Origin of the sequence: Micromonospora sp. GCM10011541 (assembly GCF_042650725.1) — a bacterium.
In the GTDB taxonomy this organism is placed as follows: domain Bacteria; phylum Actinomycetota; class Actinomycetes; order Mycobacteriales; family Micromonosporaceae; genus Micromonospora; species Micromonospora sicca.
This window is the reverse complement of record NZ_JBHSBP010000010.1, coordinates 404,357-460,085: the sequence shown is the minus strand read 5'-3', so window position 1 is coordinate 460,085 and position 55,729 is coordinate 404,357. Positions and strand designations below refer to the sequence as shown.

The window sequence follows — 55,729 nt, the reverse complement described above, 5'->3', positions numbered from 1 at the left end:
TGGCCTGCGTGCTGCTGGTGGTGCTGGCGCTGCTGGTCCGGGTCTCCGTCCACCTGGGCAGGCGCAGCCGGGAGCAGCACCAGGCCGCCGCGCTGAACCAGGCGATGGCCGGCAGGCCGGCCGAGGAGAGCCCGGGACTCTTCGCCGGCCTGGTCCGCCGCCGCTCCGCCGACGAGGAGAGGAGCCGCGCCGGCCGGGGCCGCGAGGGCGGCTGGGCGGAGACCACCGCGACCTCGTGGACCGCGCCGGCCGGCACCGCCCGCCGCCGCGACCCCGACCGGTTCGCCGTGCCGGTGGTGCCCGCGCCCGGCTCGCTGCGCGAGCCCGTCCGGGCGGCGTCCCGGCGCCGGCGCGACGAGGAGTCGGCGCCGGTCACCGTACGGCGGGACGAGGCGCCGGTGGCCCGCCGCCGCGACGACGACCGACCGGCCCGGCGACGCGCCGCCGAGCCGGAGCCCGCCGGCCGGGGCCGGCCGGACGAGCGGTCCGCCCGCCGGTACCGGGACGAGCAGGAGCGTGCCGCCCGCCGGTACCGGGACGAGGAGGAGGGTGCCGCCCGCCGGTACCGGGACGACGTGGACGCCCGCTACTCGGCGCCGCCGCAGCGGCCGGTCGCGCCGGAGGAGCCGTGGGACAGCCCGCGGCGGTGGGAGAGCAGCGAACGGCCGGTCTCCGCGGAGCCCATCTCCGCCGGGCCGATCTCGGCCGGGCCGATCTCCGCGGCTCCGCGCAGCGGCGGCGGCCGGCACAGCGCCGAGGAGGAGGTGCCGGAGGAGCCGGACTACTGGCGGCCGCCGGCCCGGTACGTCCCGGACGACCTGCCCGTCGACGACACCCCCACCCTGGTCGACCTCGCCTCCCGGCGGGCGCTGAAGGCCGCCGGCGAGGGCCGGTCGTCCCGGCGGCGTCGGGCCAGCGCCGACGCGGTCGACGGGGCGTACTGGGCCGGGCTGCGGGGTGAGGCGAAGTGATGCGGACGACCGTGCCACCGGTCGCCTGCGTCGGCGAACCCCGGCTCACCGCCGGTTTCGCCGAGTTCGGCCGGCTCGACCTGCTGGCCCACGAGGAGGTGCACGGCCCGATCGGGCCGATGGAACCGGCCAGCCTGCTCCGGCTGGCCGAGGCCATCGACCTGAAGGGCAAGGGTGGCGCGGCCTTCCCGTTCGCCCGCAAGCTGCGCGCCGTGCTGGAGTCCTGCGAGCGGCAGAGCCTCTCCGCCGTGGTGGTGGTCAACGCCAGCGAGGGGGAGCCGGCGAGCTGGAAGGACAAGGTGCTGCTCACCCGGGCGCCGCACCTGATCCTCGACGGCGCCGCCCTGGCCGCGTACGCGCTGGACGCCGAGGAGATCGTGATCGGGGTGGCCGACGACGACGTGGGCCGGCCGTCGCTGACCGAGGCGCTGCAGGAGCGCCGGATGCCGGTGCCGACCACCATCGTCACCGTGCCGCACCGGTTCATCTCCGGCGAGGGCGGCGCGCTGGTCAACGGCATCAACGGTCTGCCGCACATCCCGCCCGGCACCAAGAAGCGGTCCAGCGACTCCGGGGTCGGCGGGCTGCCCACCCTGCTCTCCAACGCCGAGACCTTCTCCCAGCTGGCGGTCGCCGCCCGGCTCGGCCCGTACGAGTACGCCGCGCTCGGCACCGACGACGAGCCCGGGACCGTGCTGCTCACCGTCACCGGGGCGGCCGGCCGCCCGGCGGTGGTGGAGTGTGCCGCCGGCACGCCGCTGCGGGAGATCCTCGAGCTGTGCGAGGTGCCCGAGGGGCCGGGCGTCCTGACGGGCGGCTACCACGGCAAGTGGATCACCCCGGAGGCCGCGGACCGGGCCGAGGTCTCCCGCAAGGGGCTTACCAGGGTCGGCGGCACCCTGGGCGCCGGCATCATCGTCCCGCTCGGCCGGGACACCTGCCCGCTGGGCGAGGCCGCCCAGGTGGTCCGCTACCTGGCCGGCGAGTCCGCCGGACAGTGCGGGCCGTGCAAGATGGGCCTGCCCGACCTGGCCCGCGCCGTCGACCTCGCGGTCTCCGGCAGCGCCCCGATCGAGATCGTCCGGGCGGCGGCCGGCGACGTGAAGGGGCGCGGCGCGTGCAGCCACCCCGACGGCACCGCGCGGTTCGCCCTCTCCGCGGTCGAGGTCTTCGCCGAGGACCTCCGGCTGCACACCACCGGGGAGGGCTGCGGCAAGCGGGTCAAGGGCGTGCTGGGCCTGCCCGGGGCGCCCGACGCGAACCCGCAGAAGCTCACCCTGGACTGGTCCCGGTGCGACGGGCACGGGCTCTGCGCGCACGTGGTGCCGGACTTCATCCGGCTCGACGCCAACGGTTATCCGGCCTTCCCGTCCACCCCGGTGCCGACCTGGCTGCGGGAGGGCGCGCTCAAGGCGGTCAAGGTCTGTCCCGAACTCGCGCTCCGGCTCGCCAAGGCCGAGTAGCCGACCGAGAGGAGGCGCGGATGTCGCGTCGTACCACGGTGGCCCGCCGGGCCACCGCCGCCGCTGTCGCGCTCGCCACGCTGCTCGGCGTCGCGTCCTGCGCGGTCGGCCCGGAGTCCGCGTCGCCGGTGAGCGCCGTCGCGGCCGCGTCTCCCGCCGCCCCGACGACCGGGCCGGCCGCACCCGGCGGCACGCCCGCCGCCCGGCCGGTCGTCCCGGCCCGGGTGCCGGAGACGCTGAAGTTCACCGCGACGACCCTGGACGGCACCCGGTTCTCCGCCGCCGACCTGGCCGGGAAGCCGGTGGTGCTCTGGTTCTGGGCGCCCTGGTGCGCCACCTGCGCCAGTCAGGCGTGGACGGTCGCCGAGATCGCCCCGAAGTACCGGGACACCGTGCCGATCGTCGGCGTCGCGGGGCTGGGCGAACAGCAGGCGATGAAGGAGTTCGTCACCGAGTTCGAGCTGGCCGGCACCCCGCAGCTCGACGACCGGGCCGGGGCGCTGTGGCGCCGGTTCGAGGTGGTCGAGCAGAGCACTTTCCTGATCATCGACCGGGACGGCCGGGTCGTCCACCAGGGCTTCCTCGACGGGGAGTCGCTCAGCCGCCGGGTCGCCGCGCTGGCCCGCTGATGACCACCCCGCTGCTGCTCGCGCTGACCGCCGGGATGCTCGGCGCGGTCAACCCGTGCGGCTTCGCGATGCTGCCCGCGTACCTGTCGCTGCTGGTCGCCGGCCCGCTGGACGGGCGCGGCACGGTCGGCCGCGCGCTCACCGCGACCGCCGGGCTGACCCTCGGGTACGTCGTGGTCTTCGGCGCGTTCGGCCTGGCCCTGGCACCGCTGGCGGACTGGCTGCGCCCCCGGCTGCCGTGGACGACCGTGACGCTCGGCCTGCTGCTGGCCGCGGTCGGCTGCTGGCTGCTCGCCGGTCGGCGGCTGCCCACCCCGCGCCCGTTCGCCCGGGCGCCCCGGCTGACCCGTTCGCTGCCGTCCATGGCGCTGTTCGGCATGGCGTCCGCGCTGGCCTCGCTGACCTGCACGATCGCCCCGTTCCTGGCCATCGTGGTGACCAGCCTCCAGGCCGGCTCGACGCTGCGCGGGCTGGCGCTCTTCGGGGCGTACGCGGTCGGGATGGGGTTGGTGGTCGCGGTGGCCGCGCTCGGCGTGGCGCTGCTGCGCGGCCAGGTGGTGGCCCGGCTGCGCGGCGCCGGCGCGTTCGTGCCCCGGCTGAGCGGCCTGGTGCTGCTCGTCGCCGGGGGCTACGTCGCCTGGTACGGCTGGTACGAGGTCCGGCTCGCGCTGGGTCGGCACGACGCCTTCGGCGACCCGGTCGTGGTGGCCGCGGCCCGGGTCCAGCAGGCCCTGGTCGCCGGGCTGGCCGCGGCCGGCCCGGCGGTCCTCGCGGTGGCCCTGGTCGCGCTGCTGCTGGTGGCCCGGCGGCGGGTGAACGGGCGGCGGGTGGCGCGGCGGTCCACGCCGGATCGGCCAGGGCGTCAGGCTCCACGACGCAGGCGGACAGCGCTGTCCCCGTGAGCGATATGACTGTCAGGCACATTTGTGCCTGACAGTCATATCGGTTGGCGGAGATGTTGTCGTCGGCGCCCCCGGGACCTCGTCGAATCGACCCCGGAACGGTCGCCGTCAGCCTCGGCCCGGGTCGCCTGCGGTCAGCGGATCGGCGTGAGCCGGTCGGCGCCCAGCTTGTCGCGGAGCACCTCCGGCACCAGCACCGAGCCGTCGGGCTGCTGGAAGTGCTCCAGGATGGCCGGGAAGAGCCGGCTGGTGGCCAGCGCCGAGCCGTTCAGCGTGTGCACGAACCGGGTCTGCTTGCTGCCCGGCTCCCGGTAGCGGATGGCCGCCCGGCGGGCCTGGTAGTCGCCGCCCCAGGAGACCGACGACACCTCCTTGTACCTGCCGGTGCTCGGCATCCAGACCTCGACGTCGAGGGTCTTCTTCATCGCGGCGCTGGCGTCGCCGGCCGCGAGCAGGCTGGTCTGGTGGTGCAGCCCCAACTGCTCGACCAGGCCCTCCACGTGGGCGACCATCGCCTCCAGGGCGGCGCCCGCCTGCTCGGGCAGGGTGAACTGGAAGATCTCCACCTTGTTGAACTGGTGGCCGCGTACGGTGCCCCGCTCGTCGGAGTGCGAGCCGGCGGCCTCGCGCCGGTAGCACGGGGTGTACGCGAACGCCTTCAGCGGCAGCTTCGCGGTCTCCAGGATCTCGTCCTGGAAGGCCCCGAGGATCGCCGTCTCCGCGGTGGGCAGCAGGAACTGCCCGCGCGGAGCCGACTGCTTGTCCAGGTGGTAGACGTCGTCGTGGAACTTCGGGAACTGGCCGGCGGCGAAGCCGGCGCTGTCCAGCAGCAGGTGCGGCGGGAGCAGGAACTCGTACCCGGCCTGGATGTTCTGCTCGATCAGCCAGTTGACCAGCGCCCACTCCAGCCGGGCGCCCATGCCGGTGTACATCCAGAAGCCCGAACCGCCGAGCTTGACGCCCCGCTCGTGGTCGACCAGGCCGAGCGCGCGGGACAGCTCCACGTGGTCCCGGACCTTCTCGATGGCCGGCGGCTCGCCGAAGGTCCTGACGACCCGGTTCGCCTCCTTGCCACCGGCGACCACGTCGTCGGCGGGCAGGTTGGGCAGCTCGCTCATCGCGGTCCGCAACCGGGACTGCACCTCGTCCAGCTGGGACTCCAGCTCGGCGAGCTGCTTGCGCTCGGCCTCCGGCGCAGGCTCCGGCGTGGTGCCGGCCCGCTTCGCCTGCGCGTACGCCCGGGCCTCCGCCTTGCGGCGCTGCCGCTCGGCGTCGATCTCGCTGATCAGGGCGCGGCGCTCCTGGTCGAGTCGCTGGATCTCGTCCAGCGCCCGGTTGACCTCGGCGGGATCCAGACGCTTCGCCAGCCCGGTCGCCACCGCCTCGCGATCCTTCCGGATCAACTCCATGTCGAGCATGCTGCTCGTACGCCTCCGTCCAGGCAGTCAGGTGGGACCCCCAGATGCTACCGTCGCGGCCCCGTCCGGCCGTCCCGCACCCGGGACCGGCCGTCAGAGCCGGACGGGCATCAGGATGGAGAAGGCGTGCTCGTCGTCCGGGCGGCGCACGGCCAGCGGGGCGATCGGCCCGTCCAGCTCCAGCAGGAGCTGCCCCCGGTCGCCGGCGTCGAGGGCGTCGAGCAGGTACTCCCGGTTGACCCCGACCCGGACGGCGTCCGCCTCCGCCGCCTCGTCCGGACCGACCACCCGCAACCCGCCCCGCTCGTCCAGCCCCAGCACGGTCACCTCGGCGCGTACCCCGTCGTGCTCCTTCACCAGCACCGGCGCGCCCTCGGCGGCCACCGCCGCGCGCAGCGCCACCACGTCCACCACCACCCGATGCGCCGGCGCGCCGGTCAGGTGGCCGTGCAGCAGCCGGCGGTGGTCCGGGAAGTCGTACGGCAGGGGCGCCGTCCGCACCGCGCGGCCGGCGACGGAGACCTCGACGGTCTCCCGGTCGACGGTGACGTGCGCCTCCGGGGTGATCCCGGCGCCGGTGTCCAGCAGGGCGCGCGCCTCGTCGACGAAGCCGACCGGGACGAGCACCCGCACCGGTGGCCCGTCCATCTTCCACCCGGTCCGGGCCACGGCCAGCCGGTGCCGGTCGGTGGCGACCAGCCGTACGCCGTCCGGCTCCACCTCCAGCAGCACCCCGGCCAGCACCGGCAGCTCCGGGTCGGCGCCGACGGCGAAGCGGACCGCGTCGACGGCGGCGGCGAGGTCGGCACGGTGCAACACGAGACGGGTGGTCATCGGGGTCTCCTCGGGGTCGATCAGGGCACGGACCCGGGAGAGCTCACGGCGGGCGTCGGCGAGACCGTCCTCCAGCCGGCGCAGGTGCGCGTCCAGCAGCCGGCCGACCACCGCGGGCTCGGACCGGTGCCGCAGCGCGGCGCCGATCTCGGCCAGCGGCATGCCGACCCGGCGCAGCCCGGCCACCAGCCGGGCCGGGGCGACCTGGTCGTCGGTGTACCAGCGGTAGCCGGTCACCGGGTCGACCAGCGCGGGCACCAGCACGCCGGAGCGGTCGTAGAACCGCAGCGCGCTCACCGTCAGCCCGCTGGCCCGGGCCAGTTCGCCGATGCTGCGCAGTTCGCTCTCCACGACGACCGATCCTGTGCCCTCAACCCGGTCGAGGGTCAAGCCGTCGGGCCCGCGTCGACCACGCGGAACGTCATCCCCGCCTTCACCAGGCGCTCCAGCAGGGCGTCGCCCATCGCGGTCACCGGGGTCACCTGCCCCGAGGTCGGCGGCAGGTCGTCGCAGGCCAGGCAGAGGGCCGACTCGGCGAGCATCTTCGCGGTCTCGTCGTAGCCGGGGTCCCCGCCGGCCACCTCGGTGAGCACCTTCCGGCCGCCGCCGGAGCCCAGGAAACGCACCCGGAACCAGGACTTCGCCCGCTGCTCGGGAGTCGGCCCCTGACCGGAGGAGAGCCGGCCGAGCAGCCAGCGCCGGGTCGGCGGCAGCTTCACCAGCCCGACCAGACCGGCCATCCCGACCCCGGCGACCAGGATCGTCGGGAGCCGCTTCACCGCGGCGAAGTGCCGGTAGCGGAAGTCCGGGCCGTACTCCGGGCGGGCCGCGGCCGACCGGCGGACCACCTGCGGGTCGATGGTCGGCAGCGGCACCACCCACCTGCCCAGCTCCCTGGACCGGCCCACCTTCCCGGGCACCGCCCGCACCCGGCGCCCCTCCGGGCGCGGCTCGACCGCCTTGCGCGCCTTGGCGGCCCGGCTCATCTCCCCGGTCCGGGAGAACGCGGTCAGCGCCGAGTGGTACGTCCCGGCGGAGAACCGGCCGCCGGCCCGGACGAAGCCGTCCACCGTGATCGGCCCGTCCGACGGGAGCTGCTTGACGGTGTACCAGGCGCCGAGGTCGTGCGGGATCGAGTCGAAGCCGCAGGCGTGCACCAGCCGCGCCCCGGTGCGCACCGCCTCGGCGTGGTGCCGCACGTACATCAGGTCGACGAACTCCGGCTCGCCGGTGATGTCCAGGTAGTCGGTGCCGGCGTCGGCACAGGCGGCGACCAGCGGCTCCCCGTGGTGGACGTACGGGCCGACGGTGCTGGCCACCACCCGGGCGCTCGCGGCGACCGCGCGCACCGACTCCGGGTCGGTCATGTCGGCGGTCAGCAGCGGCAGCTCGGCCAGGGCGGGGTCGATCGCAGCGAGCCGGTCCCGCACCGCGGCCAGCTTGGCCGGGTTGCGGCCGGCCAGCGCCCAGCGCAGTCCGGTGGGGGCGTGCCGGGCCAGGTACTCGGCGGTGAGCGCACCGGTGAAGCCGGTCGCGCCGAACAGGACGAGGTCGTGCGGGCGGTCGTCGCGCATCCGCCGAGTGTGCCATCCCGGGCGCGCGGATCACGGGGAGAAGACCGCCCGGACGCAACCGTCCGCCCGCTCCCGGAACAGCGCGTAACCGTCGGCGCCGCGCTCCAGCGGCAGCCGGTGGGTGGCCAGGTGTTCGGTGCGCAGCTCGTCGCGGGCCATCCGGTCCAGCAGCATCGGAATCCAGCGCTGCCCGTGCTGCCGGGCGCTACGGACGGTCAGCCCCTTGTTCATCACCGCGCCGAGCGGAAACGCGTCGACGAAGCCGGTCCAGGTGCCGAGGACGACCACCGTGCCGCCCTTGCGGCAGGCGTGCACCGCCTCGCGCAGCGCCAACGGCCGGTCCGCTCCGCCGCCGAGCCGGCCGCCGAGCAGCCCCGGTGGCTCCGGTTCCATGCCGACGGCCTCCACACACACGTCCGGGCCCCGGCCGCCGCTGCGCTCCCGCAGCTCGGCCGGGACGTCCACGTACTGGTAGTTGAGCGGCTCCGCGCCGACGTGCCGGTCCACCATGCGCAGCCGGTCGTCGTACCGGTCGATGACGATCACCCGGGCCGCGCCGCGCAGCACGGCGGACCGGGCGGTGAGCTGCCCGACCGCCCCCGCCCCCCAGACCGCGACCACGTCACCCGGCCCGACCTCGCCCAGCTCGGCGCCCATCCAGCCGGTCGGCGCGGCGTCCGAGGCGAACACCGCCCGGTCGTCGCTGACCGGGTCCGGCACGGTGAACGCGCCCACGTCGGCGTACGGCACCCGGACGTACTCGGCGTGGCTGCCGGCGAAGCCGCCGAGCGGGGCGGGCCGGCCGTAGCAGCCGCCGGTCGGCTGGCCCCAGGCGGACTCGGTCGCCGCCGCGCCGGTGCTGCTGCCGTTGTCGCAGCAGGCGAAGAGGCCCTGCCGGCAGAACCAGCAGGCGCCGCAGGCGACGGCCGCGCAGACCACCACCCGGTCGTCGACCCGGTGCCGGCGGACCTCCGGGCCGACCTCCACCACCTCGCCGAGGAACTCGTGGCCGAGCACGTCCCCGGCCGCGAGGAACGGAATCCGCCCGCCCAGCAGCGGCAGGTCCGCGCCGCAGGTGGCGCTGCGCCGGACCCGGACGATCATGTCGTGCGCGTTGCGCAGCTCCGGGTCGGGCACCTGCCGTACCGCCAGCGCGTCGACGCCCTCCCAGCACAGTGCCCTCACCCGGCGGCCCCCGGGCGGTCCAGCCGCGAGCGGTCGGCGCGGAGCACCTCGCCGGTCTCGGCGAGCTGCTTGGCCTCCCGCAGGGCCTGCCGGATCAGCAGCCCGGGGTCGTCGCCGACCAGGTGGGCGGCCAGGCCGGGCAGCCGCGGCGAGCCGCCGAGCGGTCGGGCGGCCAGCTCGGTGCCGCGCCCACCGGGTGCCGGGCGGGTGTGCACCTCCACCGCGCCGTCGAGCCGGCGCAGCGGCTCCGGCCACCGTCCGCCGGGCAGCACCGCCTCCGGCGGGCCGGTCAAGGTCACCACCTGCCACCGCGCGGGCCGCGGGTCGGCACCGGTCACCCGCGGCCAGCTCCGGTGCCGGGGTACGACCAGCGCCCGGACCGCCGTCGCGCCGGCCCCGGCCACCGCGAGGGCGATCGTGCCCCGGGCCAGCCGTCCCATCCGTACCACCTGCCCCTCGCCTCGTCGCGGGTCGGCGGGCGGCCGGTCACGCGCGGCCGACCGCTCGCGGGTGTCCAGCATCCGGGCGGTCCGGGTGAAGCCGGCTCGCCCCGAAGGGGTGAACCGGCGCGGGCCGGGTAACCGCTCGCCGCACGACCGGGAGCGGACGCGACGGGGAGGGGCCGCATGCCGGAGGACCGCGACCGCGTCGGGACCGCCGACGCGCCGCCGCTGCTCGCGTCGCGGCTGTCGCCCGCCGTCCTGCCCGAGCCGGTGGTGGTCCGGCCCCGGCTGCTGGACCGGCTGGACCAGGGCGTCACCGGTCCGGTCACCCTGGTGCGCGCGCCGGCCGGCTGGGGCAAGACCACGCTGCTCGCCTCGTGGGCGCGGGCGTCCCGGGCCGAGCCGCCACCCGCCTGGGTCGCCGTCGAGGCCGGCGACACCGGGGAGCGGCTCTGGTCGTACCTGGCGGCGGCCCTGCGCGGGGTCGTCGAGGGTACGGCGGACGACGCGCCCCGCCCCCCGGTGCCGGACACCCCGTCCCGCCCCGACCAGCTCGAACTGCTCGCGGCGGCGCTCGCCGCCCGGGAGCGCCCGGTGCTGCTGGTCCTGGACGACCTGCACCGGGTCACCGATCCGGCCGCGCTGACCGGGCTGGAGTTCCTGCTGCGGCACGCCGAGCAGCGGCTGCGGCTGGTGGTCGGCGCCCGGACCGACCTGCCGCTGGCCCTGCACCGCTGGCGGCTGGCCGGGGAGCTGACCGAGATCGGCCCGGACGAGCTGGCCTTCACCGACGAGGAGGTGGCCGACCTGCTGGTCGCGCACGGGGTGCGGCTGCCGGCCGCCGCGCTGCCCCGCCTGGCCGAGCGCACCGGGGGCTGGCCGGCCGGGCTGCGCTTCGCCGCGCTGGCGCTGCGCACCCAGCCGGACCCGGACCGGTGGGTGGAGCGGTTCGGCGGCGACCAGCCGGACGTCGCCGGATACCTGCGCGAGGAGGTGCTCGCTCCGCTCGCTCCGGACGTCCGGGACGTGCTGCGGCGCAGCGCGGTCGCCGCCGCCGTCTGCGCCGACCTGGCCGACGCGGTGACCGGCCGGGCGGACTCGGGGCAGCTGCTGGCCGCCCTGGCCCGCGACGGCGGGTTCCTGCGGCAGGACGGCAGCAGCCCGCCCTGGTACCGCTGCCATCCGTTGCTGGCCGACGTGCTCCGCGACGAGCTGGGCCGGCTCCCCGCCGACGAGCTGCGTGACCTGCACGGCCGGGTGGCCGACTGGTACGCGGGGAACGGCCGGCCGGCGGAGGCGCTGCGGCACGCACTGTCCGGGGGCGCCTGGGACCGGGCCACCGAGCTGCTCATCGGGCACTGGCCGGAGCTGGCGCCGTACGACCGGGACCTGCCGGCGGCGCCGGCGCCCGCCGATCCGCCCACCGAGGCGGTGCGCCGGGATCCGGAACTCGCGTTGGCCTGCGCGGCGGAACGGGCTTACGCCGGGGACGCGACCGCCGCCGCCGGGCACCTGCGGCGGGCCGTGGAGCACGCCGGCGCGCTGCCCGCGCCGCGCCGGGACCGGTTCCGGCGGCTGGCCACCGCGCTGGAGCTCACCCTGGCCCGACTGGCCGGCGACCACGAGGAGGTACGCCGGGCCGCCGCCCGGCTGCTCGCCACCCGCACCGCCCCCGGACCTGGGGACGACCCGCGGGCGGGGGCCGGCGAGGACGCCGACGTGCGGGCCGTCGCCGGCACGGCGCTCGGCCTGGTCGAGCTGGCCGAGGGGGAGCCGCGGGGGGCCGGGGATCGGCTCGCCGACGCGCTGGCCGCGGCGCGGCAGGCCGGCCGGACCCGCACCGAGCTGGTCTGCCTCAGCCGGTCGGCCCTGCTCGACGCGGTCCGGGGCGACCTGCGTTCGGCCGACCGGAGCGCGCGGGAGGCGCTGGCGCTGCCGCCCTGCCAGGGCTGGTCCTGCCGGCTGGACTGCGGGCACGCGTACCTGGCGCTGGCGTTCGTGGCCCTGCACCGGGACGAACCGGCGGAGGCGGCGGCGAACCTGGCCCTCGCCGCGCCGGCCGCCGGGGAACCCGGCGTGGCCGCGCTGGCCGCGCTCTGCCGGGCGGAGCTGCTCGCCGAGAGCGGCGAGCCGGCCGCCGGCCTCCGGACGCTGGTGGAGGCCCGGGAAGGGCTGGCCGAGGCCGATGCGGGGCGGGTCGGGGTCGAGGCGGGGCGGGTCGACCCGCGGGAAGGGTTGGCCGATGCCCAGGCGGGGCGGGTCGAAGGTCGGGCGGGGCGGACGGCCGGGCCGGCCGCCCGGCCCGCCGCCGCGGAGCTGAGCGCCTGGCTGACCGCCGCGGAGGCCCAGTTGCGCGCCGCCGTCGGCGACCTCGACACCGCCCGTGGCCTGCTGGTCGGGGCGCTGCGCCGGGCGGACGCCGAGGCCGCCCGGGAGCTGCCCGACGGGCTTCCGGCGGGGCCGACGGATGCCGGGCCGGGCGGAGCGCCGGGTGGTGACGCCGCGTCCGGTGCGTCAGGGCGGTGGGACGACCGGACGCCGGGCCGGGGGGACGGCGCCCGAGGGGGGCGCGGGGAGGCGGCGGCGCTGGGGGTGGCGCTGGCCCGGGTGGAGTTGCGGGCCGGCGACCGCCGGGCCGCCGCGCGGGCGGTGCCGGACTGGTCGGCGCCGGACGCGGAGTCCTGGCCGCTGCCGGTACGCCTCGCCGCCGGCGTGCTCGACGCGGTCCTGGCCAGGGAGGGTGGCGACGACCGGCGGGCCGGTCGAATCGTGGAGCGGGTGCTCGACCTGGCCGAGCCGGCGGGATACCGCCGGGTCTTCACCCGCGCGGAGCCCGGATTCCGTGACCTGCTCGCCGCCCACCTGGACTCCGGCACCGCGCACTGGCCGACGGTGAGCGACCTGGTCCGCGGCGCGGACGAGCGGCGCGCGGACGATTTGGCGGCCCGGCCGGGCGCGCCGGAGCGGGCGTTGGACGAGCCGCTCACCGAGCGGGAGCTGACCATCCTGCGGTACCTGCAGAGCATCCTGTCCAACGTGGAGATCGCCAGCGAGCTGTCCCTGTCGGTCAACACGGTGAAGACGCACGTGCGCAACATCTACCGCAAGCTCGACGCGACCCGCCGGCGCGAGGCGGTCCGGCGGGCCCGTGAGCTCCGGTTGATCTGACGGCGCGCCGACCCGAACCTGATCAGGCGTTCGCGGCGGCGTCCACCGCGGCCAGCAGGTCCGCCAGGTCGTAGCCGCCGTCGTGGCGGACCTCGTTGACGAACAGGGTCGGGGTGCCGGTGACGCCACTGCGGATGCCCCCGACGAAGTCCCGCCGGACCCGGTCGGCGTGCGCGTGCCCCGTCATCTCGGCGTCGATTTCGTCGGGCGGCAGCCCGAGCTGTTCGACACCGAGCGACAGATGCACCGGGTCGAGTTGATCCTGGTGCTCGTACAGCCAGTCGTGCATCGCCCAGTACCGTCCCCGCCGGCCGGCGGCTTCCGCCGCCTCCGCCGCGCTCTCCGCGTACGGGTGCACGTTGGCGATGGGGAAGTGCCGGTACACCAGCCGGACCTGGTCTGCGCGCTGGCGCAGCAGCTCGGTCAGGTTCGCGTGGGCGGCGCCGCAGAACCGGCACTGGAAGTCGCCGTACTCGACGAGGGTCACCGGCGCCTCCGCAGGCCCGCGGGCGTGGTCGACCTCGGTCACCGGGATCCGCAGCCTCGCGGTGGTGACCTGCAGTGGCGTGGTCATCCGGCCGTCACCCGCCGATTCGCCGCCAACCGTTCGCGGGCGTCGAGGATGCCGTCCGCGCCGGGGTCGACGTCGGCCGCGGAGGGGTGGTTCCCGGCGACCGTGCCCCGGGTCGCCGGCAGGGTGCGGCCGGGCGCGGGACGCCCGGATCTGATCAGCCCGTTCGGATCAGTCATGCGTTCCACCCTCGCTCCGCATCGGGTGAGCCCGGATCACCCGGCCCGGGTGGTTCCCCCGGCCGCCCGGCCGGGTCCGCTCAGCGGCCCACCGCGACGTGGTTGTGCACCTCGCGGATGCCGGGCGCCGACCAGACGACCCGTTCGATCTCCTCGCGCTCGGGCACCGAGTGCACCAGGCCCTCCAGCACGACGGTGTCGCCGTGCACCCGGACGCTGATCCCCTCGGCCTCGGTCGCGCCGTTGCGGGCCAACGCGTCCACGATCCGCTCGGCCAGGTCGCGGCCGTCGGCCCGGACCGCCGGCCGGACGGTGATGCCGTTGCTCACCCCGCGTACGCCGGTCAGCCGGCCGACCGCGCGCTCGGCGGCCCGGCGCTGGTACTCCCATTCGACCTCGCCGTGCAGGGTGACCCAGCCGTCCGCCACGGTCACGTGGAGGGCCTCGATCGGCACGAACGCGTCCCACTCCACGGCCCGGGTGGCCGCCAAGGCGATCTCCGGGTCGCTCTTCTCGGCCGAGGTGGCGATCCGGACGGCGAGGTCGTTGGCGACCGCGCGGACCCGGGACACCCGGTGCGCGGCCCGCTCGGCGGCCCACTTCTTGGCGTAGCTGTCCACCCAGCCGGTCAGCGTCACCACCCCTTCGGTGACGGTCACCCCGATCTCGTTGGGGCGTACCCGGGGTTCCCAGGTCAGCTCGTCGAGGACATCGGTCTGGATGTCCTGGTCGGTCCGGGTGACGGTTGCGGTGGCCATCGGTCACTCCTTCACAGATGCGGATTTCGCGGCACGCATGCCGCCAACCCCGATCCTGACCGTCCCCCGGGTGACCCGCCCTCACCCACCCCGGATGACCCACCCCACCCCACCCCACCCCACCCCGCCCCGCCCCGCCCCCGGCTCCCGGCGATCTTGCAGTTCGGGCCCGGCGAACGGGGCGAATAGGTCATCCCGTGGGCCCCAAGTGCAAGATCGCGGGGGAGGGGGTGGGGCGGGGCGGGGCGGGGGCGGTTCCAGCTGGACTGGCGACCGTCCGCACCGGACGCGACGCGGCGGCGCCCCCGGAGTCGGGGACACCGCCGCGTCGTCGGTACGTCGGGTCAGCCGTCGAGGCCGACGGGCGAGTTGGGTCGGTCCACGTCGACGAACTCGATCTCCTCGGCGTCCCGGCTGCCGGCGGCCCGGGCGGCGGTGCCGGCGGCCCAGCCGAGTGCCGCGCCGACCAGCGCGGCGCTGATCAGCAGGGCCCAGGGCAACGCCGGGCGGCGGCCGGCGAGCGCGTCGAAGGCGAGGGTGGCCCGGCGGCGGGCCTCCTCGGCGGCGGCGCCGACCAGGTCCGTGGCGTCGTCGGCCAGGCCCGAGCCGCCGCGACGGGCGGACCGGGCGGTGTCCCGGACGCTGTCACCGGCGGAGCTGACGGTCGAGACCAGCTGCTGCCACGCCTGGTCGGCGATCCGCTCGGGCCTGCTGCGGCGGTCCAACAGGGTGCTTCCGAACATGGTGCTTACCTCCTCGGGGTGCCGAAGCCCGGCGGCCACTTCGGACTCCGGCGGCTGTCCAGCGCGTGACTGTTCTTTTACCCGCCAGTGCCCGTCCGGGCGTCGGCGCAAACCATCCGCCGGTCCACTCAGCGGACCGACACGGACACCGGCCCCCGGGCGAAGTCGTCATCGTCGTCGTCATCGTCGTCGCCCGCTCCACCGAAGCCACAGGCCAGCACGAGAGCGAGCAGGGCGCCGACACCGGCCAGCCCGAGCAGTCTCCTGATCATCGATCATCCTCTCCGTTCGGGGCACTCCCGGCCGATGCTAGGCGGCGGGGTCAACCGAACGCGCCGACGTCCGGGGGTGCGCGCCCGGCGGGCGCGGGGCCGCTACCCTGGTGCGGCGGATCGGCCGGCACCGGTCGATCGTTGGAGAACGAGAAACCCGCTCGTCGGGAAAATAGAAGCCAGAAGGTCTGGATCGGGCTGCCCGGGTGTGCCCGGTCCGCGAATTGCTCATCCCGAGGGGTGGCGACCGAGGCCGTCGGAGGAATACTCTCGGTCGCGGCCCGCGTACTGATGAGGCGCCCGTCATGGGCGAGTGGAGGTGCTCGCGTGAGCCTGTCGATCGTGAAGTCGGTGCTGCCGGGTGGTGTCATCCAGATCGCCCCGCGAGGCGAGATCGACGTCGACACCGCATACGAGGTCCGCGAGGCGATCGCGGAGGTGCTCGCCAAGGGCCGTCCGTCCCGAATCGAGCTGAACATGCGGTTGGTCACCTTCATCGACTCGGTGGGCATCAGCGCGATGGTCGCCGGCTTCCAGACCGCCGAGGTCAGCGGTGTGAAGCTGGTCGTTACCGAGCCGAGCCGGTTCGTCCACCGGCAGCTCTGGGTCACCGGCCTGCTCGGCCTCTTCGGCGCCCCCGAGCCCTACTTCGCCGGCACCGCGACCCCCGAGGTGCTCCCCGGCGCCTGAGCTTGGGGCGCGGGGCCGTCGCGGCTCAGTCCTCGGCCGCGCCGAGGCCGGACAGGTCGACGTCGGACACCTCCGTCACGGCCCGCACGGCGGTGACCGAGGCGTACCCGTCGGCGAGCAGGGCCAGGTCGGTGCCGGGCTGGACGGCCTGCCCGGGCTCCTCCAGCGAGGTGCGGACGAAGCCGTGTCCCGACTCGGCGACCGTCATCTGCACCTGGCCGAACGTGGCCAGGGTCCCCTTCCGCACCCCGCGCAGCCGGCCGTGCGGCAGGTCGGGGGCGTTGACGTTGAGCACGCTCTCCACCGGCCCGGCCAGCAGCCGGGGCAGCAGGTCGAGGGCGACCCGGGCGGCGGTCGACCAGTGCCGCTCCGCGTCGCGTACCCGGGCGGCGGCGGCCACCCCGGCGCCGCCGCTGGCCGCGGTGGCCTCCCCGGCGGAGAGCACGTCGAGGGAGACCGCCATCGCCCGGCAGCCGTTCGCGGCGGCGGTGAACGCGGCGCCCACGGTGCCCGAGTGCAGCACCGCGCGGCCGGCGTTCGCGCCCCGGTTGATCCCGGAGAGCACCACCGTCGGCGGCGGCCCGAACGCGCCGTGCACGGCGATCAGGGCGATGAAACCGGGCGAGCCGGCCACCCCGTACGCCGGCACGTCGGGCAGCTCGGGCAGCGGGTGCTGGCGGACCACCACGTGCCCCTCCCGCTCCACCGCGGTCATCGCGGCGCTGGTGCCGCTCGCCTCCTCCAGCGGCGCGGCGACCACCACGTCCAGCCCGCGGTCCGCCGCCGCCCGGGCCAGCCAGCCGATGCCGGGCGCCGCGATGCCGTCGTCGTTGGTGACGAGGACCCGTAGCGTCATCGTTCGGCCGCCCGCTCGGCCAGCTCGTCGGGGGTGGTCCGCTCCTGCGGCCGGGTGCCGGCCGGCACCAGCCGGACCCGCTCCACCAGCCCGGTGATCGAGTCCAGCCGTCCGGTGCCGAGCCCGTGCCGGGTCACGTTGAGCGCACCGGCGGCGGCGCCGGTACGGATCGCGGTGTGCACGTCCCCGCCGCCGGCCGTCACGGCGGCCACCCCGGCGGTCATCGAGTCGCCCGCGCCGCGCGGGTCGGCCGCCTCCAGGCGGGGCATCTCCACCTCGAACACCTCCCCGTCGACCAGGGCCAGCGCCGGCTTCTCGGCGCGGCTCACCACGACGTTCTCGGCGCCGGTCGCGTGCAGGTCGTACATCGCCCGGGTGAGCTGCTCCTCGTCGTCGCCGGCGGCCCGCCCGTCGGCGATCAGCTCCTCGTGGCTGACCTTGAGGAAGAACACCCCGCTCGTCAGCACCGCGGTGAGATGCTCGCCGGCCAGGTCCACCACCACCCGGCTGCCGTTGGCGCCCAGGTCGGCGGCGAACCGCCGGTACAGGTCGGCCGGGACCAGCGTCGGGTCGTTCGGCCCGCTGAGCACGCTGACCGGGGCCCGCAGTCCCTCGCCGAGGGCGAGGTTGTACAGCTCGTCCAGCTCGTGCCGGCTGAGCGGGTGTCCCGGCACGTCGACGATCTCGTGCCGGGTGCCCTCCCGCCGGTCGTGCACGTACCCGCCGCTGCCGCCCGAGTCGCGGACCACCACCTTGAGGTCGACGCCCTCGCTGACCAGCAGCGGCTCCAGGACCTGACCGATCTCGCCGCCGAGGCTGGCGCAGAGCACCACCTCCACCCCGAGCGACATGATCATCCGGGCCTGCCAGACCCCCTGCCCGCCGGGGTGCAGGTGCAGCTCCGGGTGGTCGGCCGGCTGGTCGACGGTCACCGTGAGCCGGGGCGTCGGCGCGAAGACCATCACGTGCCCGCTCATCCGCCGTATCCGTCCACGCGCCCCGCCTCCTCGTCCCGCCCGGGCGGTCCGGATTCCCCGCCAGCCCCGCGTCATGCCGGGGCGTTGCCAGCCCGCCCGGCGTACGGGACGATCGTGCGAACCGCCGACGGCGAGGGGGACGGTGTGCTCAGCCGCGAGACGTTCAGCTACACCGTGCAGGCGCGCTGTACGCGGGCCGAGGCGCTCGCCCTCCTCGGCGACCTGACCCGCCAGGGCGAGCTGCACCCGCTGATCGTCGGCGTGCGCCGGCTGCCGCCCCGCCCGGGCGCGCTGGCCAGTTACGCGATCACCGACCGGCTGGCGGTCGGGCCGCTGCGCTTCCCGGTCACCTACCGGGCCGACGTGCTGATCGCCACCGAGGACGAGGTGGTGACGGTGGCCCGCCAGCGCCCGGCCACGACCGTGCGCAACCACACCCGGCTGCGGGACGAGCCGGGCGGCGTGACGCGGATCGACGTCGAGATCACCCTGACCGCGCCGGCGCCCCTGTTCGGGTACGCCTTCCGGCAGGCCCGGGCGGCCCACCTCGGGCTGGCCAGCCGGCTCGGCGCGGCGCTGGACCGCGGCCCGGACGCGTCCGCCACGAGCTGAGCCGCCCGCTCAGGACGGGCGTCCGGCGGCGACGGGCCGGCGGCGGCCGGCCGGGGCTCCGCGGCGGCCCCACGGTTTGTAGGTGGAGAGCACGGTGGCGACGAGCAGCACGCTGGTCGAGACCGCCGGCGGGATCACCAGGTCCAGCCGGTCCCGGCTGGTCACCGCCGGGCCCAGCTCGGCGAGCCCGCGCACGGTCGGCGTCAGCAGCAGCAGGACCAGGCCGAGCATGACCGTGGTGAGCACGAACTTGACCAGCACCCAGCGCCAGCGCAGCAGCCCCCACGGGGTGAGCAGCGAACTCGCCACCCCGACCAGCCACACCACGACGCTCAGCGGCGCGAAGAGGTACGTGACGACGAGCCCCGCGGTGGGGTAGACCACCGCGGAGTCGGCGCCACGCAGGCCGGCGACGCCGAGGGTGAGCAACACCAGGTCCGCGCCGAGCCAGCCCAGCGCGGTGACCAGGTGCAGGGTCAGCAGGGCCTTGCGGGCGGCGGGGGAGAGTCGGCTCATGCCGTCGATGCTGGTCCGCCGGCCGGGCCGCGTCGTGGGGCCGACGGCGACATCCGGCGTACGTCGGGGGGCGTAGCCGGGGGCGACCCGTCCGGCGACGGGTCACCCCCAGGGCTCAGTAGACGGACAGGTGCACGTGGTTGGTGTGGTCGCTGGACGGGTCGCCGTTGCCGCCGCTGTACGACTTCCAGCCGCTGCTCGGCAGCCAGATCTGCTTGAACCAGATCACGTAGAGCACGGCCAGCGCGTCGGAGTTGCGGATGAAGTACGCCGCCAGGTTGTTGCCGTACGTCCGGTCGCCACCGCTGGCGACCCCGCCGAAGCCGTCGGACTGCGCGGCGAAGTCGCACGCCCGGCCCTTGGGGTGCTCACCCGAGCCGCTGGGTCGGTAGCAGGAGACGTACCGGGTGAACCCGGCCGACTTGGCCTCCTTGAGCGCGTGCAGGGTGCGCGGGGTGATGCAGCCGTCGGCCGGGGTGGGGTCGTTGACGCTGCACGACTCGGGCGGCCAGGAGCCGTCGGAGTTGCGCGGCGCCGGGTCGGCGTTCGCGGTGGAGGTGCCCCGGATGCCGCCGCTGCCGCCGCTCGCGGCGCGGTCGTTCGCCACCTCCAGCGCGCGTTCGGCCTGCTGCTTGCGCTTGGCCATCACCGCGACCTGCCTGCGCTGTTCCTGGATCTCGGCGTTCAGCGCCGTCCGGGTCGCCGTCGCGCGGTCCCGGGTCTCGATCAGGTCGTGCAGCGCCCGGTCCTCGTTGGCGGCGACCTGGCCCAGCGCGGCGGCGCGGTCCATGAAGCCTTCCGGGCTGTCGCTGGCGAGCAGCGCCGCCGCGGTGCCGAGCCGGCCGGTCCGGTACGCGACCCCGGCGATCTCGCCGACCTTGGTGTCGCGGACGCTCAGCTCGGCATTGATCGTGGTGAACTGGTCGGTGAGCTGCTTCTGCCGCCCGACGGAGCGGGCCAGCGCGGCCTTCGCCTCCAGCCAGCCCTTGCTGGCCGCGTCGAGCTGAGCGCGCAGCGCCGGGGTGCCGCCCTCGTCGTCGCCGGGGGCGGCGGCGACGAGCCCGGCCGGGGGTGCCGCCACGGCGGGGCCGATCGGCGCGGTGGCGAGGCCGAGCGCGAGCGTCGCCACGAGCAGGGCCGCCAACCGGGCGGCCGTCCGTCGTACAGGTGCCACTGCTGCCATTCAGGTTTCCTTCCGTCAGCCGCCGACCGGGTTAGCTGACGGGTTCGGGACGGAAGATCCCTACCGCTGGCGCGGATGCACCCCACGAACATGGTTCCCCGGTTCGCCGCGGGCGGCGATTAGGCGGCGGCCACCGCAGGCGCCGGTGGGCGCCGCCCGGCGGAGGCCGGGGCCGAGCCTACCGGTGGTGCCCCGGCCCGGCCCGGTGAGCTAAGGGCACGACCGGGGGCAAAACCGGCATGAGTGCACAATACCCACACTGATTTAAGTTTGCCCTAATTACCACTCGACCGCACCACAGGCCCCAGGTGACGCCCCGGGCTCGATCTGCAACGTCGCGTGATCGATCCGGAAGTCCTCGTGCAGGGCGGTCCGGGCGGCGGACAGCACCTCGCCCACCTCGGCGCCCGGGCACATGGTCAGGTGCGCGGAGGCCACCTCCATGCCCGAGGTCAACGTCCAGACGTGCAGGTCGTGCACCTCGGCGACGCCGGGCACCGAGGCCAGCCGGTCGTGCACCGCGGTCACCTGGAGGTGCTCCGGGGCGGCCTGCACCAGGATGCGCAGCGCCGCCCGCCCCAGCCGCCAGGTGCGGGGCAGGATGAACAGCCCGATCGCGACGGCGACGAGGGGGTCCGCCCACCACCAGTCGGTGAGCGCGATGACCAGCGCGGCGCCGATCACCCCGAGCGAGCCGAGCAGGTCGCCCAGCACCTCCAGGTACGCCCCGCGCAGGTTGATGCTCTCCTCCGCCCCGCCGCGCAGCAGAGCGAAGGCGGCGACGTTGGCCAGCAGGCCGAGCACCGCCACCGCGAGCATGGGGCCGGCCAGCACCTCCGGCGGCTCGCCGAACCGGCGTACCGCCTCGACCAGCACGTAGACCGCGACGGCGCCGAGCAGCACCGCGTTGGCCAGGGCGGCCAGCACCTCGAGCCGGTAGAGCCCGAAGGTGCGCTGCGGGTCGGTGTCGGCGTGCCGGGTGGCGGTGATCGCGGCGAGGGCCATGCCGATGCCCAGCACGTCGGTGAACATGTGCCCGGCGTCGGAGAGCAGGGCCAGCGAGCCGGTGGCGAACGCGGTGACCGCCTCGACCAGCATCAGGGCGGTGAGCAGCCCGAAGGCGGCCCAGAGTCGACCCCGGTGGCGGTAGGCGGCGTTGGTCACCGCCCCGCTGTGGTCATGACCTGCGCCCACGCCCACACCCTTTCGCCCTCGCCCCGGCCGGGCCCAATCTATGTTCACATCGCTATGTATGCAACTGAACGACCGGCGTCCGCCCGCTCGCGGTCGAAGCCCTGCTCAGCCCAGCGCGTCGAGGGTGGTGAGCCGCTGCGTGGCCCGGGAGAGCGCCACGTAGAGGGTCCGTACGCCGGAGCCCGGATCCGCCCGGATCTCGCTCGGCGCGACCAGCACCACCCCGTCGTACTCCATGCCCTTCGCCTGGAGGCTCGTCACCACCTGGAGCCGGGCACCGCCCAGCTCGCCGAGCCAGCCGGCCACCTCATCCCGGCGCGGCACCGGGGTGATCACCCCGACCGTCCCCTCGACCTCGGCCAGCAGGGTCCGGGCCGCCGCCACGGTGGCCGCCGACAGCCCGGCGGCCGGCACGGTCCGCTCCACCGGCTCGATGCCGGTGGAGCGCACCGCGGTGGGCAGCGGCAGGTCCGGGTAGAGCCGGCGGATCTCCGCCGCCGCCACCGCGAAGATCTCCGCCGAGTTGCGGTAGTTGGTGGTCAGCGTGAACTGGTGCCGGCGGCGTCGTCCCAGCGCCTGGTCCCGCGCCCGGGTCAGCTCCTCCGGGTCACCGGTCCAGGCGGTCTGCGCCGGGTCGCCCACCACCGTCCAGGAGGCCAGCCGGCCGCGGCGGCCGATCATGCGCCACTGCATCGGCGAGACGTCCTGCGCCTCGTCGACCACCACGTGCGCGTACTCCCGGTAGTCCTCCGGCCGCTCCCGGGCCGCGGCGCGGGCGGCCCGCTGCCGGTCCGCGAACGTGCTCAGCTCCCGGACCCCGCCGGCGAGCTGGAACGGGTCGCGCTTCGCCTTCGCCGGCCGCACCGGCTTGCCGAGTAGCGCGTCCAGCTCGTCCAGCAGCGCGATGTCCGCGATGGTCAGCCCCGCAGTGTCCAGGCTCCGGTACGCCTCGGTCAGCAGCCGGATCTCCGCCCCGGACAGGATGCCGCCGGCGTACCGGCGCAGCCGCTCCGGCCGGGCCAACCAGCCCAGCACGTGCCGCGGATGCAGCCGGGGCCACCAGGCCTTCAGGAACTCCCGGAACTCCGGCCGGTCGATGATCTCGTCCTCGAACGCGCGCTGCTCCGGCAGCCGGCCGACCCGCAACTGGCGAGCCTGGGCGTAGAGCGCCGCGAGGACCCCGTCGAAGCCGGCCCGGCGCACCTCGTTGCGGCGCGCGCCCCGGGGCAGCGCCCGGTCCCGGATGCCGTCCAGCTCCCGGCGCTCCAGCCGGAGCAGCTCGCCCCGGTAGAGCAGCCGCAGCTCGCCCGGCGAGTCCGGCACCGTGTCCCGGACCGCGCGCTCCAACACCCGGCGCATCCGCAGCGACCCCTTCACCGCCGCCACGTCGGGGGAGTCCGTCCGGGACGCCGACATGCCCGGGAAGAGCGAGCCGAGCGAGTGCAGGGTGGCCGTCTCCTCGCCCAGCGAGGGCAGCACCGAGGCGATGTACTCCACGAAGACGCTCGACGGGCCGACGACCAGGATGCCGCCGCCGGCGTACCGGCTGCGGTCCGAGTAGAGCAGGTACGCCGCCCGGTGCAGCGCCACCGCCGTCTTGCCGGTGCCCGGGCCGCCGGAGACGATCGTGACGCCCGAGCCGGGGGAGCGGATCGCCTCGTCCTGCTCCCGTTGGATGGTCGCCACGATGTCCCGCATGCCGCGACCGGTGGCCCGGGACAGGGTGGCGAGCAGCGCCCCGTCGCCGACCACCGCCATGTCCGCCGGCGCCGCGGCCGGATCGAGCAGGTCGTCCTCGATCCGGGTCACCTTCTCCGCCGACGACTGGATGGTGCGCCGCCGCACCACGCCCATCGGCTCAGCCGGCGTCGCCTGGTAGAAGGCCGCGGCCGCCGGCGCCCGCCAGTCCACCACCAGGGTCTCGGCGTTCTCGCCGCGCACCCCGAGCCGCCCGACGTGCAGCACCTGCCGGGTACGCAGGTCGAGCCGGCCGAAGACCAGCCCCTCGTGCTCGGCGTCCAGCGCGTGCCGGCGCTGCGCGGCGTGGAAGACCATCGCGTCCCGCTCGACCAGCGCCCCGAAGTTGCCCACCCGGGCCAACCGGTAGCCCTCCCGCTCGGCGTCGGCGGCCGACCGGCGCAGCTCCGCCAGCCGGGCGTACACCCGGTCGAGATGCCGCTGTTCGGCGGCCATCTCCCGGTCCAGGGTGGTCTGGTCGGTCAACGCGGCAACTCCTGTGGTCCGGGCGGCGGGCACGGTGGCTGAATGAGGGTACGGGCCGGCCTTCCGGCCCGTGCCAGGGCCATGCCGGTCCGCACTCCCGCCCCGTCCGGGTTGCCCGTTATCCGGCCGTTCCCACCCCGGCCGCCGGGCGATCGCCGGCGCGGCTGCCGTCCGGCGCCGGCCGCTCCAGCACCTGCCGGAGCACCGCGGCCAGCGCCGCGTTCACCTCGTCCGGCCGCTCCATCATCAGCATGTGCCCGGCGCCCGGGCAGACCGTCAGCTCGGTGGTCGGCAGCGCGGCGGCGATCGACTCGGCGCACGGCGGCGGGGTGAGCCGGTCCCGGTCGCCGACCAGCGCGGCGGCCGGCAGGTGGCCCAGCGCGGCCAGCGTGTCGAGCCGGTGCTGGGCGCCGATCGAGGCGCGGAACCCGCCGATCGAGCGCAGCGAGGCGTGCGCCACCGCCGAGGTGACCAGCCGGATGTCCGCCGGGTCGCAGCGGTCGCCGAAGAGCATCCAGCGGATGCTGGGGCGCAGCGCGCGCAGCAGCGCCCGGGGCGGCCGCCAGGACCCGCACCGGGCCAGCACCCCGGCGCCGGTGGTCTCGGCGAGCCGGATCAACCGGGCGATCCGGGGCGACAGGCCGTAGACGGTGTGCGTGTGCCCCTCGGCGGTGGTCGAGACGAAGACCAGCCCGGCGGTCCGGGCGGCGAACCGCCCGGGGTGGCGGTGGGCGTACTCCATCACGGTCATCCCGCCCATCGAGTGCCCGACCAGCAGCACCTTCCCGGTCGGGGCGACCTCGTCCACCACCGCGGCGAGGTCGTCGCCGAGCTGGGCCAGGGTGGCGGTACGCAGCGCCATGCAGCTGGACCGGCCGTGCCCCCGGGCGTCGTAGGTGACCACCCGGACCCGGTCGCCGAACCGCTCCCGGATCTCGGCGAGCTGGCGGTGCCAGCTGCGGCCGTCGAGCGTCCAGCCGTGCAGCAGGATCGCCGTCACCTCGGCGTCGTCCGGCCCGGTCACCGTCACGTGCAGGCGTACGTCGTCGGGAAGCTGTACCTCCAGGTGCTCCGGCATCGCTACCTCCCCCGGGCCGGCCGGCGTTCCTCGCACCGGCGTAACCCGGCGGCAACACCGGCTACCCGCCATGACAACACGCCAACCGTGGTGGTGAGAAGATTCGCAACCGGCACCCGCGCGGTCGGATCGGTGACCAGGCTGGAGGGCATGTCGCCGCCGCGCCCGACCCCGGCCGCCGGAGCGGGCCGCAGCCCGCGTACGGCCCTGGCCGAGCTGCTCGCCGGGAACCGCCGCTTCGTCAGCGGCCAGCCCGTGCACGGGCACGACGTCACCGCCGCGGCGGCGGTCGCCTCGGGCGACCAGCAGCCGTACGCCGTGGTGCTCGGCTGCATCGACTCGCGGGTCCCGCTGGAGGCGATCTTCGACCAGACGTTCGGGTCGATCTGCGTGATCCGCACCGGCGCGCACGTGCTCGACCAGGCGGTCCTCGGTTCGATCGAGTACGTGGTGGGCCAGCTCGGGGTGCCGCTGGTGATGGTGCTCGGGCACGAGCGCTGCGGGGCGGTCGGCTCAGCGGTGGAGACGCTGCGTACGGGACAGCGGCCCGGCGGCTCGCTGGCGTACGTGGTGGACCAGATCGCCCCGGCGGTGGTCGAGGTGGGCCCGGACGACCCCGGCGCGCACCCGCTGGCGGTCCGCCGGCACGTGCTCCGCACGGTGGCCGCGCTGCGCGCCGACGACCTGCTCACCGGCCCCGTCGCCGCCGGTCGGGTCGCCGTGGTCGGCGCGCTCTACGACCTGGCCACCGGCAACGTCACGCTGCTGGAGGAATGACCGGGGCCGAGAAAGGACGAACCGCCCGCCGGGTGACCCGGCGGGCGGTTCGTGGTGACGCGAGAGGGCTCAGCCCTCGAAGACGCCGGCCTCGACGAGACGCTTCTCGGTGGCGTCCCAGCCGTGGCCCGGGTGGGCGGCCGCGAGGCCGTTGATCTCCGCCCGGATCTTGGCGGCGTGGCCGGCCGCGGCCAGCACCCGGATCTCCTCGACGAAGGCCTCGGAGTCGGTGCGCAGGTGCGCGGTCTTGCCGTTGGTCAGGTTCCGCACGTAGGCGTGCTTGCCGCCGTTGAGCGGGATGACGTACTTGAACTCGCCCAGCACGCTGAGGGCGCCACCCTGGCCAGCCTGGCCGGCCCGGACTGACGCGCGCGCGGTCTTAGAGGTGTTGCTCGCCACGGAGGTACTCCTTGCAGACGTACGGGAGGACTTGATCGTCCGGGGGCTGTTGCGGGTGACGCCCGGATGAGCCTCGGCCCGCGAAGATGTACGGCGGCACAGAACCGCCCAAGAAACTGTACACGACCGCGACACCTGGCTGGTCGTCGCGCCGTCATGGTGGTCAACGGGGTCACCCGGCCGGCTATTCCGGCCGGATCCGGCCGGCGAATTTTCCGATTCCCTGGCGCACCATCCGTCACGCAGTCATCATGTGTTGCAGAGGCCACTCGGGCGGACGAGGTCGTAGGGGAAGACGCACCTCGCTCTCCGGGAGGTCACCGTGCCAACGCGTGGCGTCGTATACGTCCACTCGACCCCGCTCGCCGTGTGCTCACACGTCGAGTGGGCGATCGCGCGCGTCCTCGCCGCGCCGGTCAACCTGCAGTGGACGGCCCAGCCCGTCGACCCCGGCGCCCGCCGCGCCGAGTGCGGGTGGACCGGTAGCCCGGGGACGGGCGCCGAGCTGGCTGCTGCCCTCCGGCAGTGGCCCATGATCCGTTTCGAGGTGACCGAGGAACCCAGCCCCGGCGCCGACGGCGAGCGGTTCATGTACGTCCCGGGGCGGGGCCTGTTCCGGGCCACCGTCGGCGCGGCCGGCGACATCCAACTCGGCGAGGACCGGCTGCGCAGCCTCATGGCGTCCGCCCGCGCCCCGGAGGCCCTCGCGCACGCCCTGGACAAGGCCCTCGGCACCGCCTGGGACGCCGAGCTGGAGCCCTACCGGTACGCCGGCGACGGCGCCCCGGTGACGCTGCTCACCCGGGTCGGTTGACCGAAGGTCAAGTTGCCCGATACGCGGTGAACTGGTGGGATGGGTCGCGTGTCGACCACCCCTCGACGTACCTTCGTCGTGCTCGCCGCACTGACCGCGCTGCTCGTCTCCGGCTGCGCGAAAGAGCCGGCAGGACCGCATCTCGCCGGGCCGCCGAGCCCCTCCTCGGCCGCCCCGACCCCGACCCCGACCCCGACCGCCGCCGATCCGGCCGCCCGGGCCGCGGCCCTGGTCCGCACGCTCGCCGACGAGGACCTGGTCGGCCAGGTGCTGATGCCGTACGCCTACGGCAGCTCCGCGACCAAGGTCTCGCCCGGGTCGGCCGCCGGCAACCGGGCCCTCGCCGGGGTCGACACCCCGGCGGAGATGGTGGCGAAGTACCGGCTCGGCGGCCTGATCCTGGTCGGCTTCAGCGCCGACGACCCCACCTCCGGCAACCAGGCCACCACCAACGTCGACAACCCCAAGCAGGTCCGGGAGCTGACCACCGGGCTCCGGGAGGCCGCCGGGAAGCTCCCCGCCGGCCCGGCTCCCTTCCTCATCGGCACCGACCAGGAGTACGGCGTGGTCACCCGGGTCACCGACGGCGTGACCCTGCTGCCCAGCCCGATGGCGGCCGGGGCCGCCGGGAAACCGGCGCTGACCGAGGCCGCCTGGCGGGCCGCCGGCGCGGAACTCGCCGCGATGGGGATCAACCTCGACTTCGCCCCCGTCGCCGACGTGCTGGCCACCCGGAGCACCGTGATCGGCTCCCGCTCCTTCGGCGCCGACCCGGCCAACGCCTCCGCGCAGGTCGCCGGCGCGGTGCGGGGCCTGCAGGCCGAGGGGGTGGCGGCCAGCGTCAAGCACTTCCCCGGGCACGGCCTGAGCGCCACCGACTCGCACAAGGACGTGCCGGTGATCGGCCAGTCCCGCGACGTGCTGGACCGGACGGCGTTCCCGCCGTTCCGCGCCGGCATCGGCGCCGGCGCCATGGCGGTCATGTCGGCCCACCTCGACGTGCGGGCCGTCGACCCGGGCGTCCCGGCCACCTTCTCCCACAAGCTCCTCACCGACGTGCTGCGCGGCCAGCTCGGCTTCCAGGGCGTGGTGATCACCGACGGGATGAACATGCCGCCGGCCAAGCGCTGGTCGCCCGGCGAGGCGGCGGTGCGGGCCCTCACCGCGGGCAACGACCTCATCCTGATGACCCCGAACGTGAGCCAGGCGTACGACGGGCTGCTCGCCGCGCTCCGCGACGGCTCGCTGCCCCGGGCCCGGCTGGTGGAGGCCGCCACCCGCGTGCTCACCATGAAGTTCAAGCTGGCCGACCGGCCGACCCCGGAGCTGTCCGGACTCAACAGCGCCGACCACCGGAAGGCGGCGGCCGACCTGGCCGCGGCGGCGGTCACCCAGCTGCGCGGGAAGTGCGGCGCCCCGGTGGCCGGACCGGTCACCGTCACCTCCTCCGGCGGGCGGGACCGGACCCGGGCGACGCTGACCGAGGCGCTCACCGCGGCCGGCGTGAAGGTGGTGCCCAGTGGGGGCACCGTCGTCCACCTCGTCGGGTACGGCGACGGCGGCGACGACCTGCGCGCCGACGCCGCGGTGACGGTGGCCATGGACACCCCGTACGTGCTGGCCGCCGCGAAGTCACCGACGCTGCTGGCCACTTACTCGTCGAGCCGGGCGTCGATGACCGCGCTGGCCGGGGTGCTCGCCGGCAAGGCCCGGCCGGGCGGCCGGTCGCCGGTCCCGGTGTCCGGGCTGCCCGCCACAACCTGCGGCACCTGACCGGCGGCCGCCGCCGCGACGGGCCCGACCGCGACCAGCCCGACTGGTAGCGTTCGGTCCGTCCGCCGCCGCAGGAAACGGAGGGTCGAGCGCCGTGACGCGACCGGAGCCGGCACTCTCCGTGGTGGTGCCCATGTTCAACGAGGAGAGCGTCCTGCCGCTGCTGGCCGAGCGGCTACGCGGTGTGCTCGACGGCCTCGGCGAGGCGTACGAGGTGGTGGCGGTCGACGACGGCAGCACCGACGGCACCGCCGCCGGGCTGACCGCCCTGCGGGTGGGCTGGCCGGAGCTGCGGGTGCTGCGGCTGCGCCGCAACAGCGGCCACCAGGCCGCCCTGGTCGCCGGGCTGCTCCGCGCCCGCGGCGGGTACGTGGTCAGCATCGACGCCGACCTGCAGGACCCGCCCGAGGTGATCGTCGAGATGCTCCGCCGGGCGCGCGCCGACGAGCTGGACATCGTCTACGGCGTCCGGGCCGACCGGAGCCGGGACAGCGCGTTCAAACGGTGGACCGCGGCCGGCTACTACCGGCTCATCCGGCGGCTGGTCGGCAAGCAGGTGCCCGCCCAGGCCGGCGACTTCCGGCTGCTCAGCCGGGCCGCCGTGGAGGCGCTGCGGGAGCTGCCCGAGCGCAGCCCGGTGCTCCGCCTGGTGGTGCCCTGGCTCGGCTTCCCCAGCGGGGAGGTCGGCTACGAGCGGCAGGAACGCGCCGCCGGGCGGACCAAGTACCCGCTGTCCCGGATGGCCGGTCTGGCCGCGGAGAGCGTCACCAGCTTCTCCGCCGCGCCGCTGCGGGTGGCCACCTGGCTGGGGCTGGCCGGGGTGGCCGTCTGCGGGGTGCTGGTGGTGCTGGCGGTGCTCGCCTGGTTCGCCGGCGCCACGGTGACCGGTTGGCCGTCGCTCTACGTGGCGATCCTGTTCCTCGGCGCGGTGCAGCTGCTCTGCCTCGGCCTGCTCGGAGAGTACGTCGCCCGGATCTACACCGCGGTGCAGGGCCGGCCCGCGTACTTCGTGGCCGGCGACAGCGCCGCCGAGCCGGTTTCCGCCGGCCGGGACGTCGTCGAGCTGGCCGACACGCTGCGGTGACCACCCTCGCCACCGGGGACGCCACCCCGTCGACCGTGGGCCCGCGTCGCCATCCGGCCGCCGTCCGGTTCGCCCCCGCCGTCGCCGGCTACGCGTTCGTCGCGGTCGTCCTGCTCAGCGCCGGCACGCCCGCACTCGACATCGCCCGCTGGACGGCGTACGCCCTGCTGGCGGTGCTGCTGCCCGGCACCCTGGTGTTCCGGGCGCTGCGCCGCCGGCCGCACACCCTGGTCGAGGACCTGGCGATGGGCGCGGCCGTCGGGCTGGTGCTGGAGCTCGCCGCCTGGGCGGCGTTCACCGCCGTCGGGGCGCCCGGCTGGTTGCGCCTCTGGCCGCTGGCGGTGCTGGCGCCGTTCGCCGCCGTGCCGCGGCTGCGCCGGCACTGGCGGGTCCACTACGACACCGTCGCCCCGGCCGGCTGGGCCTGGGCGCTGACCGCGGTGGTCGCCGGCTTCACCCTCTACCTGTACGAGTCGTTCCTGGCCGTCAACCCGGTGCTCCCCACCGACGAGGGGCAGGCGCAGTACATCGACCTGGCGTTCCAGCTCTCCCTCGCCGGGGCGGCCACCCACCAGGTGCCGCTGGAGGTGCCGCAGGTGGCCGGGGAGCCGCTGCACTACCACTGGTTCGGCTTCGCCCACCTGGCGGCGACCAGCCTGGTCAGCGGGGTCGACCTGCCGACGATCTTCTTCCGGCTCGCCGTGCCGGCGCTCTGCGCGCTCGCCGCCGTGCTGGTCGCCGTGGTGGGCTGGCGGATCACCGGCCGGCCGTACGCCGGGGTGGTCGCCGCGGGGCTGATGTTCACCGTCGGGGAGTTCGGCTTCGAGAACGGGTGGCGGCAGCTCTTCGGCACCCAGGTCACCTTCATCGTCTGGGGCAGCCCGTCGATGACGTACAGCTGGGTGCTGCTGTTGCCGCTGATCGCGGCGCTCGGGGAGATCGTCGGTCGGGCCTGCGGCGTGGCCGTGCCCCCGTTCGGGCGCGGCGCCTGGGTGCTCGCGGCGCTCTTTCTGGCCGCCTCCACCGGCGCGAAGGCCAGCACGGTGCCGGTGGTGCTGGCCGCGCTCGGGTTCACCGCCGTGCTGCTGCTGGCGGTCCGGCGCCGGCTGCCGCGCGCGGTGCTCGTCGCCGCCGGGCTGGCCCTCGCGGCGCAGGTCTTCGCCACGGCGGTGCTCTTCGCCTTCGAGAGCCACGGGGTGACCGTCGACCCGTTCTCCGGGCTGCGGACCTACCTGCCCGAGGACCGTTCCGCCGGGGTCACCGCGATGCTCTGGGTGGCGGTGCTGCTGGCCCTCCTGCTCAGCCTCCAGCTCCGGCTGGCCGGCGTCCTGGCGCTGCTGCGGGCGCGCCGCGGCCGGCTGGAGCCGGTGCAGCTCCTCCTGCTCGGCGGCGCGCTCGCCGGGCCGGCGATCTACCTGCTGGTCGGCCACCCGGGCAGCAGCAACCAGTACTTCACCCGGACCGGCTTCGCCTTCGGCGTTCTCCTCTCCGCCTGGGGCTGGGTCGAGGTGGCCGATCGGGCCGCGCTGTCGGCCCGCGGACAGCTGCTGCTCGGGGTGGGGACCGCCGGGTTCGCGGTGCTGCTGACCGCGGTCCAGCTCGGGTCCGTGACCAGCACGCCGGCGATCCCCGCGTACGCCCCGGTGCTGCCGCTGCTCTGCTGGGCCGCCGCCCTGACGGTGGTGGCGCTGCTGGTCGCCCTGTGCTGGCCGGCGTTGGTCGGGCGCTGGCCCGGGCTGGCCGGCCGGGGCGGGCTGCTGCTGCTCACCGCCGTGCTGGTCGCCGGCGCGCCCGGCCTGGTCATGGACGCGGCCGCCGCCGGGAAGCAGCCGAACGGCGGGGCGTACCCGGTGGTGCCGATGCCCGCCTCCCGCGTCGAGGCGGCCCGCTGGGTCCACGCGCACAGCGACCCGGACGACGTGATGGCCACCAACGTGCACTGCCGGGCCGTGGTGGACGGCTGGTGCGACGCCCGCACGTTCTGGCTCAGCGGCTACGCCGAGCGCGCGGTGCTGGTGGAGGGGTGGGCGTTCGCGCCCCGGATGGTCGGGCTGCCCGAGGGCCCGTACGCCCCGTTCTGGGACGCCGACCGGCTGCGCGCCAACGACGCCGCGTTCACCGCCCCGACGGCCGCCGGGCTGGCCGCCCTCCGCGACCGGTACGGGGTGCGCTGGCTGGTGGTAGACCGCGCCGTCGCAGCGGAGTCGCCGACCCTGCGCACCCTGGCCGACCTGCGCTTCGAGAACTCCCGGACGGCCGTCTACCGGCTCCGTTGATCCGGCCGGGCGGTCCGGCTCAGCCCTCGGCCGGGCGGTGGGCGCGGAGCATCAGCGAGACACCGGGGAGCGACTTCACCGGCAGGTACCGCTCGGCGGTGATGATCGTGCGCAGCCCGAGGTTGACCACCGGGTGCAGGTCGTCCAGGTCGCTGCCGGTCGACTTCCGCCGCCGCCAGGCCGCGACCGGGCGGAGCACCACGTTCCAGCTCCACAGCTCGTCGACGACCAGCCCGGCCTTCTCCACCACCGCCCGCAGCGAGGCACGGTCGTAGCGGCGCACGTGGCCGACCGCCACGTCGTGCGCGGACCAGAGCCGCATGTCGCACGGCACCGCGATCAGCGCCGTCCCGCCCGGGCGCAGGGTGCGCCGGATCTCGGCGGCGGCGAGGTGGTCCTCGTCGAAGTGCTCCAGGATGTCGAAGGCGACCACCAGGCCCAGGCTGGCCGAGGGGACCGGCAGGTGGCGGGCGTCGGCCCGGATCACGTCCAGGCCGCGTTCCCGGGCCACCCCGGCGCCCTCGGCGCTGTACTCCAGGGCCAGCGGGCGCCAGCCGTGCGCCCGCAGCACCCGGGTGTTGCCGCCGCCGGCCGCCCCGATGTCCAGCGCCCGCTCCGGTCGCGTCCCGGCCGCCGCCAGCCGGCGCAGCGCCCGACCCAGCAGGGCGCGCCGCTCCCGGTACCACCAGTGGGTGTCCTCGAGCGTGGCGAGCTTGCGGATCTCGGTCGCTTCCACGCCGCAGACGGTAACAGGGCCCCTCCGTGCCGGAGGGGCCCTGTCCGAACCCGTCGTTACAGCGGGATGTTGCCGTGCGCGCCCCGGGCGGCCGGCGCCGCGGCGAGCGCCTCGGCGATCCGGCGCCGGCTCTCCTCCGGCTTGATCACGTCGTCCACCACGCCGATCTCCAGCGCCCGGTTGACGCCACCGGCGAACCGGACCTGCTCCTCGATCAGCTGGGCGCGCAGCGCCTCCCGCTCCTCGGCGGGCGCGGCGGCCAGCTGCTTGCGGTGCAGGATGTTCACCGCCGCGCTGGCGCCCATCACCGCGACCTCCGCGTTCGGCCAGGCGAAAACCGCGGTGGCGCCGAGCGACCGGGAGTTCATCGCGATGTACGCGCCGCCGTACGCCTTGCGGGTCACCAGCGTCACCCGCGGCACCACCGCCTCGGCGAACGCGTGCAGCAGCTTCGCGCCGCGCCGGACCACGCCGTCCCACTCCTGGCCCAGGCCGGGCAGGTAACCGGGGACGTCGACCAGGACGATCAGCGGCACCCCGAGCGAGTCGCACATCCGCACGAACCGGGCCGCCTTCTCCGCGCTGGACGCGTCGAGGCAGCCACCCAGCCGCAGCGGGTTGTTGGCGATCACGCCGACCGTCCGGCCGGCGAACCGGCCGAGCGTGGTGACGACGTTCGGCGCCCACTTGGCGTGCAGTTCCACGCCCGGGGCGTCGAGCAGCGCCTTGACCACCGGCTTCACGTCGTACGCCCGGTTGGTCTCGGCCGGCATCTTCGCGGCCAGGTCGTGCCCGTCGGTCGCGCCGGCCGGCACGTCGTCGGGGCAGAGCCGCCCCTGGTGGCCCAGCAGCGCGGCGAGCTTGCGCGACTCGACCATCGCCGCCTCGTCGTCGGCGCAGGTCACGTGCACCACGCCGGAGCGCCGGCCGTGCGGCTCGGGGCCGCCCAGGCGCTCCATGTCGACCTGCTCGCCGGTGACGCTGCGGACCACCTCGGGGCCGGTGACGAAGATCCGGCCGGCACCACTCATCACCACGATGTCGGTCAGCGCCGGACCGTACGCGGCGCCACCGGCGGCCGGGCCGAGCACCACGGAGATCTGCGGCACCCGGCCGGAGGCCCGGACCATGGCGGCGAAGACCTGCCCGACGGCGTCGAGCGCGACGACGCCCTCGGCCAGCCGGGCGCCGCCGGAGTGCCAGAGGCCGAGCACCGGCACCCGCTCCCGGACGGCGGTGTCGATCGCGTCCACGACGTGCCGGCACCCGTCGGTGCCCATCGCGCCGCCCATCTTCGTGGCGTCGGTGGCGAACGCGATCGCCGGCGTACCGTCGATCTCACCCCGCGCCCAGAGCGCGCCGGAGGTGTCCCGCGGCGAGGCCAGGCGCAGCGTGCCGGCGTCGAACAGCGCCCGCAGCCGCACCTCGGGATCTCGGTGGTCCACGGTCGCGCTCTCCGCGCTGACGGCGGTCGTGGTCACTTGTGCCTCCAAGGCTGTGGTCTCAGGCCCGCGTGAAGACGAGAGCCACGTTGTGACCGCCGAAGCCGAACGCGTTGTTCAGCGCGGCGGGGATCTCCAGGTGGCGCGCCTTGTGGGCGGCCACGTCCATGGTCAGGCCCTCGTCCGGGTCGTCCAGGTTGATCGTCGGAGGCACGACACTGTCGCGGATGGCCAGGATGGCGGCGATCGACTCCAGCGCGCCGGCCGCGCCGAGCAGGTGCCCGGTCATCGACTTGGTGGCGGAGAGCACCGGGTGGTCGCCGAGCGCCTTGTGCAGCGCGCCGATCTCCAGCATGTCGCCCACCGGGGTCGAGGTGGCGTGCGCGTTGACGTGCCTGATGTCCGTCTTCGCGACGTCCGCGTCGGCGATCGCCTTCGCGATGGCCCGGATCGCGCCCTCGCCCTCGGCGTGCGGCTGCACGATGTCGTACGCGTCCGAGGTGATGCCGGCACCGGCGAGGCGCGCGTACACCCGGGCGCCGCGGGCGGCGGCGTGGTCGGCGCGCTCCAGGACCACCACGCCCGCGCCCTCGCCGAGCACGAAGCCGTCCCGGCCCTTGTCCCACGGGCGGGAGGCCCGCTCCGGCTCGTCGTTGCGGGTCGACATGGCCCGCATCGAGGCGAAGCCGGCGATCGGCAGCGGGTGGATGACCGCCTCGGTGCCGCCGGCCACCACCACGTCGGCCCGGCCGGCGCGGATGATGTCCAGGCCGAGCGCGATCGCCTCGGCGCCGGTCGCGCAGGCGCTGGCCACCGAGTGCACGCCGGCCTTGGCGCCCAGCTCCAGCCCGACCCAGGCGGCCGGACCGTTCGGCATCAGCATCGGCACCGTGTGCGGGGAGACCCGCCGCGGCCCGGACGCCTCCAGGATGTCGTCCTGGGCGAGCAGGGTGGTGGCGCCGCCGATGCCGGAGCCGACGCTGACCGCCAGCCGCTCCGGGTCCAGCCCGGAGTCGGCCAGGCCGGCGTCGGCCCAGGCCTGCTGCGCCGCGATGATCGCGATCGCCTCGGACCGGTCCAGCCGGCGCAGCTTGACCCGCTCCAGCACCTCGGAGGGTTCCACCGCGAGCTGGGCGGCGATCCGGACGGAAAGTTGCCCGGCCCACTCCTGGGTGAGCGCACTCACCCCGGAGCGGCCGGCGAGCATGGCGTCCCAGGTCGACGCGACGTCCCCGCCGAGCGGGGTCGTCGCGCCGAGCCCGGTGACGACGACGTCGGGGCGACTCATGATCAGGACTGCGCCGCGATGTAGCTGACGGCGTCCCCGACGGTCTTCAGGTTCTGCACCTCGTTGTCCGGGATCTTGACGCCGAACTTCTCCTCGGCCGCCACCACGACCTCCACCATGGAGAGGGAGTCGACATCGAGGTCGTCGGTGAAGGACTTCCCCTCGGCCACGTCGTCCGGGTTCACCCCGGCAACCTCTTCGAGGATCTCGGCGAGGCCGGCGGTGATCTCGTCACGGGTCATTGCGGTTGGTTCCTTTCATCGGGGGTTCACTCGACGGCCGGCGGTGCCGGTCGTCACACCTCGGCGCGTGCGCGCCCGAGGGGGTCTTCAGGGGCAGCGGACGACCTGACCGGCGTAGGTCAGGCCGCCGCCGAAGCCGAACAGCAGCACCGGGGCGCCCGCGGGCACCTCCCGCCGCTCGACCAGCTTGGACAGGGCCAGCGGCACGCTCGCTGCCGAGGTGTTGCCGGACTCGACGATGTCCTTGGCGATGATCGCGTCCGGGATGTTCAGCCGCTTGGCGATGCCGTCGATGATCCGGCCGTTGGCCTGGTGCGGCACGAACGCGGCCAGCTCCGACGGCGCCACCCCGGCCTTCTCGCAGGCCTGCAGCGCCAGCGGCGCCAGCGCGGTGGTGGCCCAGCGGAAGACCGCCTGCCCCTCCTGCGCGATGTACGGGCGCCAGCCCTCGATCCGGACCGCGTCGCTCTTCTCCGGCACCGAGCCCCAGACCACCGGGCCCACCCCGGCCGGCTCACCCTCCGCGGCGGCGGTCACCACGGCCGCGCCGGCGCCGTCGCCGAAGATGATGCAGGTGGAGCGGTCGGTCCAGTCGGTGAAGTCGGAGAGCTTCTCCGCGCCGATGACGATGGCGTTGCGCGCCGCCCCGGCCCGGATCGCGTGGTCGACGGTACCGAGGGCGTACGCGAAGCCGGAGCAGGCGGTGTTGATGTCGTACGCGGCCGGGGCGGTGATGCCCAGCTTGGCGGCGACCCGGCAGGCCACGTTCGGGCTGCGGTCGACCGAGGTGCAGGTGGCCACCACGACGAGGTCGATGTCGGCGGCGGTGAGGCCGGAGTTGGCCAGCGCCTTGCCGGCGGCGGCGGTGGCCATGTCGGCCACCGTCTCGTCGCCGGCGATCCGCCGGGTGACGATCCCGACCCGGTCCCGGATCCACTCGTCGTTGGTGTCCACGAGCTGGGCGAGGTCGTCGTTGGTCACCACCCGCGACGGTTGGTAGTGGCCCATCGAGACGATCCGACTGCCTGCCATTAGTGCTGTCCTCCGATGCGGGCGAGCGGCTGGCCCGGGGCGACCGGGTCGTCGTGGTGGGCGAGCCACTCGGTGAGCAGCCCGCTGTCGTGCGCGGTCACCTCGACCGGCCCCTGCCGGGTGGCCACGTGACCGATGACCTGGCCGGTGCGCAGGTCCGCGCCCTCGGCCAACTCGGCGAGCGGCTCGAAGGTGCCGGCGGCGGGGGAGACCACCACCCGGAACTGGATCACCGGCTCGTGGCCGCCCAGGCCGCTGTGCCGGGCGATCAGGTCCCGCGCGGCGGGCAGGTCGTCGGGGGTGTTCAGGGTGACGATCTCGGGCACGCCGGTGGCCTTCAGTTCCCGCTTGACCAGGCCGGCCAGGGTGCCGGCGGGGGGCAGCTCGATCACCCCGGTGACACCGAGGTCGGCCAGGTTGCGCATGCACAGGTCCCAGCGCACCGGCGCGGTCACCTGCCGGACCAGCCGCTGCACCATCTCCCGGCCGTGGTTGACCGCCGAGCCGTCGAGGTTGGACAGCAGGATCCGGGCGGGGTCGGCCGGGGTGATCCCGGCGGCGACACCGGCCAGCGCGGCCTCGGCCGGGGCCATGTACGGCGTGTGGAAGGCGCCGGCCACCTGGAGCCGGATCACCCGGGTCTTCGCCGGTGGCTCGGCGGCCAGCTTGTCCAGCCCGGCCACCGCGCCCGCGGCGACGATCTGGCCGGCGCCGTTGCGGTTGGCCGGGTGCAGCCCGTGCGTCTCGATCGCGGCGAGCACCTCGTCCGGGTCGCCGCCGAGCACGGCGGCCATCCCGGTGGGCTCCAGCGCGCAGGCGGCGGCCATCTCCCGGCCGCGGACGCCGGCGAGGGTGATCGCCGCCTCGGCGGGCAGCACCCCGGCGAGGGCGGCGGCGCCCAGCTCACCGACGCTGTGCCCGGCGGTTACCGCGACGTCGTACATCGGCAGGTGCTCGGCGGCGAGCAGCGCGGCCGCGACCAGCAGCGGCTGGGTGCGGGCGGTGTCCCTGATCTCCTCGGCGTCGGCCTTCGTGCCGAGGTGGACCAGGTCGACGCCGGCCAGCGCGGACCACCAGCGCAGCCGCGCCTCGGAGCCGGTCAGGTCGAGCCAGGGAGTCAGGAAGCCGGGTTTCTGGGAACCCTGGCCGGGTGAGAGTACGGCGAGCACGCTTATGACTCTGACGGATACTCGTGGGTCGCGCTGTAGCGAGGGACACCAAACCGCACTAGAACCTTTGGCGGTTTCCTACAAAAATCGGCGGTGATCATCACCGGCCTGTGATGTTTTCCTCACGGCTGGGGTCATTGTCTGGGTCGGGACGGGTGCGACCCCCGGGACGACCGGGTCCAGCCGACCCACCGTCAGCGCCACCTGGAGGGCGAACGCGTCGCGGGGCGCCAGCGGCGAGAAGCCCGTCACCTCCGCGATCCGCTTCAGCCGGTAGCGCACCGTGTTCGGGTGCACGAAGAGCGCCCGGGCGGCACTCTCCAGCGTGCCCCCGGCCGCGAAGAACGCGTCCAGCGTCTCGAGCAGCTCGCCACCGGCCCGGACCAGCGTGGCGTACACGTCGTGCCGGAGCCGGCGGCGGGCCTCCGCGTCGCCGGCCAGGGCCCGCTCGGGCAGCAGGTCGGCGGCCGGCACCGGGCGCGGCGCGGTCGGCCAGGCCGGGGCCGCCCGGAACCCGGCCAGCGCGGCCCGCGCGGAGTCCGTCGCCTCGTCCAGGCTGGGTACGGCCGGACCGACCACCACCGGCCCGTCGCCGAACGCCGTGAGCAGCTTCTCCGTCGCGCCCAGCGGGTCGGCCGCCCCGCCGAGCACGATGACCAGCCGGTCGCCGTGCACGCCGCCGATCACCTCCACCCCGATCCGTCGGGCCTGCCGGTAGACGGTGTGCAGCACGGCGGCCACCTCGCCGCCGGGAGAGCGGCCCACCGCCACCGCCACCGGTGGCGCGTCCGTCCAGCCCAGCGCGGCCGCCCGGCTGGCCAGCACGTCCGGCGAGTCGCCGCGCAGCAGGGCGTCCACCAGCAGGGCCTGCAACCGGGCGTCCCAGGAGCCGCGCGACTCGGCGGCGCGGGCGTACACCCGGGCGGCGGCGAAGGCGATTTCCCGGGAGAAGCGCAGCACCGCCTCGCGCAGCTGCTGCTCCTCGCCCTTCGCGGCCAGGTGCGACACCTGCTCCTCGACCACGTCGATGGTGACCTTGATCAGCGCCACGGTCTGCTGGAGGCTGATCGAGCGGGCCAGCGCCTGCGGGGCGGTGGCGAAGACCTCGTCGGAGACCTCCTGGGTGCTGTCCGCGGTGCCGCCGCCGGACTGCAGCCACTGCACCAGCGACCGGGCGCCCGCCTGGGCGACCAGCATGACCCAGGAGCGCTGGTCCGCCGGAAGCTCCCGGAACCAGGGCAGGCTCTCGTCCATCCGGGCCACGCTGGCGGTGGCCAGGGCCCCCGCCGCCCGTTCGATCCGGCGCAGCGTGGCCGACAGGTCGCTACCGCCCGGCTCGCTCACCGCTCCAGCCTGACACGCCCTGAGCAGGGACTCCACACCGAGGGGCCCGTCCGTCAGGCCGTCCGGCGGCCCGGGCCGACCTGATGATCTCCGCCGTCCGCCGATCCGGTACGCGGCGCACACGTCGTCCGCCCCGGCCAGTACGGTGTCAGGGCACGTCGGGGCGACCTGCCCGACGGGCGATGGCGAACGTGAGGAGACCGGGATGGGGCACGGGGAGGCCGAGCACGGCTGCGCCCAGGGCGAGCCCTGCCGGCCGGGCCACCACGAGCAGGTGCCGTCCGCCAAGCATCCCCGCCGGCTCAGCGGCGTGCCGCACCAGGGGGAGCCGACCGCCGGGCGCGGGACCGACCGCGTCGACGACGACCCGCCCGCTCCCCGCCAGCGCGGGCCCGAGCCGGACGAGCTGGACCCGCCCGAGCCGGCGCCCGCCCAGGGCTGCCGCAGCGACCTGGCCGGCTGGGCCGGGGCGCACCGGCACGGCGCCGTCCGGCCCCGCAACCGGACGCTCCGCCGGGAACGGCCGCCGCACCGTTGGTGCTGACCCCGCGGCCGCCCCGCTGCGGCTTAGTAGCGTGAGCAGGGTGAAGGCGATCGCGATCGACGCGTACGGCTCGGCCGACCAGCTCGCCCTGCGGGACCTGCCGGAGCCGCCGGTCGGCCCGGACACCGTGTTGGTGCGGGTGCGGGCCGCCGGGGTCAACCCGGTCGACTGGAAGGTCCGCGAGGGCCACCTGGCCGGCGCCATGCCGATGCACTTCCCGCTGGTGCCCGGCTGGGACGCGGCCGGCGTGGTGGCCGCCGTCGGCCCGGCGGTGGCCGGCTTCGCCGTCGGGGACGAGGTCGTCGGGTACGTCCGGCGCGACGACGTCCAGTACGGCACGTACGCCGAACTGGTGCCCGCCCCGGAACGGACGCTGGCCGACAAACCGGTGCGGGCGTCCTGGGCCGAGGCGGGTGGCCTGCCGCTGGCCGGGTTGACCGCGTACCAGGCGTTGCAGCTGGCCCGGACCGGCGCCGGGGACACCGTGCTGGTGCACGGGGCGTCGGGCGGGGTGGGGCATCTGGCCGTGCAGCTGGCCCGGGCGCTGGGCGCCGACAAGGTGATCGGCACCGCGGGCGAGGCCAACCACGACTTCGTCCGGTCGCTGGGCGCCGAGCCGGTGGCGTACGGCGACGGGTTGCTGGACCGGGTCCGTGCCGTCGCGCCTGACGGGGTGGACGTGGCGCTGGACCTCTTCGGCGGGGAGGCGCTGGACGTCTCCGCCGAGCTGCTGAACCGGCCCGCCCGGCTGATCTCCACCGCCGACCCGGAGCACGTGACCCGCCTCGGCGGCAGCTACCTCTTCGTCAAGCCGTCCACCTCGGACCTGAGCGTGCTGGCCGGGCTGGTCGACGCCGGCCGGCTCGCCGTGCACGTGGCCCGGACGTTCCCGCTCGCCGAGGCTGCCGAGGCGCAGCGGCTGGTCGAGGCGGGGCACGTCCGCGGCAAGGTGGTGCTGGAGGTCTGAGCCGGGGCCGCCCGCCGGGCGCCGGCGGTGATCCGCTCAGCGGGTGCGGCGCCGGATCAGCAGCGAGATGCCGGCGAGGCCGGTGGTGATGACCAGCACCACGCCGACGTTGAGCAGCAACAGCCGCTGGAGCTGGCCCATCGCGTCGTCGATGTCCTGCACGGGGTTCAGCGCCTCCTCCGGGATGACCCGCTCGCCGCCGCCCACGCCGCCGCTGACCGTGTCGAACTGCCGCTCCAGCGGCACGCCGACGGTGCGCAGCGTCTCCGACATGTTGAGCCGGCCGAAGAACCAGCCGGCCCGGGTCTTGCTCCGGTCGGGCTGCTTGGCCGGCCGGTAGACCCGGGGGCCGCCCTCGGCCAGCGGGTAGAGGTCGTACGTCTGCTTGGGCACGTCCCCGGCGAGGACCATGAGCGTGTACTTAGGACCGAGGTTCTTCGCCTCCGGCCCGCGCTGCTGGCCGGTACGGCCGAGCCAGCTCACCTGGTCGATGACGGCGACGACCTCGGTGGGTCGGGTGTCGGCGCGCAGCCGCAGCGGCTGACCGAGCCGGTCGCCGGTGATGTCCACTCCGGCGGGTGGCGGCTTGGCCCCCGCCGCCTGGGCCGTGCCGGCGAGGGCCAGCGAGCAGGCCGTCACTATCAGCGCTCCGGTCCCCGCGGCCAGCAGCCGCCTCACCTTCCGGACCATCGCCGCCTCCTCGCCCCGTTCGATGGGTGGCTTCCGCTGCAGGTGACACGTTGGTCGGCCGACGATGGTGATCATGCCCACAGACCGGGTCCCCACCTCAAAGACTCCGCAGAACGTCGCTCGGTTGCAGCTGCTGGAAGAGTAATTGGAACTATCTGCGATCTGGGACCGACCAACGAGTAGCCGTTGATCAGCGGGCGGATCGTACCTTTGCGGAGGGGTTCATGGGGGGCAGCGTGGCACGCGTGGCGCGTACCCGGCTAGCGGTTCTCGGCGTGGCGGTCGGTGTGTCGGTGGCGTTGCCGGCCACCCCGGCGGCCGCGCACAACTCGTTGACCGGCAGCGACCCGCGGAACGGGGCGCGGCTGGCGGCCGCGCCGAAGCGGATCGAGCTCCGGTTCCTCGCCACCCCGGCCCCCGGTACGACGAAGATCACAGTCACCGGGCCGGGCAACGCGCCGGCGACGGGCGGCGTGCCGACGTTCCGCGGCAACCGGGTGAGCGTGCCGTTCAAGGCGGGGGCGGCCGGCCTCTACATCGTCGACTACCGGGTCGGGTCGGTTGACGGACATCCGGTGACGGGCGAGATCCGGTTCTCCCTCACCACCGGCACGCCGGCCGCGCCGCCGTCGGCCACCGCGCCGCCGTCCGCCGCCCCGTCGGCCGGCGCCGGGGCGACGGGGCCGACCACCTCGCCGACCGCCCCGGCGAGCGGTTCCCCGGTGAGCCCGGCGCCGACCGGAGAGAGCTCCGACGAGCGGGGCGCGGGCTGGTTCTGGCTGCTCGCCGCCGTCGTGGTGCTCCTCCTGCTCGGCGGCGGCCTCCTGCTCCGCCGCCGCACGACGCGCCGCTGACCGCCGCCGCGCGTACGACGCAGGGCCCGCCGGATGACCGGCGGCCCTGCGTCGACGGGACGTCAGACCAGGCGGACCCGGGCGGCGCGCAGCCGGGTCAGGGCGCGCTCGCGACCGAGCACCTCCAGGGACTCGAAGAGCGGCAGCCCCACGGTGCGGCCGGTGACCGCGACCCGGACCGGCGCCTGCGCCTTGCCCAGCTTCAGGCCGCGCTCCACGCCGACGGCCTCCAGGGTGGACTTGAGCGACTCCGCGTCCCAGGACTCCAGCGCGTCGAAGGCGGCGATCGCGGCGTCCAGCAGATCGGCCGCGCCCTCCTTCATCGCCTTCGCCCAGGCCGCCTCGTCGATCAGCGGGTCGGCCAGGAAGAGGAAGTCGACGTTCGGCACGATCTCGCTGAGCACCGCGATCCGGGTCTGGGCCAGCGGCGCCACCGCGGCGAACGCGGCCGGGTCGAACTCCTCCGGCTGCCACGGCGGCGGGGCGACGGTGCCGGTGCCGGTCAGCCACGGCTGGCAGGCGGCGATGAACTCCACCACCGGCAGCGCCCGGATGTAGTCGCCGTTGAAGGCGCGCAGCTTCTTCTCGTCGAAGAACGCGGGGGAGGGGTGCACCTCCTCCAGCCGGAACTCCTCCTCGATCACCGACCAGGGCACGATCTCCCGGTCGCCCGACGGCGCCCAGCCGAGCAGCATCAGGTAGTTGCGCATCGCCGCGGCGAGGTAGCCCTCGTCCCGGTACGCCTCCAAGGCGACCTTGTCGCGCCGCTTGGACAGCTTCTGCCGCTTCTCGTTGACCACCACGGGCACGTGCGCCCAGATGGGCGGCTTGACCCCGAGGGCGTCCCAGAGCAGCTGCTGCTTCGGCGTGTTGGGCAGGTGCTCCTCGGCCCGGATCACGTGGGTGATCCCCATGGTCATGTCGTCGACCACGTTGGCCAGCAGGAAGACCGCGGAGCCGTCGGCCCGGGCGATGACGAAGTCCTCGATGTTCTTGTTCTCGAAGGTCGGCTCGCCGCGGATCAGGTCGACCACCACGGTCTCGCCCTCGTCGGGCGTCCGGAAGCGCAGCGCCCGCCCCTCGCCCGGGCCGAGCCCCTTGTCGCGGTGGAAGCCGTCGTAGCCCTGGTACTGGGAGCCGGTGCGGGCCTGCACGTCCTCGCGGGTGCAGTCGCAGTAGTACGCCCGGCCGGCGTCGAAGAGCCGCTGGGCGGCGGCGCGGTGCTCGCCGGCGTACGACGACTGGAAGTAGGGGCCCTCGTAGCTGCCCCGCTCGATGCCGATCCAGTCCAGCGCCGACAGGATGCCCTCGGTCCACTCGGGCTTGTTACGGGCCGCGTCGGTGTCCTCGATGCGGAGCACGAACACCCCGCCCTGCTGCTTGGCGTAGATCCAGTTCTGCAGGGCCGAGCGGGCGCCGCCGACGTGGAACATACCGGTCGGGGAAGGGGCGAAGCGTACACGTACCGTCACGTCCCCCAGCCTACGGCCGGCCGCGACCGCTTTCCGCCAGGGGGCCGGGTCAGGGCACCGAACGGATCTTGAGCACCAGTGCGCTGCCGAGCAGGGTGACCGCCGCGGTGACCGCGTACAGCGTGGGGTAGCCGCCCAGGTGCACGACGATCGGGGCGGAGAGGGCCGGCCCGAGCACCTGCGGCGCCGAGTTCGCGATGTTGATCACGCCGAGGTCCTTGGCCCGGTCGGTGGCCGCCGGCAGCACCTGGGTGATCAGCGCCGCGTCCACCGCCAGGTAGACGCCGTAGCCGGCGCCGAGCAGCAGCGCGGCGGCCACCGCCATCGGCCAGACCGGCGCCACGGCGAGCAGCAGCGCCGCCACCGCCATGATCACACCGGAGGTGATCACGAAGACCTTGCGCCGGCCGGAGCGGTCCGACAGCCGGCCGGCGACCACGGCGGTGAGCATCATGCCGAGGGTGTAGAGCAGGATCAGCACCAGCAGGCCGCCCTCGGGGTCGGCCACCCGCACCCCGTCGGTGAGGAAGTAGAGCAGGTAGAGGGTGCCCAGCGCGTTGCCGGTCTGGACCAGGAACCGGGTGAACCAGGCCCAGGCGAAGTCGGGGTGCCGGCGCGGGCTGATCCACATCGAGGCGAGCAGCCCGCGCAGCCGCAGCGCCGAACGGTGCTCCCGGGGCAGCGGGTCGTCGGCGGTGAGCAGCGCGAACGGCAGCGACAGCAGCAGCATCGCCACCGCGATGGCGGCGTACCCGGCGGCGTTGCCGGTGACCAGCGCGGTGACCAGCACCGCCCCGACCACCAGGCCGAGCGCCTGCGGGATGCCCACCCAGCCGGAGACGCCCCCGCGCTGGGCGACCGGCACCCGGTCCGGGATGGCGGCGGTCAGACTGGCCAGCATCGCGTTGAAGCAGACCTGCGCGGCGACCCAGCCGAGCGCCACCCCGGCGATGGTGTCCTGGCGGGCCAGCAGCACCAGCGCGAGCGCGCCGAGCACGGCGCCGGAGGCGGTCCAGACGTGCCGCCGGCCGAGGTGCCGGCCGGCCACCCGGATCACCGTGCGGTCGGACAGCGCCCCGGCGAGCGGGTTGGCCAGCACCGCCGCGAGCGCGCCCAGCCCGGTGACGACCGCCAGCATGGCCTCCTTGTCGCCCGGCGCGATCCGCTCGACCTGCTGCGGCAGCAGCACCTGGATGGGGGTGAAGAAGGCCATCCAGACGCCCAGGTTGGCCGCGAAGATCAGCGCGATCCAGCTCCGCCGGACCGGCACGGTGGGTTCGGCGAGCGCCGCCGGCAGCGAGGTCGGCGTCGGGTTCACCGTGGTCACGGCTTGATCACCCGGTCGCGCAACCAGGCGTACGAGGACTTCGGGGTACGCCGCTGGGTGGCGTAGTCGACGTGCACCAGGCCGAACCGCTTGGTGAAGCCCTCGGCCCACTCCCAGTTGTCCAGCAGCGACCAGACGAAGTACCCGGTCACGTCGACGCCCTCGTCGATGGCGGCCCGCACGGCGCGCAGGTGCCCGTCCAGGTATGCGATCCGGTCAGGGTCGTCGACCCGGCCGTCGGCGCCCGGCACGTCGTCGTACGCGCAGCCGCTCTCGGTGACCTGGATCGGCGGCAGCGCGGCCCCGTACCGGTGCCGCAGGTCGACGAGCAGGTCGCGCAGCCCGTCGGGGGCCACCGGCCAGTCGAAGGCGGTCCGCGGGTACCCCTCCAGCGGGACGATCTCGAACGGCAGGGGCGAGTCCGGCTCGGCCGCCCGGATCCCGGTCGGGTTGTAGTAGTTCACCCCGAGCACGTCGAGCGGGGCGGCGATCACGTCGAGGTCCCCGGCGCGGACCACGCCCTCGTCGAAGCCCGGCCCGTCCGGGTAGCCGAGACCGAGCAGCGGGTCGGTGAAGAGCCGGTTGTGCAGCGCGTCGTACGCCGCCCCGGCGGCCCGGTCGGCGTCGGTGTCGCCGGCCACCCGCACTGGCGAGTAGTTGTTCGCGATCGCCACCGGGCTGCCGCTGCGCGCCCGCAGCGCCGACACCGCGAGGCCGTGCCCGAGCAGTTGGTGGTGGGCCACCGGGAAAGCGTCGAAGAGCAGCATCCGGCCCGGGGCGTGCACGCCCATGCCGTGTCCGAGGCTCATGTGGATGAACGGCTCGTTGAGGGTGATCCAGAGCTTCACCCGGTCGCCGAGGCGGGCGGCGACCAGGTCGGCGTACTCGGCGAAGCGGGCGGCGGTGTCCCGGTTGAGCCAGCCGCCGGCGTCCTCCAGGGGCTGCGGCAGGTCCCAGTGGAAGAGGGTGGCGACCGGGTCGACCCCGTGGCCGAGCAGTTCGTCCACCAGCCGTTCGTAGAAGTCCAGCCCGGCGGGGTTGGCCGCGCCGGCCCCGGTGGGCTGCACCCGGGGCCAGGCGATCGAGAACCGGTACGCGGACACCCCGAGCCCGGCCAGCAGCGCGACGTCCTCGCGGTACCGGTGGTAATGGTCGCAGGCCACGTCGCCGGTGCTGCCGTCGGCGATCCGTCCGGGAGAGTGGGCGAAGGTGTCCCAGATGGATGGTCCACGGCCGTCGGCACCGACCGCGCCCTCGATCTGGTAGGCGGAGGTGGACACCCCCCAGCGGAACCCGGCGGGGAACTCCGGCATCGGCGCGGTCGTCATTCGCCCTCCAGAAACGCGAAGCGTGCTCGGGACTCTAGGGCGCGAGCCGCCGATGCGCCATAGGCCGGGGAGCGCTGGCGGCGCAAGGGTTTTCGGCGTGTCTTTTCCGAACCCGTCCGTTTAAGTCCGAATTACCGCATACAGTCGGAATATCGCGGATGTGTCCTTAATGGGGGAAAGACAGAAATGATCCTCGTGGAACGCAGTGCGCACGTGATGGCGCCGGTGGAAGCGGTCTGGGACGTCGTGCAGCGGGCCGAGCAGTTGCCGGCCTGGCTGGCGGGGGTTCGCGCGGCGGAGGTCCTCTCGGGGGAGGGCTTCGGCCGGCGACAGCTGGTCCAGGCCGGGCGCGGCGCGGCGCACGAGGCCGAGGTGATCGCCTACCAGGAGCCGACCCTGATCGGGTGGCGCGAGCGGGCCAAGGGCGCGGGCGCCCGGGCCGAGGCGCGCACCGAGATCTACGTACAGCTGACCCCGGACGAGGAGGAGGGCGGGACGATCGTGCGGCTCATCGTCGTACGGTGGCCCGCCGGGCCGGTGAAGGCCGCCCTGCTCCGGCTCGGCCTGCGTCGGGTCGGCGCCGACCTGGAGGACTCGCTGGCCCGACTGACCGACCTGGCCGCCGTCGGCTGACGGGCCCGTCCCGGCACCGCCCGCGATGGCGATGGTCCGGCGTCCCCGCCAGGGACGCCGGACCATCGTCGACTCCGCCGCCGACACGCTGCCCGGGTTGCGGTACGTCGGGGCGTCCCCGCCCAGGGAAGGCCCGACCTGCCGCATTCCGAGGGCCGGCGACATGACGAAGGGCCCGGCGCGGGATCGCGCCGGGCCCTTCTCGCGTACGACCTAGCTGTCGCCGCCGGTCTCGCCGACCGGGGCGGCGGTGATGTCGTCGAGCGCGTACTTCTTGGCGGCCTCGGCCGGCACGTTGGCCGGCACCGCGCCGCGGAGCGCGAGCTGCCGCAGCGTGGCGACCGCCACCGACTCGGCGTCGACGTGGAAGTGCCGGCGCAGCGCGTGCCGGGTGTCCGACATGCCGAAGCCGTCGGTGCCGAGCGAGGTGTAGTCGCCGGGCACCCAGCGGGCGATCAGGTCCGGCACCGCGCGCATCCAGTCGCTGACCGCGACCTTCGGCCCGTCGGCGTCGGCCAGCTTCCGCTGGACGTACGGGACCCGCTGCTCGCCGCCCGGGTTGAGCAGGTTGTGCTCCTCGCACTCCACCGCGTCCCGGCGCAGCTCCGTCCAGGAGGTCACCGACCAGACGTCGGCGGACACGCCCCAGTCCTCGGCGAGCAGTTGCTGCGCCCTGAGCGCCCACTGCATGCCGGTGCCGGAGGCCAGGATGTTCGCCTTCGGCGCGTCCCCGTCCACCTTCGGGGCGGGGGAGTAGCGGTAGATGCCCTTGAGGATGCCCTCGACGTCCACGCCCGCCGGCTCGGCGGGCTGGAAGATCGGTTCGTTGTAGACCGTCAGGTAGTAGAAGACGTTCTCCTGCGCCTCCCCGTACATCCGGTGCAGGCCGTTCTCCATGATGTGCGCGATCTCGAACGCGAACGCCGGGTCGTACGCGACCACCGCCGGGTTGGTGGCGGCGAGCAGTAGCGAGTGGCCGTCCTCGTGCTGCAGGCCCTCACCGTTCAGCGTGGTCCGCCCGGCGGTGGCGCCGAGCAGGAAGCCGCGGGCCATCTGGTCGGCGGCCGCCCAGAGCCCGTCGCCGGTGCGCTGGAACCCGAACATCGAGTAGAAGATGTACATCGGGATCATCGGCTCGCCGTGGGTGGCGTACGACGATCCGGCCGCGGTGAAGGACGCCACCGAACCGGCCTCGTTGATCCCCTCGTGCAGGATCTGACCGTCGGTGGCCTCCTTGTACGACAGGAACAGCTCCCGGTCCACCGAGGTGTACCGCTGGCCGTGCAGCGAGTAGATCTTCGCCGTCGGGAAGAGCGAGTCCATGCCGAAGGTACGGGCCTCGTCCGGGATGATCGGCACCCAGCGCTTGCCGAACTCCTTGTCCTTCATCACGTCCTTGAGCAGGCGGACGAAGGCCATCGTGGTGGCCACCTTCTGCTTGCCCGAGCCGCGCTTGACGTCGGAGAACCGCTCGGGGCCGGGGATCTGCAGCCGCTTGCCGGTGGTCCGCCGGGACGGCAGGTACCCGCCGAGCTGCTGGCGCCGCTCCTTGAGGTACTGGATCTCGTCGGACTTCTCGCCCGGGTTGTAGTACGGCGGGAGGTAGGGGTTCTCCTCCAGCTGCTTGTCTGGGATGTCCAGGTAGAGCCGGTCGCGGAAGAGCTTCAGGTCCTCCAGCGTCAGCTTCTTCATCTGGTGGGTGGCGTTGCGGGCCTCGAAGTGCGAGCCCAGCGTCCAGCCCTTGATCGTCTTGGCCAGGATCACCGTCGGCTGACCGGTGTGCTCCATCGCCGCCTTGTAGGCCGCGTAGAGCTTGCGGTAGTCGTGGCCACCCCGCTTGAGGTTCCAGATCTCGTCGTCGGTCAGGCCCTCGACCATCTTGCGGGTCCGCGGGTCGCGGCCGAAGAAGTGCTCCCGGACGTACGCCCCGGACTCCGCCTTGTAGGTCTGGTAGTCACCGTCGGGCGTGGTGTTCATCAGGTTGACCAGCGCGCCGTCGGTGTCCGCCGCGAGCAGCGGGTCCCACTCCCGGCCCCAGACCACCTTGATCACGTTCCAGCCGGCGCCCCGGAAGAACGCCTCCAGCTCCTGCATGACCTTGCCGTTGCCGCGGACCGGGCCGTCCAGGCGCTGCAGGTTGCAGTTGATCACGAAGGTGAGGTTGTCCAACTCCTCGCGGGCGGCCACCCCGATCGCGCCCAGCGACTCGACCTCGTCCATCTCGCCGTCGCCGAGGAACGCCCAGACGTGCTGCTGGGAGGTGTCCTTGATGCCGCGGTGCTGCAGGTAGCGGTTGAACCGGGCCTGGTAGATCGCGTTGATCGGCCCGAGGCCCATGGAGACGGTGGGGAACTCCCAGAAGTCCGGCATCAGCCGCGGGTGCGGGTACGATGGCAGGCCGCCGCCCGGGTGCGACAGCTCCTGCCGGAACCCGTCGAGCTGGTCCTCGCTGAGCCGCCCCTCCAGGTAGGCGCGCGCGTACATGCCGGGGGAGGCGTGCCCCTGGTAGAAGATGTGGTCGCCGCCGCCCGGGTGGTCCTTGCCCCGGAAGAAGTGGTTGAAGCCCACCTCGTAGAGCGACGCCGAGCTGGCGAAGGTGGAGATGTGCCCGCCGACGCTGATCTCGGGCCGCTGCGCCCGGTGCACCAGCATGGCGGCGTTCCACCGGATGTAGGCCCGGATCCGTCGCTCGATGTGCTCGTCACCCGGGAACCACGGCTCGCGCTCCGGCGGGATGGAGTTGATGTAGTCGGTGGTGGTCAGGGACGGCACCCCGACCTGGCGCTCGCGGGCCCGCTCCAGCAGGCGCAGCATGACGTACCGGGCGCGCTTGGTTCCGCGCTCGTCGATGACACCGTCGAGTGACTCGACCCATTCGCCGGTCTCTTCAGGGTCGATGTCCGGAAGCTGGCTCGGCAGACCAGCGGTGATCACCGGGCGCTTGCGTTCCGTAGCCACAGGCGTTCCCTCGGTTGTGTGTGGGATAGGTCTCTAGCGCCATCCTGCCCCCTGGTGGCGCCGGTCGTCACGTCTCCCTCCCCCAGACGCGACGCTGAACACAGGTACCCGTCGGTAACTTTGCGCGATCCTCGAGTGCGCCACGCCGGCGGCCCGAGGCTTGCCCCGACGTCCTACCGTGCGGCCATGACGACGCGGCTGGTTCTCGGGGCCGGTGTGACCCTCCTCGGCAGCCTCGCACTGGTGATCGCGGTGGTGAGCGTGTACCGGGGTGGCCTGACGCTCGCGCCCGTCGGACTGCTCGGCCTGGCCCTGCTCGGCACGGGCCTGGCGACCCTCGGCCGGCGGGCGGAGGCCGGGTGGCGGCCCCCGGGGGTCGGCGGGTACTGGGACCGGCCCGCGAGCGGCCCGACCGGGATCGTCGGCTTCGGCGTGGACGTCGGTGGCGGCGACGGCGGTGCCGGCCGGCCGGCCCACGACGGCGGCTCCGGCCGGGTCCGGTGGGGCGGGGACGGCCGCTGGTCCGACGACGGCCGGGACGGGGGCCTCGGCGGTGGTGGGTCGGGCGGTGACGGCGGCTGGTCCGGCGGCGGCAACTGACCCGCTCGGGCAGAATGCGGGATGTGCGTAGTGAGGTGATCACCGTCCAGACCGGGTCCCGGCCCACCGTCCGGGACATCACCGCCGAGGCCGAGCGGTTCGTCGCCGGCCAGGGCGACGGCCTGCTGCACGTCTTCGTGCCGCACGCCACCGCCGGGCTGGCCCTCATCGAGACCGGCTCCGGCTCCGACGACGACCTGCTGCGGGCGATCGACGACCTGCTGCCCGCCGACGACCGCTGGCGGCACCGGCACGGCTCGCCCGGGCACGGGCGGGATCACGTGCTCCCCGCGTTCGTCCCGCCGTACGCGACCCTGCCGGTGGTGGACGGACGGCTGGCGCTCGGCACCTGGCAGTCGCTCTGCCTGGTGGACACCAACGGCGACAACCCCAGCCGCAAGGTCCGCTTCTCGTTCCTGCCGGGCTGACGGGGGCGCCGCCCCGCCGTGTGAGGGCGAGGTGGGTAATGCCCCACGCAACTGCGTGAGCCGCTCAACCGTAGAACTAATCAACTATTGGATCGGCAAGTAGCATGTGAGGCATGGCTCAACCCACCGTTCCCACCGCCGGCCCCGACGCGGGCGACCGCTCCGGCCTGGCCGGGGACGCGGTGCGCCGGATCATGCACATCGCCTCCGCGATCCGCCACTACCAGGACGTGGAGATCTCCGAGCTGGGCCTCACCCCGGCCGTCGCCCGGGCGCTGCACGAGCTGGACCCCGACCGGCCGCTGCCCGCCCGGGACCTCGCCGAGCAGCTGCGCTGCGACCGCTCCAACGTCACCGGCCTGGTCGACAAGCTGGAGCAGGCCGGCCTGGTGGAGCGGCGGGTCGACCCCGCCGACCGGCGGCAGAAGACGCTGGTCGTGACCGAGGCCGGCCGGCGGATGCGGGACCGGGTGCACCAGGTGATGTCCGATTCACGACTGCTCGGCGGGCTCACCAACCACGAGCTGGCCGCCCTTCGTGAGCTGGTCTGGAAGGTCTCCGACGGCGGCTGCCCGGAGCAGTGCGGCGACGAGTGAGGCCCGGCGGGCGGATCGTGTCCGAGTGGGCGCGGGGCCCCTTCGTCGGTAATGCTGTCCGACGTGACCACCCCGCAAGATCTCGACGACCGGTTCCGGGAGGCCCTGGGCGCGCTCGGCGTCCCCGCCCGGCGGCGTGACCTCGACGAGCCACTCACCGAGGGCGCGCCGCTGACGGGAGCGCAGGCGCTGGCCCTGTTCGACGCCCAGGTCACCAGTCGACTGCTGGACCTCGCCGGACGCTGGCTGCGCAGCTTCGGTGAGGGCTTCTACACCATCGGCTCCGCCGGTCACGAGGGCAACGCGGCGGTGGCCGCCGCCCTCCGGCCCACCGATCCCGCCCTCCTGCACTACCGCTCCGGCGCCTTCTACTGCCTCCGGGCCGCCCAGGCCGCCGGGACCGTCCCGGCCGGCCACGTGGCCGACGGCCCGGGGACCGGTCCCGGCGATGCCGGCTCGCCGGCCGGGGGCGGGTCGGCGGCCGACGCGACCGACGCCGGACCGGACGCGGCGAGCGCCGGGCGGGACCGGCTCTCCGCCTCCGACCAGTCCGGCGGCGCCGAGGCGGACGGCGCCGACCGGACCGAGCCGGACGCGGCGACCTCGGGGCGGGACGGGCTGCTCGGCGGCTCGGCCGAGCCCGACACGGAAGGCGCCGGCCGGGCCGGAACCGACCCCGGGCGGTCGGCGGCGGAGGCCGTCGAGCCGCCGTCCGGCACCGTGGCGCCGGACCACGACCAGAACACCGGAACCCCCGACCGGACAGCCGAGGCGCCCGCCCGGGACGCCGGCGCGCCGGACCGGGACGCGGGCGCCGTCCAGGCGAGGGCCCTTCCGCTCGGCGTCGGGGTCGCGGTCGACGCCACCGGCGAGGCGGTGCTCGCCGCCCCGGCGGTCGCCGAGGACGCGTACGCCGAGGCGGCGCGGGACGTGCTGCGGGGGATGGTCGCCTCGGCCCGGGAGCCGATCGCCGGTGGCCGGCACAAGGTCTTCGGCCGGGCCGACCTGGCCGTCATCCCCACCACCTCCACCATCGCCTCGCACCTGCCCCGGGCGGTCGGCATGGGGTTGGCCCTGGAACGCCTGCGCCGGGTCGGCGGCGGGCGCCGGGCCGGGTCCGCGCCGTCGACCGGCGAGGCGACCGGCTCGCCGTGGCCGCCGGACGCCATCGTGGTCTGCTCGTTCGGCGACGCCTCGGTGAACCACGCCAGCGCCACCGCCGCGTTCAACACCGCCGGCTGGTACGACCACACCGGCCTGCGCATCCCGGTCCTCTTCGTCTGCGAGGACAACGGCCTCGGCATCAGCGTCCGCTCACCGAAGGGCTGGGTGGCGGCGACGCTGCGCGCGAAGCCCGGGATCCGCTACTTCGCCGCGGACGGCGCCGACCCGGTCGAGGCGTACCGGGTGGCGGGGGAGGCGGCGGCCTGGGTGCGCCGGCACCGGCGGCCGGCCGTGCTGCACCTGACCACCGTGCGGCTGATGGGACACGCCGGGGCGGACGCGGAGACCGCGTACCGGAGCCCGGCGGAGATCGCCGCGGACGCCGAGCGGGACCCGCTGCTGGCCACCGCGCGGCTGCTGGCCGAGGGAGGCTTCGCCACCGGCGAGGAACTGCTGACCCGGTACGACGAGCGGGGCTGGCAGGTCCGCCGGATCGCCGAGGAGGTGCTCGACGAGCCGAAGCTCGCCTCCCCGGCCGAGGTGGTGGCGGCGCTGGCCCCCCGCCGGCCGGTACGGATCTCCCACGCCGTGGCCGACGCGGCGGCCCGGGCGGCCGGGCCGAACGCGGCCGCGCGCGCCGAGGCGTTCGGCGGCAAGCCGCCGGAGCTGGCCGGCCCGCTCACCCTGGCGCAGAGCATCAACGCGGCGCTCGCCGACGGGATGCTCGACCACCCCGGCATGGCCGTGTTCGGCGAGGACGTCGCCGCCAAGGGCGGGGTGTACGGGGTGACCAAGGGGCTGCGGGACAGGTTCGGGGCGGCCCGGGTCTTCGACACGCTCCTCGACGAGACCTCGATCCTCGGGCTGGGCCTCGGCGCGGGGATCGCCGGAATGCTGCCGGTGCCGGAGATCCAGTACCTGGCCTACCTGCACAACGCCGAGGACCAGTTGCGCGGCGAGGCCGCCACCATGCAGTTCTTCTCCGGCGGCGCGTTCCGCAACCCGATGGTGGTGCGGGTCGCCGGGCTGGCGTACCAGGAGGGGTTCGGCGGGCACTTCCACAACGACAACTCGGTGGCCGTACTGCGGGACGTGCCCGGCCTGGTGATCGCGGTGCCGGCGCGGCCGGACGACGCCGCGCCCATGCTGCGGACCTGCCTGGCCGCCGCGGCGGTGGACGGCAGCGTCTGCGTCTTCCTGGAGCCGATCGCCCTTTACCACACCCGGAACCTGTACGCCGACGGCGACGGGGAGTGGCTGGGCGAGTACGCCGAACCCGGCGCGTGGGCGGCCGGCCACGTCCCGGTGGGCCGGGCCCGGGTGTACGGGGTCGGTTCCGCCGAGGACGTCACCATCATCACCTTCGGTAACGGGGTGCGGATGTCGCTGCGGGCGGCGGCCACCCTCGCCGACGAGGGGATCGGCACCCGGGTGGTGGATCTGCGCTGGCTCGCCCCGCTGCCGGTGGCCGACATCATCCGGGAGGCCTCGGCCACCGGCCGGGTCCTGGTCGTCGACGAGACCCGCCGGTCGGGCGGGGTGGGCGAGGGAGTGATCGCCGCGCTGGTCGACGCCGGGTACGTCGGGGCGGCGCGCCGGGTGGCGGGAGTTGACTCGTTTGTACCATTAGGTCCGGCGGCGCGTCAGGTTCTGGTCTCCGAGGAAGCCATTACCGAGGGTGCCCGTACGCTGCTGGCACGGTAAATTCCGTTCCACCCGGTGCGCCACTTGCGCGGGGAGCCACAACTGTGTGGACTTGGCCCGACGGTGTCGTACGACGCCGCGAGCAGGGATGAGATGAGGAGGCACGCGACAGTGAGCGCGACCGCTGGTCAGGCCGCCGACGGGGTACGCAGCCTGGCGGACCGGTTCGGGATCGAGCCGGGGATGGTCGTCATGGAGATGGGGTACGACGACGACGTCGACCAGGATCTCCGCGACGCCCTGACCGACCGCTGTGGAGAGCTGGTCGACGAGGACACCGACGAGGTGGTCGACTCGGTGCTCGTCTGGTACCGCGACGGCGACGGTGACCTCTTCGAGCTTCTCGTCGACGCCCTCGGGCCGCTGGCCGACAACGGGGTGGTGTGGCTCCTGACGCCCAAGGCCGGGCGGGACGGCCACGTCGAGCCGAGCGAGGTCGCGGAGAGCGCGCAGACCGCCGGCCTCCAGCAGACCTCGACGGTCAACGCCGGCCTCGACTGGAGCGGCGCCCGCCTGGTGCTCCGCCGCGGGTCCAAGGCGAAGAAGTAGCCGACCCTCCACGCCCCGGCGGCCCGCGCCACCGGGTGTGGCAGGCTGATCGTCTCCAGACTCGACCCGAGGAGCTCGCATGACCATCGAGGTTGGCGCCGAGGCGCCGGACTTCGTGCTGAAGGACCAGAACAACCAGGAGGTCCGGCTCGCCGACTTCCGCGGCAAGCGCACCGTGCTGCTGGTCTTCTACCCGCTCGCCTTCACCGGCATCTGCCAGGGTGAGCTGTGCGAGGTGCGGGACAACCTCAACGAGTACGTCAACGACGACGTCCAGGTGCTGACCGTCAGCGTCGACTCCGTCTACGCCCACAAGATCTGGGCCGACCGGGAGGGCTACCAGTTCCCGCTGCTGGCCGACTTCTGGCCGCACGGCGCGGTGGCCCAGGCGTACGGCGTGTTCAACGACGTCGCGGGCATCGCCAACCGCGGCACCTTCGTGATCGACAAGGCGGGCGTGGTCCGGTTCGCGGAGATGAACATGCCGGGCGAGGCGCGCGACCAGGAGGGCTGGCGCAAGGCGCTCGCCGAGACCGTCGCCGCCTGATCCCCGAACCGGGCATACCGTTCGACCGGGCCGGTGACCGGCAGGTAAGCTTGCCAGCCACCGGCCCGCTGTACGGGCGTTCCGGGCGCGTAGCTCAGCGGGAGAGCACTCGCCTTACAAGCGAGGGGTCGCAGGTTCGAAACCTGCCGCGCCCACCACCATTGACCAGCAATAAAGTCAATCACAAGATCACGCTCGCGCGTCGCGTCGCTCGCCCCCAAGGCGAGGATCCACAACACCCACCGCAAACCCGGTGAACGTTAGTGGCCACCGCACTAGCGCAGTCCGCACGGCCAGTTCAGGCGACCTAGTGCGCCGGGGAGGGGGCTTCGGGGGGACGGCCGGCAGCGTGGCGGGCGTCGGCGAGGGCGACGGCGAGCAGGACGAGCGCGGCCACGACCGTAGCGGCCAGCGGTGGGGCGAAATGCAGGGGGACGGCGGCGACCGCCAGGGCGGCGATGGCGACGACCCGGCGGATGGAAAGCCGGTCGAACACGACGCGTTCCAGACGGATGCGGCCGTAGAGGAACAGTGCTGGACCGCCGAGGATCGC

53 protein-coding genes, 1 tRNA gene and 1 riboswitch (2 of these 55 cut by a window edge) are annotated in these 55,729 nt (G+C 74.8%); of the genes, 23 read left to right on the top strand and 31 right to left on the bottom strand.

Features of this window, described 5'->3' with window-relative positions:
- The 4 genes in view from ACFOYX_RS06530 to ACFOYX_RS06515 are tightly spaced (at most 20 nt apart) and all read left to right on the top strand, a layout consistent with a single transcriptional unit that may run on beyond the window.
- Positions 1-971, top strand: the 3' portion of a protein-coding gene (locus ACFOYX_RS06530; RefSeq protein WP_322439883.1) for a hypothetical protein. Its footprint begins 625 nt before the window's first position; 971 of the gene's 1,596 nt are visible here — the last part of the coding sequence; its start codon lies off the left edge, out of view; it ends in the stop codon at positions 969-971.
- The gene (locus ACFOYX_RS06525) at positions 968-2,434 is read left to right on the top strand and encodes an NADH-ubiquinone oxidoreductase-F iron-sulfur binding region domain-containing protein (protein ID WP_322439882.1); all 1,467 of its coding nucleotides are present in this window, start codon (positions 968-970) and stop codon (positions 2,432-2,434) included. The genes ACFOYX_RS06530 and ACFOYX_RS06525 overlap by 4 nt, the downstream gene beginning before the upstream one ends.
- A 20-nt stretch (positions 2,435-2,454) precedes the next feature.
- Positions 2,455-3,063, top strand: coding sequence for a redoxin domain-containing protein (locus ACFOYX_RS06520; RefSeq protein WP_322439881.1), 609 nt, complete (start codon positions 2,455-2,457; stop codon positions 3,061-3,063).
- Positions 3,063-3,965, top strand: coding sequence for a cytochrome c biogenesis CcdA family protein (locus tag ACFOYX_RS06515; protein WP_322439880.1), 903 nt, complete (start codon positions 3,063-3,065; stop codon positions 3,963-3,965). The genes ACFOYX_RS06520 and ACFOYX_RS06515 overlap by 1 nt, the downstream gene beginning before the upstream one ends.
- A 134-nt stretch (positions 3,966-4,099) precedes the next feature.
- Here ACFOYX_RS06515 and serS read toward each other — a convergent pair whose 3' ends face one another.
- From serS to ACFOYX_RS06490, 5 genes are all read right to left on the bottom strand, one after another.
- Positions 4,100-5,383 carry a serine--tRNA ligase gene (gene serS, locus ACFOYX_RS06510; protein ID WP_322439879.1) on the bottom strand — a complete coding sequence of 428 codons (1,284 nt, stop codon included), beginning with the start codon at positions 5,381-5,383 and terminating at the stop codon, positions 4,100-4,102.
- A gap of 93 nt (positions 5,384-5,476) precedes the next feature.
- Positions 5,477-6,556, bottom strand: a complete 1,080-nt coding sequence (locus ACFOYX_RS06505; protein WP_322440006.1) for a MerR family transcriptional regulator — start codon at positions 6,554-6,556, stop codon at positions 5,477-5,479.
- 47 nt (positions 6,557-6,603) lie between these two features.
- Positions 6,604-7,791, bottom strand: coding sequence for a saccharopine dehydrogenase NADP-binding domain-containing protein (locus ACFOYX_RS06500; protein ID WP_322439878.1), 1,188 nt, complete (start codon positions 7,789-7,791; stop codon positions 6,604-6,606).
- Between the two features lie 30 nt (positions 7,792-7,821).
- Positions 7,822-8,976, bottom strand: coding sequence for a zinc-dependent alcohol dehydrogenase (locus tag ACFOYX_RS06495; protein WP_322439877.1), 1,155 nt, complete (start codon positions 8,974-8,976; stop codon positions 7,822-7,824).
- Positions 8,973-9,416 (bottom strand): hypothetical protein, encoded by a 444-nt coding sequence (locus ACFOYX_RS06490; RefSeq protein ID WP_377533844.1) that lies wholly within the window; start codon positions 9,414-9,416, stop codon positions 8,973-8,975. Before ACFOYX_RS06490 ends, ACFOYX_RS06495 begins: the two co-directional genes overlap by 4 nt.
- A 186-nt stretch (positions 9,417-9,602) precedes the next feature.
- On the opposite strand from ACFOYX_RS06490, the gene ACFOYX_RS06485 reads away from it, so the two are divergent.
- Positions 9,603-12,587 carry a LuxR C-terminal-related transcriptional regulator gene (locus ACFOYX_RS06485; RefSeq protein ID WP_322439876.1) on the top strand — a complete coding sequence of 995 codons (2,985 nt, stop codon included), beginning with the start codon at positions 9,603-9,605 and terminating at the stop codon, positions 12,585-12,587.
- 22 nt (positions 12,588-12,609) lie between these two features.
- Here ACFOYX_RS06485 and ACFOYX_RS06480 read toward each other — a convergent pair whose 3' ends face one another.
- From ACFOYX_RS06480 to ACFOYX_RS06460, 5 genes are all read right to left on the bottom strand, one after another.
- The gene (locus tag ACFOYX_RS06480; protein WP_322439875.1) at positions 12,610-13,161 is read right to left on the bottom strand and encodes a thioredoxin domain-containing protein; all 552 of its coding nucleotides are present in this window, start codon (positions 13,159-13,161) and stop codon (positions 12,610-12,612) included.
- On the bottom strand, positions 13,158-13,337 hold the full coding sequence (locus tag ACFOYX_RS06475; RefSeq protein WP_322439874.1) for a hypothetical protein: 180 nt from the start codon (positions 13,335-13,337) through the stop codon (positions 13,158-13,160). Before ACFOYX_RS06475 ends, ACFOYX_RS06480 begins: the two co-directional genes overlap by 4 nt.
- Before the next feature lie 80 nt (positions 13,338-13,417).
- The gene (locus tag ACFOYX_RS06470; protein ID WP_109805648.1) at positions 13,418-14,095 is read right to left on the bottom strand and encodes a BON domain-containing protein; all 678 of its coding nucleotides are present in this window, start codon (positions 14,093-14,095) and stop codon (positions 13,418-13,420) included.
- Between the two features lie 344 nt (positions 14,096-14,439).
- The gene (locus tag ACFOYX_RS06465; RefSeq protein ID WP_322442203.1) at positions 14,440-14,838 is read right to left on the bottom strand and encodes a hypothetical protein; all 399 of its coding nucleotides are present in this window, start codon (positions 14,836-14,838) and stop codon (positions 14,440-14,442) included.
- A 128-nt stretch (positions 14,839-14,966) separates the two neighbouring features.
- On the bottom strand, positions 14,967-15,110 hold the full coding sequence (locus ACFOYX_RS06460) for a hypothetical protein (RefSeq protein WP_322442204.1): 144 nt from the start codon (positions 15,108-15,110) through the stop codon (positions 14,967-14,969).
- A gap of 327 nt (positions 15,111-15,437) precedes the next feature.
- Between ACFOYX_RS06460 and ACFOYX_RS06455 the strand changes: the two genes are divergently transcribed.
- Positions 15,438-15,800 (top strand): STAS domain-containing protein, encoded by a 363-nt coding sequence (locus ACFOYX_RS06455; protein ID WP_109804984.1) that lies wholly within the window; start codon positions 15,438-15,440, stop codon positions 15,798-15,800.
- A gap of 25 nt (positions 15,801-15,825) precedes the next feature.
- Here the strand turns inward: ACFOYX_RS06455 and surE are convergent, their stop codons facing one another.
- Positions 15,826-16,656, bottom strand: a complete 831-nt coding sequence (gene surE, locus ACFOYX_RS06450; protein ID WP_109804983.1) for a 5'/3'-nucleotidase SurE — start codon at positions 16,654-16,656, stop codon at positions 15,826-15,828.
- On the bottom strand, positions 16,653-17,633 hold the full coding sequence (locus tag ACFOYX_RS06445; protein ID WP_322442205.1) for a PfkB family carbohydrate kinase: 981 nt from the start codon (positions 17,631-17,633) through the stop codon (positions 16,653-16,655). The genes surE and ACFOYX_RS06445 overlap by 4 nt, the downstream gene beginning before the upstream one ends.
- 114 nt (positions 17,634-17,747) lie before the next feature.
- On the opposite strand from ACFOYX_RS06445, the gene ACFOYX_RS06440 reads away from it, so the two are divergent.
- Complete coding sequence (locus ACFOYX_RS06440) at positions 17,748-18,245, top strand: SRPBCC family protein (RefSeq protein WP_322442206.1); 498 nt, start codon at positions 17,748-17,750, stop codon at positions 18,243-18,245.
- 9 nt (positions 18,246-18,254) lie between these two features.
- Here the strand turns inward: ACFOYX_RS06440 and ACFOYX_RS06435 are convergent, their stop codons facing one another.
- The 5 genes from ACFOYX_RS06435 to ACFOYX_RS06415 form a co-directional block, all read right to left on the bottom strand.
- Complete coding sequence (locus ACFOYX_RS06435; RefSeq protein WP_322442207.1) at positions 18,255-18,761, bottom strand: hypothetical protein; 507 nt, start codon at positions 18,759-18,761, stop codon at positions 18,255-18,257.
- Positions 18,762-18,876: 115 nt separating this feature from the next.
- Positions 18,877-19,944: a hypothetical protein gene (locus tag ACFOYX_RS06430; RefSeq protein WP_322442208.1), complete on the bottom strand. Its 1,068-nt coding sequence runs from the start codon at positions 19,942-19,944 to the stop codon at positions 18,877-18,879.
- Between the two features lie 4 nt (positions 19,945-19,948).
- Positions 19,949-20,080, bottom strand: a riboswitch (cyclic di-AMP (ydaO/yuaA leader).
- 143 nt (positions 20,081-20,223) lie between these two features.
- Positions 20,224-21,138 (bottom strand): cation diffusion facilitator family transporter, encoded by a 915-nt coding sequence (locus tag ACFOYX_RS06425; protein ID WP_322442209.1) that lies wholly within the window; start codon positions 21,136-21,138, stop codon positions 20,224-20,226.
- A 105-nt stretch (positions 21,139-21,243) separates the two neighbouring features.
- Positions 21,244-23,361, bottom strand: a complete 2,118-nt coding sequence (locus ACFOYX_RS06420; RefSeq protein WP_322442210.1) for an AAA family ATPase — start codon at positions 23,359-23,361, stop codon at positions 21,244-21,246.
- 118 nt (positions 23,362-23,479) lie between these two features.
- Positions 23,480-24,439, bottom strand: a complete 960-nt coding sequence (locus ACFOYX_RS06415) for an alpha/beta hydrolase (RefSeq protein WP_322442211.1) — start codon at positions 24,437-24,439, stop codon at positions 23,480-23,482.
- A gap of 132 nt (positions 24,440-24,571) precedes the next feature.
- Here ACFOYX_RS06415 and ACFOYX_RS06410 point away from each other — a divergent pair, with 132 nt between their 5' ends.
- Positions 24,572-25,216: a carbonic anhydrase gene (locus ACFOYX_RS06410; RefSeq protein WP_377533833.1), complete on the top strand. Its 645-nt coding sequence runs from the start codon at positions 24,572-24,574 to the stop codon at positions 25,214-25,216.
- 69 nt (positions 25,217-25,285) lie between these two features.
- Here ACFOYX_RS06410 and ACFOYX_RS06405 read toward each other — a convergent pair whose 3' ends face one another.
- Positions 25,286-25,615, bottom strand: coding sequence for a hypothetical protein (locus ACFOYX_RS06405; protein ID WP_109804978.1), 330 nt, complete (start codon positions 25,613-25,615; stop codon positions 25,286-25,288).
- 322 nt (positions 25,616-25,937) lie between these two features.
- Here ACFOYX_RS06405 and ACFOYX_RS06400 point away from each other — a divergent pair, with 322 nt between their 5' ends.
- From ACFOYX_RS06400 to ACFOYX_RS06385, 4 genes are all read left to right on the top strand, one after another.
- The gene (locus tag ACFOYX_RS06400; protein ID WP_109804977.1) at positions 25,938-26,429 is read left to right on the top strand and encodes a DUF3145 domain-containing protein; all 492 of its coding nucleotides are present in this window, start codon (positions 25,938-25,940) and stop codon (positions 26,427-26,429) included.
- Between the two features lie 39 nt (positions 26,430-26,468).
- A complete protein-coding gene (locus ACFOYX_RS06395) occupies positions 26,469-28,202 on the top strand; it encodes a glycoside hydrolase family 3 protein (protein WP_322442212.1) in 1,734 nt (577 codons plus the stop codon).
- A 94-nt stretch (positions 28,203-28,296) separates the two neighbouring features.
- Positions 28,297-29,286, top strand: a complete 990-nt coding sequence (locus ACFOYX_RS06390) for a glycosyltransferase family 2 protein (protein WP_322442213.1) — start codon at positions 28,297-28,299, stop codon at positions 29,284-29,286.
- The gene (locus ACFOYX_RS06385; RefSeq protein WP_322442214.1) at positions 29,283-31,562 is read left to right on the top strand and encodes a hypothetical protein; all 2,280 of its coding nucleotides are present in this window, start codon (positions 29,283-29,285) and stop codon (positions 31,560-31,562) included. The genes ACFOYX_RS06390 and ACFOYX_RS06385 overlap by 4 nt, the downstream gene beginning before the upstream one ends.
- Positions 31,563-31,581: 19 nt before the next feature.
- Here the strand turns inward: ACFOYX_RS06385 and ACFOYX_RS06380 are convergent, their stop codons facing one another.
- From ACFOYX_RS06380 to ACFOYX_RS06350, 7 genes are all read right to left on the bottom strand, one after another.
- A complete protein-coding gene (locus tag ACFOYX_RS06380) occupies positions 31,582-32,298 on the bottom strand; it encodes a class I SAM-dependent methyltransferase (protein ID WP_322442215.1) in 717 nt (238 codons plus the stop codon).
- 56 nt (positions 32,299-32,354) lie between these two features.
- Entirely contained in the window at positions 32,355-33,779 is a 1,425-nt protein-coding gene (locus ACFOYX_RS06375) for a carboxyl transferase domain-containing protein (protein WP_322442216.1), read from the bottom strand.
- Positions 33,780-33,801: 22 nt separating this feature from the next.
- On the bottom strand, positions 33,802-35,028 hold the full coding sequence (fabF, locus tag ACFOYX_RS06370) for a beta-ketoacyl-ACP synthase II (protein ID WP_238454123.1): 1,227 nt from the start codon (positions 35,026-35,028) through the stop codon (positions 33,802-33,804).
- A gap of 2 nt (positions 35,029-35,030) precedes the next feature.
- Positions 35,031-35,270: an acyl carrier protein gene (locus ACFOYX_RS06365; RefSeq protein WP_088972559.1), complete on the bottom strand. Its 240-nt coding sequence runs from the start codon at positions 35,268-35,270 to the stop codon at positions 35,031-35,033.
- An 87-nt stretch (positions 35,271-35,357) separates the two neighbouring features.
- The gene (locus tag ACFOYX_RS06360; protein ID WP_109804971.1) at positions 35,358-36,302 is read right to left on the bottom strand and encodes a beta-ketoacyl-ACP synthase III; all 945 of its coding nucleotides are present in this window, start codon (positions 36,300-36,302) and stop codon (positions 35,358-35,360) included.
- Positions 36,302-37,471 (bottom strand): acyltransferase domain-containing protein, encoded by a 1,170-nt coding sequence (locus ACFOYX_RS06355; RefSeq protein WP_322442217.1) that lies wholly within the window; start codon positions 37,469-37,471, stop codon positions 36,302-36,304. The genes ACFOYX_RS06360 and ACFOYX_RS06355 overlap by 1 nt, the downstream gene beginning before the upstream one ends.
- 78 nt (positions 37,472-37,549) lie before the next feature.
- Positions 37,550-38,872, bottom strand: coding sequence for a helix-turn-helix domain-containing protein (locus ACFOYX_RS06350; protein WP_322442269.1), 1,323 nt, complete (start codon positions 38,870-38,872; stop codon positions 37,550-37,552).
- A gap of 148 nt (positions 38,873-39,020) precedes the next feature.
- Between ACFOYX_RS06350 and ACFOYX_RS06345 the strand changes: the two genes are divergently transcribed.
- Entirely contained in the window at positions 39,021-39,359 is a 339-nt protein-coding gene (locus tag ACFOYX_RS06345; protein WP_109804968.1) for a hypothetical protein, read from the top strand.
- Between the two features lie 40 nt (positions 39,360-39,399).
- Complete coding sequence (locus ACFOYX_RS06340) at positions 39,400-40,326, top strand: NADP-dependent oxidoreductase (RefSeq protein ID WP_322442218.1); 927 nt, start codon at positions 39,400-39,402, stop codon at positions 40,324-40,326.
- Positions 40,327-40,362: 36 nt separating this feature from the next.
- Here the strand turns inward: ACFOYX_RS06340 and ACFOYX_RS06335 are convergent, their stop codons facing one another.
- Complete coding sequence (locus ACFOYX_RS06335; protein ID WP_322442219.1) at positions 40,363-41,016, bottom strand: hypothetical protein; 654 nt, start codon at positions 41,014-41,016, stop codon at positions 40,363-40,365.
- Between the two features lie 224 nt (positions 41,017-41,240).
- Here ACFOYX_RS06335 and ACFOYX_RS06330 point away from each other — a divergent pair, with 224 nt between their 5' ends.
- The gene (locus ACFOYX_RS06330; protein ID WP_322442220.1) at positions 41,241-41,870 is read left to right on the top strand and encodes a copper resistance protein CopC; all 630 of its coding nucleotides are present in this window, start codon (positions 41,241-41,243) and stop codon (positions 41,868-41,870) included.
- 62 nt (positions 41,871-41,932) lie between these two features.
- Here the strand turns inward: ACFOYX_RS06330 and gltX are convergent, their stop codons facing one another.
- Genes gltX through ACFOYX_RS06315 form a run of 3 tightly spaced genes read right to left on the bottom strand, consistent with a single transcriptional unit; the run spans position 41,933 to position 45,997 of the window.
- Positions 41,933-43,342, bottom strand: coding sequence for a glutamate--tRNA ligase (gltX, locus tag ACFOYX_RS06325; RefSeq protein WP_322442221.1), 1,410 nt, complete (start codon positions 43,340-43,342; stop codon positions 41,933-41,935).
- Positions 43,343-43,391: 49 nt separating this feature from the next.
- Entirely contained in the window at positions 43,392-44,669 is a 1,278-nt protein-coding gene (locus ACFOYX_RS06320; protein WP_322442222.1) for an MFS transporter, read from the bottom strand.
- Positions 44,666-45,997: a GH1 family beta-glucosidase gene (locus ACFOYX_RS06315; protein WP_322442223.1), complete on the bottom strand. Its 1,332-nt coding sequence runs from the start codon at positions 45,995-45,997 to the stop codon at positions 44,666-44,668. The genes ACFOYX_RS06320 and ACFOYX_RS06315 overlap by 4 nt, the downstream gene beginning before the upstream one ends.
- 186 nt (positions 45,998-46,183) lie before the next feature.
- Between ACFOYX_RS06315 and ACFOYX_RS06310 the strand changes: the two genes are divergently transcribed.
- A complete protein-coding gene (locus ACFOYX_RS06310; protein WP_089013161.1) occupies positions 46,184-46,630 on the top strand; it encodes an SRPBCC family protein in 447 nt (148 codons plus the stop codon).
- Positions 46,631-46,843: 213 nt separating this feature from the next.
- On the opposite strand, the gene aceE is transcribed toward ACFOYX_RS06310, so the two are convergent.
- Positions 46,844-49,588, bottom strand: a complete 2,745-nt coding sequence (gene aceE, locus ACFOYX_RS06305) for a pyruvate dehydrogenase (acetyl-transferring), homodimeric type (protein ID WP_322442224.1) — start codon at positions 49,586-49,588, stop codon at positions 46,844-46,846.
- A 186-nt stretch (positions 49,589-49,774) separates the two neighbouring features.
- Between aceE and ACFOYX_RS06300 the strand changes: the two genes are divergently transcribed.
- The 7 genes from ACFOYX_RS06300 to ACFOYX_RS06270 all read left to right on the top strand — a co-directional run bounded on the left by ACFOYX_RS06300 (position 49,775) and on the right by ACFOYX_RS06270 (position 55,334).
- Positions 49,775-50,188, top strand: a complete 414-nt coding sequence (locus tag ACFOYX_RS06300) for a hypothetical protein (protein WP_322442225.1) — start codon at positions 49,775-49,777, stop codon at positions 50,186-50,188.
- A gap of 23 nt (positions 50,189-50,211) precedes the next feature.
- The gene (locus ACFOYX_RS06295) at positions 50,212-50,616 is read left to right on the top strand and encodes a YjbQ family protein (protein ID WP_201750000.1); all 405 of its coding nucleotides are present in this window, start codon (positions 50,212-50,214) and stop codon (positions 50,614-50,616) included.
- Between the two features lie 113 nt (positions 50,617-50,729).
- On the top strand, positions 50,730-51,212 hold the full coding sequence (locus ACFOYX_RS06290; protein ID WP_109805526.1) for a MarR family winged helix-turn-helix transcriptional regulator: 483 nt from the start codon (positions 50,730-50,732) through the stop codon (positions 51,210-51,212).
- Positions 51,213-51,383: 171 nt separating this feature from the next.
- A complete protein-coding gene (locus ACFOYX_RS06285; RefSeq protein WP_377533843.1) occupies positions 51,384-54,080 on the top strand; it encodes a transketolase C-terminal domain-containing protein in 2,697 nt (898 codons plus the stop codon).
- A gap of 111 nt (positions 54,081-54,191) precedes the next feature.
- Positions 54,192-54,629, top strand: coding sequence for a DUF3052 domain-containing protein (locus ACFOYX_RS06280; RefSeq protein ID WP_109805528.1), 438 nt, complete (start codon positions 54,192-54,194; stop codon positions 54,627-54,629).
- Between the two features lie 79 nt (positions 54,630-54,708).
- A complete protein-coding gene (locus ACFOYX_RS06275) occupies positions 54,709-55,176 on the top strand; it encodes a peroxiredoxin (RefSeq protein ID WP_322442227.1) in 468 nt (155 codons plus the stop codon).
- A gap of 83 nt (positions 55,177-55,259) precedes the next feature.
- Positions 55,260-55,334, top strand: a tRNA-Val gene (locus ACFOYX_RS06270).
- A 149-nt stretch (positions 55,335-55,483) separates the two neighbouring features.
- Here the strand turns inward: ACFOYX_RS06270 and ACFOYX_RS06265 are convergent.
- A protein-coding gene (locus ACFOYX_RS06265; RefSeq protein ID WP_322442228.1) for a low temperature requirement protein A crosses the window boundary here: on the bottom strand, positions 55,484-55,729 show its 3' end. 972 nt of this gene lie beyond the right edge of the window; 246 of the gene's 1,218 nt are visible here — the last part of the coding sequence; its start codon lies beyond the right edge, outside the window — the gene reads right to left on this strand; the stop codon is at positions 55,484-55,486.

What these genes read in the sequence shown, in the direction of transcription:
- ACFOYX_RS06520 (WP_322439881.1), top strand. Translation starts at nt 2,455, where the DNA reads ATGTCGCGTCGTACCACGGTGGCCCGCCGGGCCACCGCCGCCGCTGTC.
- ACFOYX_RS06515 (WP_322439880.1), top strand. Translation starts at nt 3,063, where the DNA reads ATGACCACCCCGCTGCTGCTCGCGCTGACCGCCGGGATGCTCGGCGCG.
- serS (WP_322439879.1), bottom strand. Translation starts at nt 5,383, where the DNA reads ATGCTCGACATGGAGTTGATCCGGAAGGATCGCGAGGCGGTGGCGACC.
- ACFOYX_RS06500 (WP_322439878.1), bottom strand. Translation starts at nt 7,791, where the DNA reads ATGCGCGACGACCGCCCGCACGACCTCGTCCTGTTCGGCGCGACCGGC.
- ACFOYX_RS06490 (WP_377533844.1), bottom strand. Translation starts at nt 9,416, where the DNA reads ATGGGACGGCTGGCCCGGGGCACGATCGCCCTCGCGGTGGCCGGGGCC.
- ACFOYX_RS06485 (WP_322439876.1), top strand. Translation starts at nt 9,603, where the DNA reads ATGCCGGAGGACCGCGACCGCGTCGGGACCGCCGACGCGCCGCCGCTG.
- ACFOYX_RS06480 (WP_322439875.1), bottom strand. Translation starts at nt 13,161, where the DNA reads ATGACCACGCCACTGCAGGTCACCACCGCGAGGCTGCGGATCCCGGTG.
- ACFOYX_RS06475 (WP_322439874.1), bottom strand. Translation starts at nt 13,337, where the DNA reads ATGACTGATCCGAACGGGCTGATCAGATCCGGGCGTCCCGCGCCCGGC.
- ACFOYX_RS06470 (WP_109805648.1), bottom strand. Translation starts at nt 14,095, where the DNA reads ATGGCCACCGCAACCGTCACCCGGACCGACCAGGACATCCAGACCGAT.
- ACFOYX_RS06465 (WP_322442203.1), bottom strand. Translation starts at nt 14,838, where the DNA reads ATGTTCGGAAGCACCCTGTTGGACCGCCGCAGCAGGCCCGAGCGGATC.
- ACFOYX_RS06460 (WP_322442204.1), bottom strand. Translation starts at nt 15,110, where the DNA reads ATGATCAGGAGACTGCTCGGGCTGGCCGGTGTCGGCGCCCTGCTCGCT.
- surE (WP_109804983.1), bottom strand. Translation starts at nt 16,656, where the DNA reads ATGACGCTACGGGTCCTCGTCACCAACGACGACGGCATCGCGGCGCCC.
- ACFOYX_RS06445 (WP_322442205.1), bottom strand. Translation starts at nt 17,633, where the DNA reads ATGAGCGGGCACGTGATGGTCTTCGCGCCGACGCCCCGGCTCACGGTG.
- ACFOYX_RS06435 (WP_322442207.1), bottom strand. Translation starts at nt 18,761, where the DNA reads ATGAGCCGACTCTCCCCCGCCGCCCGCAAGGCCCTGCTGACCCTGCAC.
- ACFOYX_RS06430 (WP_322442208.1), bottom strand. Translation starts at nt 19,944, where the DNA reads ATGGCAGCAGTGGCACCTGTACGACGGACGGCCGCCCGGTTGGCGGCC.
- ACFOYX_RS06415 (WP_322442211.1), bottom strand. Translation starts at nt 24,439, where the DNA reads ATGCCGGAGCACCTGGAGGTACAGCTTCCCGACGACGTACGCCTGCAC.
- ACFOYX_RS06395 (WP_322442212.1), top strand. Translation starts at nt 26,469, where the DNA reads ATGGGTCGCGTGTCGACCACCCCTCGACGTACCTTCGTCGTGCTCGCC.
- fabF (WP_238454123.1), bottom strand. Translation starts at nt 35,028, where the DNA reads ATGAGTCGCCCCGACGTCGTCGTCACCGGGCTCGGCGCGACGACCCCG.
- ACFOYX_RS06365 (WP_088972559.1), bottom strand. Translation starts at nt 35,270, where the DNA reads ATGACCCGTGACGAGATCACCGCCGGCCTCGCCGAGATCCTCGAAGAG.
- ACFOYX_RS06360 (WP_109804971.1), bottom strand. Translation starts at nt 36,302, where the DNA reads ATGGCAGGCAGTCGGATCGTCTCGATGGGCCACTACCAACCGTCGCGG.
- ACFOYX_RS06345 (WP_109804968.1), top strand. Translation starts at nt 39,021, where the DNA reads ATGGGGCACGGGGAGGCCGAGCACGGCTGCGCCCAGGGCGAGCCCTGC.
- ACFOYX_RS06335 (WP_322442219.1), bottom strand. Translation starts at nt 41,016, where the DNA reads ATGGTCCGGAAGGTGAGGCGGCTGCTGGCCGCGGGGACCGGAGCGCTG.
- ACFOYX_RS06330 (WP_322442220.1), top strand. Translation starts at nt 41,241, where the DNA reads ATGGGGGGCAGCGTGGCACGCGTGGCGCGTACCCGGCTAGCGGTTCTC.
- ACFOYX_RS06315 (WP_322442223.1), bottom strand. Translation starts at nt 45,997, where the DNA reads ATGACGACCGCGCCGATGCCGGAGTTCCCCGCCGGGTTCCGCTGGGGG.
- ACFOYX_RS06310 (WP_089013161.1), top strand. Translation starts at nt 46,184, where the DNA reads ATGATCCTCGTGGAACGCAGTGCGCACGTGATGGCGCCGGTGGAAGCG.
- ACFOYX_RS06300 (WP_322442225.1), top strand. Translation starts at nt 49,775, where the DNA reads ATGACGACGCGGCTGGTTCTCGGGGCCGGTGTGACCCTCCTCGGCAGC.
- ACFOYX_RS06290 (WP_109805526.1), top strand. Translation starts at nt 50,730, where the DNA reads ATGGCTCAACCCACCGTTCCCACCGCCGGCCCCGACGCGGGCGACCGC.
- ACFOYX_RS06275 (WP_322442227.1), top strand. Translation starts at nt 54,709, where the DNA reads ATGACCATCGAGGTTGGCGCCGAGGCGCCGGACTTCGTGCTGAAGGAC.